The organism is Kitasatospora sp. MAP5-34, assembly GCF_029894335.1.
Classification (GTDB): Bacteria; Actinomycetota; Actinomycetes; order Streptomycetales; family Streptomycetaceae; genus Kitasatospora.
Map to the genome: position 1 here is coordinate 1 of NZ_JARXZC010000013.1, position 56,072 is coordinate 56,072.

A 56,072-nucleotide genomic window follows, 5' to 3' on the forward strand; every position below is an offset into this window, starting at 1 on the left:
GGACTGTACTTCGATGGCCTTGCCACGCGGATCTTCACCTTCCTGGATCAACAAGATCCATTGTCAGGTGTGTCCACATCGCGGGGGTCACCTCAGCCGAGCCGGTGGACTACACCCGTGCCCGGCTCACCGTGGAGCACGTGCTGCCGCAGCACCCCGCACAAGCCTGGTACGAACAGCTCGCCACCGAGACCGAGGACGGCCAAACCCCTGAAGACCTGCACAAGGCACTCGTCCACACCCTGGGGAACCTGACCCTGACCTCCGAGAACGCACGCCTCTCCAATCATCCCTTCCGTCGTAAGCAGGAGATCCTGGAAGGCAGCGCACTTCTCATGAACCAGGAAATCGCCGCCGCCCCTGGATGGGGCAGCGCCGAGATCCACCAGCGAGGACAGGCCCTCGCCGACCGCGCTGTGTCGATGTGGCCAGGCCCCGGACAGGAGACGAGCCGACGAGCAGCCGCAGAGGAATGGTCAGGCTGGGCCGACGTCCGTGCAGCCCTCATCGCGATGCCCGCCGGCACCTGGACCACCTACGGCGATATCGCGGAACTGATCGGCAGCCACGCCGTGCCGGTGGGGAATTTCCTGGCCGGACGCGCCGGCGTCCTCAACGCCTACCGGGTCCTGAACGCCTCCGGGCAGGTTTCGCCCGCGTTCCGCTGGGCCGACGGAACCAATCCCGGTGACCCCCGGGAGATCATGGCTGCCGAAGGCGTCCCCTTCGACGGCAACGGACGCGCCCATCCGTCGCACCGCCTGAGCGCCGAAGACCTTGCCGCCCTGCTAGGACGTAACCTGTCGGACTCCGAACCCCCCGCCCTCCATGGCAACGACGCGGCTTCGGGTGCGACAGCCGTCAGGGAACGCGCGAACCGCTTCACCGAACTGCTGCGGACCAACCGTCCCGACACCGCCGACGCCGTGCTCGCCCTACTTCGGTCCTGGGAAGACATGGGACAGGGCTGTCGGCTGGAGTACGGACGCGCAACGGAGACAAGCTGCTTCCTCATGGTCGACCGTGAGATCACGTCCGGCAGCAGGACCGTATGGCCATTCGCTATCTACCCGGTCTTCGGCACCGTCGAGGTCGTCTTCCAGCACATGCGGACCAGGGCACCCTTCGACAGCCCGCAGCTGCGGCAGGAGTTCCTGCAGCGCCTCAACCGCATAGAGGGCATCAACCTGGCTGAGGCCAAACTCGAGCTCCGCCCGTCCTTCCCCCTCGAGATCCTCGCCAGCCAGGCGAACGAGATCCGCGAAGCACTTACCTGGTTCGTCGGCATCGCAACCGGTCAGCTGACGGCATAAGATCGGTCCATTGTTGGCTGGTCCCTGGCGGGCGGGAAGCAGGCGGAACCCGGCCGATTCGGCAGTGCGACCTCGACACCGTCCACGCCGCCCGCTACCCACACCAGCTGACTCTTGATCAACTAGTCCGGGGTTCGAATCCCTGGCGGCGCGAAGCAAACATACGTCAGAGGCCGTTCTTCCTTCGGGAAGAACGGCCTCTGACGTTTCCGACCCATGATTGGCAACGGCTGTCTCGGCGGAGCCTTGCCCGCGCGTATACCCGTCAGCAGGTCTGCGCCGTGCCACCGTTACCGAACGGGGACACACCGGACCGGGCGTGTGGGTGGACCTGCGGTGCTGCTGGGAGCAAACTGTCGGCCACCCGTACGAGGGGGGCAACACGCTGCCGCTGTCCGGAGGAGCCACCATGCTGAGACGGAAGAGCCGAAGAAACCGGGACGCCGACAACCTGGCCGCGCTCGTCGACAACGCTGTACGGCTCGACTACGGCGGTGAGCACGCCCGCCGGCTCCAGCGCGAGGGCGACGAGCCCGCACCACCCGAGCGTGAACGGGCCGGACTCTCCCCGGTGGCCGAGCGCTACTACTTCGAGTAACGGCATTTCGCGGCAGGGAAGGACAGTGGCGAGGACCGCCGATCAGCCGTCGGCTCGGTATGATGTCTGGTATGGCAACGAAGAAGTACACCGTGACCTTGCCAGAGGAGCTGGCGGAGGAGATCCGCGCCGAGGTGGGGTCCGGTGGATTCAGCCGATATGTCACGCAGGCCATAGAGCGCCAGCGCGAGCGGGACCATCTGCACGAGTTCGTCGGCTGGTGGGAGGGCGAGCACGGGGACGTTACCGCCGCGGAGCTGGCCCGTGCCGAGGCGGAGCGCCTGTCGCTTCAGCGGGAGCACGCCGAACGCAAAGCCCGTTCTCTGCCGGATCGCAAGGCGGGTTGATGTCCGAGCTGGTCTACCTGCTCGACAGCGAGGGCCTGTCCCAGGCGGTACTCGGCAACCGGGCGATGGGCGCCCGCCTCAAGGACGCGGACCGCTCCGGAGTACGCGTCGTGACCACCTCGATGACACTGATCGAGGCGTACCACGGGCGCGTCAAGAAGGCCGCATGGGCCTGGACGCTTTCCAGGATCGTGGTGGAACCGGTCACCCGGGAGATCGCGGGCGAGGCGATCGAGCTGCTGGAGACAGCCGGCCTGCACGGGCACAAGTACGCCATCGACGCCGCTCTTGCGGCCGTGGCACTGCGTCAGCGTGGTGACGTCACGATCTTCACCTCCGACGAGGAGGACCTGAGGCTGCTGTGCGGCGACCGGGTTGCCGTCCGGGGGCTCTGAGGACGCTCGGCCGAACGGAGGGCCCCGCCGTCCGCGCTCGTCAGGGGCGCGGACGGCGGGGGCTGCACTGCGGTCCGTCAGGTGCGGTAGGCGAAGTACAGCGCGCGCGGGTCGGACATCACGAGGCTCGCCACCGACCTGCGGTAGACGTTGTTCGAGTGGTAGGTCACGTACGGCATGCCGCTCGTGCTCCGGTAGGTGACGATCATGGAGTGGTCCTTGGAACCGTCACGGTTGAAGTTCATCTGCAGGATGTCCCCGACGCCCAGCTGGTAGACGTTCGCCAGGTTGGACACCCGCTTGCTGGAGAGCGCGTACCAGGACCACTCGTTGGCCCCCACCCAGGACCAGCTCTGGGTGGGGGAGTTGGACCACCAGGTGTGGTAGTCCGAGCCGACCCCGGGGGTGTTCTTCCAGCCGCCCGCCTTCAGCGCCTGGCTGATGAAGTTGGTGCAGTCCCCGGCGCCGCCGTTGAACTGCGGGTAGGCGGGGTTGTAGTGGTTCCAGTACTTCTCCGCGTAGGCCGCCATGGCCGCGTAGTTATATCCGCCGCCGGTCTTCGGGCGCGGCGACGCCGGCCAGGAGGTAGCGGCAACGGTCGCCTGCGGGGGGTTGATGGCCGGGGCCGTCGACACGTCCGGGGTGAGCTGGTTGACCTGCGGGGCGCCCGCGTCCTCGTCCGTGAGGCCCGTCAGTTCCCAGCGCCCGTGGGACGTGGCGGCGAACGTCACGTCGTGGTGTGCCTGGAAGCCGGTCGTCGCGGGCTCGTCACCACGGATCTTCTTGTAGGTCAGGGTCGTGGTCTCGGTGACCTCGACGTCGGCACGCCCGCCGTTGATCCGGACGCTGTCCACGGAGACCTGCGTACTGCTCGCGCTGTACGCCTCCCCCGCAGCCGCCAGTCGTACCTTGCGGGCCTGCAGCGAGGAGACCACCGTGTTCTCGGCCTGGGCCAGTCCGGCCGCCAGGCCGACGCGCGCGTCGGACCGCAGGGCGTCGGAGCGCAGGGCGCCGGACCGCACCGGAGCCGTGTCCAGGAGCGCTGTCGTCCGCTGGGTCAGCACGGCCTGGGCCATCCGGTCGAACGAGGCGACGGTCGCCTTGTCGACCGTACCGGCGGCCACCCCGGCCGTCCCGGCCGCGCTCGCGGCCGAAGCCGACGGGAGCACTGCGGCCGACAGGACCGCCGTCACTGCCACTCCCACAGCGGATCTCAATATGGTTCGTCTCACGTGGTTCTCCTCTGACTCCCGGTCAGCTCCGACCGGGAAGAGGCATCCTCGCATCCCATCCGGGGCGCCACTCGGGAAGGGTCCGAACCGGCGCCCCGGAACCGTGCGAAGCCGGAAGGCCACAGGTCATCGCCTCTGACGTGTACATACACGTCGGCCTAAACCTGCCGTTGGAGAAAACGGGACAAAGGTCACTAACACCTGACAACTCGCTCAGGCACACTGGTACGGTCCCTCGTCCCAGGAAAGGCCCTCCGTTGAACCGCAGCCGTAAGGGCCGAATAGCAAGGACGAGCCGGACGGGCTGGCGCAGGCTGCTCCCGACCTGGCGGATGACGCTCGCCGGGCTGGTCGCCTCGCTACTGCTCGGCATCGGGCTCTTCGTACTCGGCGTCACACTGGTCCAGGTCCCCGACGCACACGCCAGCGCCACCGCGCAGAGCAACACCTGGCTCTACCAGGACGGCAGCCTGCTCGCCCGCACCGGGCAGACCAACCGCCAGAACGTCGGGCTCGACAAGATCTCCCCCGCCGCCCAGCACGCCGCACTCGCCGCCGAGGACCGGAACTTCTACCACGAGGGCGCGGTCAACGTGCAGGGCCTCGCCCGGGCCGCCTTCAACACCGCGACCGGCGGCACCACCCAGGGCGGCTCGACCATCACGCAGCAGTACGTCAAGAACACCTACCTCAGCCAGAAGCAGACCGTCACCCGGAAGGTGAAGGAACTCTTCATCGCCCTCAAGGTGGACGCGACGCAGACCAAGGACGAGGTGCTGGCCGGCTACCTCAACACCTCCTACTACGGCCGTGGCGCGTACGGCATCCAGGCCGCCTCGCAGGCGTACTTCGGCATCGACGCGGACAAGCTGAACCCGGCCCAGGGCGCCTACCTCGCCGCGCTGCTCAACGCGCCCAGCGCGTACGACGTCTCGACTGCCACAGAGACGGGCAAGCAGAACGCCACCAACCGCTGGAACTACGTGCTCGACGGGATGGTCAAGGAGAACTGGCTGTCCGCCGCCGACCGGGCCGCCATCACCTTCCCCCAGGTGCAGCAGCCGCAGAGCCCGCCCGGCCTCTCCGGCCAGGCCGGGTACCTGGTGCGGGCGGCGACGGACTATCTGACCTCGCACAACGTGGTGAGCGACGCCGCGCTCGCCCAGGGCGGGTACACCATCACCCTGACCGTCGACCCCGCGCGCCAGCAGGCGCTGCAGGCCGCCGTGCAGAGCCAGCTCACCGACAAGCTCGACCCGCAGAAGCGGAAGACGGACGCCGCCGCCCAGGCCGGCGCGGTCTCGGTCGACCCGAAGACGGGTGCGGTGGTCGCCCTCTACGGCGGCACGGACGCCACCAAGCACTGGATCGACAACGCCAACCGGCAGGACTACCAGGTCGGTTCGACCTTCAAGGCGATCGCGCTGGCCGCCGCGCTGGAGAGCGGCGCCAAGACGCAGTCCGGCGAGCGGATCACCCCCGACACGGTCTACAGCGGCACCAGCCGACGGCCGGTGGTGGGCGGTACCGGGAAGGCGTACAGCCCGCCGAACGAGGGCGACAAGAGCTACGGTCCGGTGACCCTCCAGCAGGCCACCGACTGGTCGGTGAACTCCGCCTTCGCCCAACTCGCCCAGGACACCGGGCTGGAGAAGGTCCGGGAGACCGCCGTCGCACTCGGCCTGCCCGCCGACACCCCCGGGCTGGCCGCTCTCCCGTCGATCCCGCTCGGGGTCTCGACACCCAGCGTGCTGGACATGGCCGGGGTGTACGCCACGCTCGACAACGGCGGCAAGCGGATCGCGCCGCAGCTGGTCTCCGGCCTGCAGCACGAGGGCGAGCGGGTTGCGCTGCCCGCGCCCGCCGTCACCCAGGTGATCAGCGAGTCGACCGCCCAGCGGGTCACCTCGCTGCTCCAGGGCGTCGTCGACGACCCGGGCGGCACCGGCTGGCGAGCCCAGGATCTGGGCCGTCCCTCGGCGGGCAAGACCGGCACCACCGACGACTCGAAGTCGGTCTGGTACGTCGGCTACACCCCCGAACTGGTCACCGCCGTCGGGCTGTTCGGCCAGGACCCGGTCTCCGGCGACCACGTCTCGCTGGACGGCACGGGCGGCGCCGGGAGTGCGGCCGGCGGCCGGTTCCCGGCGCAGATCTGGACGGCGTACATGCAGGCGGCGCTGAAGGGCCAGCCGGTCACGCAGTTCAGCGCACCGCCGGCGGACAGCCCGCCGGTCTCGACCCCGTCGTCCTCCTCGTCCGCGACCTCCTCCCCGCCGACCTCGTCGCCGTCCGGGACGCCCTCGGGCACGGGCCGCTCCTCGGCCGGTACGTCCCCCTCGCCGACCAGGTCACCGTCCTCCTTCACTCCGCCGCCGTCCCCGCCGCCGTCCTGGACGGCCACCCCCGCACCCACCCCGACACCGCCGCCGCCACCGAGCCCCACCGGCCTGCCGTCCGGCTCCGCCACGGCGACGGCGGGCGGACTGCCGAACGGCACGGGCCAGACCCAAGCCCCCTGACGTGCAAGTTCCGGTACGGACAGCGCGACCGTGATGCTAGGACCAAAAGGCGAGATAGCCCCTTACCGAAATCGGGACCGGGCTGCCACAATGCCTTGATGCGCAGCTCACAGACCCACCCTCGGGCCTCGGCCAGGACCCTCGGTCTGCCGCTGGCCCTGGTCTCCGCACTGGCCTTCGGCGGCTCCGGCACAGCGGCGAAGCCGCTGATCGAGGCGGGACTCTCACCACTGCACGTCGTCTGGCTCCGGGTCACCGGCGCCGCGCTGATACTGCTCCCGCTCGCGTACCGGCACCGGGCCGCCGTCCGGCAACGGCCCGGCGTGCTGATCGGCTTCGGGCTGCTCGCGGTCGCGGGCGTCCAGGCGTGCTACTTCGCCGCGATCTCCCGGATACCCGTGGGCGTCGCGCTGCTGATCGAGTACCTGGGGCCGCTACTGCTGCTCGGGTACGTGAAGTTCGTCCAACGGCGGCCGATCTCGCGCGCGGCGGCGATCGGCGCCGGGGTCGCGCTGACCGGCCTGGCCTGCGTGGTCGAGGTCTGGAACGGGCTGAGCTTCGACGCGCTCGGGGTGCTGTTCGGCCTCGGCGCGGCCTGCTGCCAGGTCGGCTACTTCGTCCTGGCCGACGCGAGCCGCCAAGGTGACCGCCCGGTGGACCCGATGGCGGTCAGCGCGTACGGGCTGCTGATCGGCGCCGTGGTACTGACCGCCGTCACCCGGCCGTGGACCGCCGACTGGAGCCCGCTGGTCGGCCAGGTGACCATGAACGGGCACTCGGTGCCCGCACTGCTGCCCGCGCTCTGGATGGTGCTGATCGCGACCGTCCTCGCCTATCTGACCGGGGTCGTCGCCGTCCAGCACCTGTCGCCGCCGGTGGCCGGGGTGGTCGCCAACCTGGAAGCGGTGGTCGCCACCGTCGCGGCCTGGGTACTGCTCGGCGAGCACCTCGGCACCCCGCAACTGCTGGGTGGCCTGCTGGTGCTGATCGGCGCCTTCGCCGCCCAGACCAGCAAGCCCGCCCAGACCAGCAGGCCCGCCGAGACCGGTGAGCCCGCCCAGACCGGCAGGCCCGCCGAGCCGACGCCCGTTCCGGCGACGGTTACCGCAGCAGCCTCAGTTGCCCGCCCAGCCGAACCAGCCGAGGTGGTTCAGGGGCCAGACCACCGCTGACGCGGGGCCGACCACGTTGGCCACCGGCACCGCGCCGCCGTTGGGCCCGTCCCGGTGGTAACGCGAGTCGGCGGAGTCGCTGCGGTGGTCGCCCTCCACCCAGAGGTCGCCCTTCGGTACGGTCACCGGGCCGAAGGGCAGCCCGGCGCAGGAGTCGTCACCCGGGTGGAGATACGGCTCGCGGACCGGGCTGCCGTTCACCCGGAGGGTCGTCCCGCTGCACTGGACGGTCTCGCCGCCCGTCGCGATCACCCGCTTGACCAGGTAGTTGTCACCCCTGGGCGGCAGCAGGCCGACGAAGCTCAGAACGCCCCCGACCGCCCCGGAGGCCAGCCCCCCGTTGTCCGACTGCGGGGGCAGCCAGTTGCCGGGGTCCTTGAAGACCACCGGCTCCCCGGCCTTCGGCTGCCAGCCGAACAGCGGCGCCAGCTTGTTGACGGCCACCCGGTCGCCGATCCGCAGGGTGTTCTCCATCGAACCGGACGGGATGGTGAACACCTGGAACAGACAGGTCTTGATCAGCAGCGCCGCCACCAGCCCCAGCGCCACCATCGCGGGGATCTCGGCCCACCACGGCCACCGCCGCCGCCCACTCCCCGCCCGTCCCCGGCCGGACCGCCCGGACCGGGCTGCGTGCTCGGCGTGATCTCCGTGCGCAGCGTGCTGCCCGTGCTGCCCGTGAGGCGCGTGAGGCGCGTGCTGCGCGTGGTCTCCGGGCTCGGCGTGTTCGGCCGCCGGTGCGGGCCCCGGCCGGTTCACAGGCGGATGTCCGACCGCTGCCTGCACTGCTGCTGCCTGCGTGCCACCGCTGTGCCGCCTCTCCGAGGATCCAGGAAGTCAGACGTTAGCGCCGGTCGAGAAGTGTCGCGAAATCAGACCTTTACCCACCCCACACAGCACACCCCCGGGACCGGCAGGGAGAAGGGGTCCGGAGCGCGCTCAGCTCTCCGTCGTGTGGCTCGCGATCGCCTCGTGGTGGCGGATCACCTCGGCGATGATGAAGTTGAGGAACTTCTCCGCGAACACCGGATCGAGGTGGGCTCCGGCGGCGAGTTCGCGCAGCCGGCTGATCTGGTCGCGCTCCCGCTCGGGGTCGGCCGGGGGGAGCTTGTGCTCGGCCTTGAGACGGCCGACGCGCTGGGTCGCCTTGAAGCGCTCGGCCAGCATGTGGACAACGGCGGCGTCGAAGTTGTCGATGCTCTCGCGCAGACAGGTCAGTTCCGCACGGACGTTCGCACTGATCTCGTCGGCCGCCGAAGCGGTGGGGTTGGTGGGCTGGTCCGTCATCGAGGTGGCTCCGGGGCTGGCTGGCAGGGTGGCACCCGGGCGAACCACCGGTCGGGCTGTCGGACTCGGGCCTGCACAAAATCTAACAGGGCCGCCCGCGCGGCCCCCGTCGTCGCGGACCGCTGTCCGCCATGTGGACGGCCACTCTTCCGGTTGCACGGGCCCGGCACGCCTGGCACGTAGGCTGGCCCCGGCATGACCGGAAGTGACGAACCAGCAGTCCCCCATCTCAGGAGGTACCTGATCGTGGCAACCACCCGTACCGCAAGCACCGCTTGGGAAGGCGATCTTCTCAAGGGCGCCGGCGAGGTCACCCTCGCGTCCTCCGGCATCGGGACGTACCCGGTCTCCTGGCCGTCCCGCGCCGAGCAGGCGAACGGGAAGACCAGCCCGGAGGAGCTCATCGCGGCCGCGCACTCCGCCTGCTACTCGATGGCGCTCTCGCACGGCCTGGCCGGTGCCGGCGCTCCGCCCACCAAGCTGGACACCCAGGCGGACGTGACCTTCCAGCCCGGCGAGGGCATCACGGGCATCCACCTCACCGTCGTCGGCGTGGTCCCGGGCCTCGACGCGGACGGCTTCCAGGCCGCCGCCGAGGACGCCAAGAAGAACTGCCCGGTCAGCCAGGCCCTCACCGGCACGACCATCACGCTGACCGCCTCGCTCGCCTGACGCACTCAGGCCCGGTCCGGCACCGGACGATCGCCTGACGGTCACCCGGATCACCTGCGCCCTTGGCGCACATCTCACGATGTGTGCCAAGGGCGCAGTCACGTACCGGCACGGTTGCTGCGAAACCCGGCGAATCACCCTGGCGGCGGTCGCCGCCGCTTCGGCGCGCGTCTTATGATCAGCGGCAGTGCCCTGTTTTTACCGATCCGTGCCGAGCGTCTCCTCACCGAGCGTTGCCGCACCGATCGCAGGGGGCTTCGACAGAGCGGGAGCCGGCCACCCTACTGCGGTCGACCGGTCGGATCAGCGTCAGCAGCGGACGGGAGCATGCCGTGCCGGGCCGGAACGAGGGGGCCGACGCACAGCGCCGACGCGTACGCGACGGCGAGCCGTACCCCGGCGGGGACGGGAGCCACGACACCCGGGCGCGCACGATCTGCCCGTCCTGCGCCGCACCCGGCAGCACCTCGAACGACGTGCCGGTCGAGGTACCGGTCGTCGACGGCAGCACCGAGGAGCTGCTCGCCGCGCTCCGCGCGAGCGAGTCCCGCTTCCGGGCGGCCTTCGCCGACGCCGGTATCGGGATGCTGCTGGTCGACCCCGACGACCGGATCATCGAGGCCAACCCGGCCTTCGCGGCGATGATCGGCCACGAGGTGCCGGATCTGGTCCGGACCCACATCCACGAGATCATCGACCCCGAGGACACCCCCCGCCGGCTCTACCTGGAACTGGTCCGGGGTGAACGCGAGCGCATCCGGCTGGAGAAGCGCCTGAAGCACCGTGAGGGCCACGACGTGTGGAGCAACGTGACCATCTCGTTGATCCGCGACGGCGCCGGCGAGCCGATGTACACCCTGGCGATGATCGAGGACGTCACCGAGCAGCGGATGCTCGGCGACCGGCTGGCGTACCAGGCGATGCACGATCCGCTCACCCTGCTGCCCAACCGCGCGCTGTTCTTCGAGCAGCTCAACGCGGCCTTCACCCCGGCCAACGGCGAGTCCGCCACGGTAGCTGCGGCCGGCACCTCTGGCCGGCGCGGGCGGGCCCGGCGGGTGGGTCTCTGCTACGTGGACCTGGACGGTTTCGCCGCGATCAACGAGAGCCTGGGCCACCATGTCGGCGACCAGTTGCTGGTGGCGGTGGCGGCCCGGCTGGAGTGCGGCTTCGCCCGGGGCGAGGACCGGCTGGTGGCCCGGCTGGGCGGGGACGAGTTCGCCGTCCTGGTGCCCGACAGCGACGGCAGCGAGCAGCTGACCCGGCTCGCCGCCGAGCTGATCAAGGCACTGGAGCTGCCGTTCGAGATCGCCGGCCAGCAGCTGGTGGTGACGGCCAGCGTCGGCGTGGTCGAACGCCCGGTGCTCGACTCCACCCCGACCGACCTGCTCAAGGACGCCGACGCGACGCTGTACTGGTCGAAGGCGGACGGCCGGGCCCGCTGGACGCTCTACGACCCGGACCGGGGCGCCCACCAGCTGACCCGGCAGCGGCTGACCACCGCGCTGCGGCCCGCGCTGGAGCGCGGCGAGTTCACCGTCGAGTACCAGCCCCTGGTCGGGCTGGCCGACGGGGCCGTGCACGGCGCGGAGGCCCTCGTACGGTGGCGCCACCCCCGGTACGGGACGCTCTCGCCGGACCGCTTCATCCCGCTGGCCGAGGAGTCCGGCGCGATCGTGCCGCTGGGCAAGTGGGTGCTTGAGGAATCGTGCCGTCAGGCCAGGAGCTGGCTGACGGAGTTCCCGAAGGCCGAGATCTTCGTGAGCGTCAACCTGGCGGCCCGCCAGATCTGGGACTCCGATGTCGTCGCCGACGTCGCCGAGGTGCTGGAGCGCACCGGCCTGCCGCCCCGGCTGCTCCAGCTGGAGATCACCGAGAGCGCCGTGCTCGGGCCGGGCGGACGTCCCGTCCAGGCCCTGCAGGCACTGGCGGACATGGGCATCCGGATCGCCATCGACGACTTCGGCACCGGGTACTCCAACCTCGCGTACCTCTCCCGGCTGCCCGTGCACGTGCTGAAGCTGGACGGCAGCTTCATCGAGGGGTTCCGCGACCCGGCGACCGGCGGCCGCCCCGACAGCCGGTTCCGGCGGGCCGACGCGGACGAGCAGATCGTCGGCGCGATGGTCCAGCTCGCGCACGCCCTCGGCCTGACGGTGACCGCCGAGGGCATCGAGAACGCGGCCCAGGCGGAGCGCCTGCGCCTCACCGGCTGCGACACCGCCCAGGGCTGGTACTTCGCCCGCCCGGGCCGGGCGGAGCTCGTCGCGGAGATGCTCCGGCTGAGGTCCTAGACAGGGCCTTCGGCGGTCAGCCCGTACGCCTGCGCGATCAGACCGTACGAGCGGTGCCGCAGCTCGTGCCCGTGGATGTGCGAGGTGACCATCAGCTCGTCCGCACCGGTCCGCTTGCGCACCGCCTCCAGGCCGTCGGCCACCTCCGTCGGCGTGCCGAGGACCAGGTTCGACAGCCAGTGGTCGACGAACTCGGCCTCGGCCGCGCTGTACGGGTACGCCTCGGCCTCCTCCGGGGTCGGGATCGCGCTGGGGAAGCCGAGCCGCAGGCGGAGCATGGCCAGCGCGGCGGTGCGGGCGAGCCGGAGGGCCTGGCTCTCGTCGTCGGCGGCCACCGCGCCGATGCCGATCAGCGCGTACGGTGCGTCGAGCACGGCGGACGGCCGGAAGCTCGCCCGGTAGAGATCCAGCGCGGGTTCGGTGTTGGCGGCGCTGAAGTGGTGCGCGAACGCGAACGGCAGACCGAGTTGGCCGGCCAGCCGGGCGCTGAACCCGGACGAGCCGAGCAGCCAGACCGGCGGGCGGCCGTCCCCCTTCGGCACCGCGCTGAGCTTGGCGTACGGGTGACCGGCCGGGAAGTCGCCGTCCAGGAAGTGGGTCAGCTCCGCGACCTGCTCCGGGAAGTCCTCCGCGCCGTCGGGCAGTCCCCGGCGCAGCGCGCGGGCGGTCGCCTGGTCCGTCCCGGGCGCGCGCCCGAGGCCGAGGTCGATCCGGCCGGGGTGCAGCGCCTCCAGCAGCCCGAACTGCTCGGCGACGACCAGCGGGGAGTGGTTGGGCAGCATCACCCCGCCCGAACCGAGCCGCAGCGTGCTGGTGTGCGCGCCCAGGTGCGCCAGCAGGACGGCCGGGCTGGAGCTGGCCACCCCCGGCATGCCGTGGTGCTCCGCCACCCAGAAGCGGTGGTAGCCCCAGCCCTCGGCGCTGCGCGCCAGCTCGGTGGTGGCGCCGAGCGCCTCACCGGCGGTGTAGCCCGACCCGATGGTCGCCAGGTCGAGGATGGAGAGCGGTGCGGGGGCGGTGCCCCGGACGACCCCACGGATCGGGTCGGTGCCGACGACTGCGCTCGGGTCGGAGCTCGGCTCGGTGCTCGGGTCGATGGCGGGTGCTGCGCTGCTGGTCATGCCGTCTGTCCTCCTGGTCGGCTACGGCTGGTGAGCCACGGCTGATCGGCTACCGGGCCGCTCCCGCCGTCCGTAGACAACCAACTGACGGCCGACATGTTCCCGCCCCCCGGAAATCGGTCCGAGGCACGAACCGGAACCGGACGCTCCGAGTGGCGACTTGCCGCCAGAACCGGAAGTCGCCAGCCGCAGGGTCTCGCGGACACCCCCCGACTTCCGGCAGCCTTACTGACCAGCGGCGGCCGCGCACCCGGGCCGCACTCATCAGCAAGGCCGACGGGCTGGACCAGCCTCGCTCGACCCCCGCGAGCCCCTGGAGCGGTACCCCGCCCCAGGGGCTTTCGCCATGCTGTGACGCTCGGCACAAGGGGGTGCCAAGTGGCATTCAAGGAACGCCCGATACGTTGTCCCCCGTAGCCACCTGTTCTCCCCCCGGGCGGCCTGGAGGGAGTCACCGCTATGGACACCGCGTGGTTCACCGGTCCGGCCTGGATCTGCGGTCTGGCGCTCTTCGCCGTACTCGGGGACGCCTTCCTCCCCTTCCTTCCCAGCGGCACGCTGGTCGTCCTCGCCGTGCTCCGGACGGAGCGGTTCAACGGCGCACCGGTGCTGCTCGCGCTCGGGGTGGCGATAGCCTCGTTCCTCGGCGATCTGGCGCTGCTCAGCCTGGCCCGCCATGGCGCCCCGCTGGTCAACCGCCGCCTGGCGCGGCGTCCGGAGCTGGCGGCGAACGTCGAACGGGTCCAGCGGCACCTCGCCGGCAAGACCAGCCGGGCCGCCGCGACCGTGGTGATCATCGCCCGCTTCGTCCCGGCCGGGCGCACCGTGCTGGACCTCGCTATGGGCCACGCACCGGACCGCCCGCGCACCTACCTCCGCTGGTCGGCACTGGCCGCCGTGATCTGGGCCTCGTACATCGTCACTCTGGGCTGGCTCAACAGCCACTGGTTCAACACCGCCTGGCTGAGCCTCGCCGTCTCCTGCACGGCCGCGACCGCCGTCAGCTCCGCCGTCGCCCAGCTGGTCCGCAGACGTCGCCGCCTGCTGTCCGTCTGAACCGTCGCACCGCCGGCCGGCCGACCGAACCGGCGCGCCACCGCACAACTCCCGCGCAGTACTGTCTCAGGACGGCAACAGTCGTGCGTGCGGTGCAGCCGTAGCGCCCGTGTTCGACGTCGTATCAGGTGCTGGGAGGGGGCTGCACAGCACCCGCCACCCATGCCATGCTTAAGCAGCGAAACTTATCAAATGTCCGTTTTCTGCTGAGCATCCGGGCACCCCTCCGCCGGGGTATCCGGATGCTTCGTGCGGATCGGACACAACCCGGCAGGGGAGACCATGAGCAGGATCTCGCGCAGGACCGTGCTGAGCGCCACGGCGGCCACGGCGGCCCTCGGGGCGGTGACGGCCTGCGGGAGCCAGGGCTCCGGGTCCGGAAGCTCCAAGCCGGCTTCCGACTCCGGTAGCTCCGGCGGCGCCGCTTCGCCGACGGACAGCGTGAAGGGCAAGCCGATCGGCGACGGCTCGACCTCGGACACCGGGGCCCAGCCCAACCAGCCCAAGCCCGAGAAGCTCAAGCCCGGCGAGCGCCCGCCGCAGTTCGTGGTGTTCTCCTGGGACGGCGCGGGCGGCACGAACGACGGGCAGTTCCCGCGCTTCCTCAAGCTGGCCGAGCAGTACAAGGCCACGATGACCTTCTTCCTCTCGGGCATCTACACCCTGCCGAAGACCAAGTCGCACCTGTACGCGCCGCCGCAGCACCCCGTCGGCGCCTCCGACATCCCCTTCCTCTCCGAGGGCGCGGTCAAGAGCACCATCAAGCTGATCACCCAGGCCTGGCTGGCCGGGCACGAGATCGGCACCCACTTCAACGGGCACTTCTGCGGCCCCAACGGGGTCGGCAAGTGGTCCCCCGACGACTGGCAGAGCGAGATCGACCAGGCGATCGCCTTCGTCACCCAGTGGAAGACCAACACCGGCTTCACCGACGTGGATCCCTTCCCCTTCGACTACCGGAAGGAGCTGATCGGCGGCCGGACCCCGTGCCTGGAAGGGCAGAAGGGCCTGCTGCCGACGGCCGCCAAGCTGGGCTGGAAGTACGACGCCAGCTCGCCCGGCGGGCTCCAGATGTGGCCGCAGAAGGTGCAGGACGGCAAGATCTGGGACTTCCCGCTGCAGAGCATCCCCTTCCCCGGGCACAGCTTCCAGGTGCTCTCGATGGACTACAACATCCTGTACAACCAGTCGCGCGACAACACCAAGGGCGACCCGGCCAAGTACAACGACTGGCGTACCCAGGCCACCCAGTCCTACCTGGCCGGCTTCGACCGGGCGTACAACTCCAACCGGGCGCCGTTCTTCGTCGGCAACCACTTCGAGCAGTGGAACGGCGGCATCTACATGGACGCCGTCGAGGAGACCCTGAAGACCATCGCGGGCAAGCCCGAGGTCCGGCTGGTCTCCTTCCGCCAGCTGGTGGAGTGGCTGGAGGTCCAGGACGAGTCCACGCTGCGGAAGTTGCGCTCGCTCGGCGTCGGCAAGGCGCCCACCGGCGGCTGGGACACCTTCCTCGGCACTGCGGGCTGACGCCGGCAGCGGCGCGGTAGCGCCTCGACAGGTGCGGTAGCGCCTCGGACGCTTACGGCCGGGCTCCCCTTCGCGGGGAGTCCGGCCGTCCGTATGTGCACTGACCGAACATCGGTTTCCCTCTCTATCAGTTATCGGTCGGCTTCCGCGCCGATTCCGCCACACATTCACCCGTCGGCCATGCCGATTCCCCGGATCGGTTGCGATCGCCCTTGCGGTTGGGGAGAGTTGGGGCACCAGGGGGATGGCCGACGCGGCCCTGCGTCGCCGTACATGCGGGGGCATGTGACGTGCATACGAGGGCCGGTTGTTCGCGGACTCCCCCAGCTCACAGGGCATCGACGGGCCGGAACGCCTCGGCCCGTGGGGGGAGTTACCGTCATGACCAGAACAGACGCGTTCGCGCGGGCGTACGACACGCAGACCGGAAGCCGGAGCGATCCCGGTCCGCCCACCCGAATATCCGGAACGTACGGGCATGATCGGAGTGAGCACCGCCACGACGCGCAGGAGCAGGACGCACGCGACCAAGGTGCTTACGACTACCGCCGGTTCAGCCGGCTGGCCGGTCCGCTCAGCACGCCGCCTCCGGCGCCGGAGGTCTACCGGGTCCGGTACCGGAAGCTGCTGAGCACCGACCCGCACCGGCTCCGGGCCGTCCTGCTGCTGGTCCTCGCGCCGCTCGTCGAGGCCACGCTGCTGGTCTGGCTGCTGCTCCCCGAGCACTGGCCGGTCCGGGTCGGTGAGACGCATCCGTGGCTGCCGGCCGGGGACAAGGTGATGATCGGGATCATCGCGCTGATCGAGGCCTTCCGCCTGCTCAACGTGGTCTCCAACGTCCACGCGACGCTGGTCGCCCGCGATCCCGTACCGGTCGTCCCGGAGAGCGGGACGCGGGTCGCCTTCCTCACCACCTGCGTGCCGGGCAAGGAGCCGGCCGAGATGGTCCGGGCCACCCTGACGGCGGCCCTCGCCGTCCGGCACGACGGACCGTACGACGTCTGGCTGCTGGACGAGGGCGACGACCCCGGAATGCGGCTGCTCTGCGCCGAGTTGGGGGTCCAGCACTTCAGCCGCGACGGCATCGCGCGCTGGAACCAGCCGCGCGGCAGCTTCCGTGCCAGGACCAAGCACGGCAACTACAACAGCTGGCTTCAGGCGTTCGGCGACGACTACGACTACTGGGTCTCGGTCGACACCGACCACGTCCCCTCGCCGGACTTCTGCGAGCGGATGCTCGGCTACTTCCGCGACCCGGACGTCGCCTTCGTGGTCGGCCCGCAGGTCTACGGCAACTACGGCTCGTCGGGATCGACCGTCACCAAGTTCGCCGAGAGCCAGCAGTTCCTGTTCCACGCGCTCGTCCAACGGGCCGGAAACCGGTACGGCGCACCGATGTTCGTCGGCACCAACAACGCCGTCCGGATCAGGGCACTGCAGTCCATCGGCGGCCTGTACGACTCGATCACCGAGGACATGGCGACCGGGCTGGAGTTCCACCGCCGCCGCAACCCGCTCACCGGCGAGCGCTGGAAGTCCGTCTACACCCCGGACGTGCTGGCCGTCGGCGAGGGCCCGTCCTCCTGGACGGACTTCTTCTCCCAGCAGCTGCGCTGGAGCCGGGGCACCTACGAGACCGTGCTCACCCAGTTCTGGCGGGCCGCCTGGCGGCTGTCGCCGGGCCGGCTGCTCAACTACGCGCTGCTGGTGTGCTTCTACCCGACGGCCGGGCTCACCTGGCTGCTCGGTGGCCTGTCCAGCGTGCTCTACCTCGGCTTCGGGGCGTCGGGGGTGCACGTCTCCTCGGAGATCTGGATGATGCTCTACAGCGACGCCGCCGCGCTCCAGGTGCTGCTCTACACCTGGAACCGCAAACACAACGTGAGCCCGCACGAGCCGGCCGGCTCCTCCGGGGTGGCGGGCATGGTGATGTCCGCGCTCTGCGGGCCGATCTACGCCGCCTCGCTCGTCCAGGCCGTGCTGCGGCGCCGGAGCCGCTTCGTCGTGACGCCCAAGGGCGACTCGGCCAGCCCGGACCGGCTCGCCACCTTCCGGATCCACCTGTGCTGGGCGCTGGTCTTCGGCGGCGCGCTGACCGCCTCGGTCTTCACCGGCAACGGCCATGTGGCGATGCGCTCCTGGGCCTGCGTCGCGCTGTTCTTCAGCATCCTGCCGCCGCTCCTGCGCGCGGCCGACACCATCCGCCACCGCCGCGCCGTCGCGCCGACCAAGGGGGTCACCCGATGAAGGTCCGCCTCAAGGCCGGTAACGCCGGTCGGAGCGCCCGCACCCGCCGCTTCGCGATGGGCAGCACCATCGCGCTGGTGGTGGCGAGTATGAACGCCCCGGCCGTGCTCGGCTTCGCGGGGAGCCAGTACCACCACTACGTGATCAACCAGGCCGGCTACAAGGCCCAGTACGGTCACTGGCAGACCGTCAACTTCCCCACCGAGTTCCGGATCAACGCGATCCACGCCACACTGCTCCGCACCGGGAAGATCCTGATCATCGCCGGGTCCGGCAACGACCAGAACAGCTTCGACGCCGGTACCTTCAAGAGCCTGCTCTGGGACCCGGTGAAGTACACCTACAAGCTCGTCCCCACGCCCAAGGACATGTTCTGCGGCGGGCACACCTCGCTGCCCGACGGACAGGTCCTGGTCGCCGGCGGGACGCTGCGCTACGAGGCGCTGGACGGCGCGGTCAAGAAGGCCGCCGGCACCATGCGGGTCCGCAACGAGAACCCGGACGCCCCGCGCACCTTCCCCAAGGGCACCACCTTCACCGCCCCGGACGGCCGCGAGTACCTCAGCACCGCCGACGTCACCGTGCCCGCCGCGACCAAGACCGTCATCACCGACCCGGCGACGGGGGCGCGCAAGGTCACCGTCACCGCCGGCGAGCAGCACGTCTTCGCCGAGGCGGTCGCCGCCGGCACCGCGTACGTCGACCAGAACCCGGCCCAGTACACCGTCAAGGGCCTGACCGGCGCCGATGCCCGGAACCTCTACGGCATGAGCGACAAGATGACGCTCGACAAGCAGGACTTCCAAGGCACCCGCAGCGCCTACGAGTTCAACCCGGACACCGAGAGTTACGAGCAGGTGCCGGACATGACGTACGCCCGCTGGTACCCGACGCTCACCGGGCTGGGCAACGGCAACGTGGTCACCGTCTCCGGGCTGGACGACACCGGGCAGATCCTCACCGGCAACGACAACGAACTGTTCGACCCGGCCACCAGGACGTGGTCCAAGGCACCGGACCACTACTTCCCGACCTACCCGTCGCTCTTCCTGACGGCAGCCGGCAAGCTCTTCTACTCCGGCTCCAACGCGGGCTACGGCCCGGCCGACAAGGGCCGCACCCCGGGCCTGTGGGACCTGAAGGACGACAGCTTCCAGGTGGTCGGCGGGCTGAGCGACCCGGACCAGCTGGAGACCTCCTCGTCCGTGCTGCTGCCGCCCGCCCAGGCGCAGAAGGTGATGGTGCTGGGCGGCGGCGGGGTCGGCGAGTCCCCGGCCTCCACCGCCCGCACCGGCATCGCCGACCTGACGGCCGCACAGCCGGTCTTCACCCCCGGGCCGGACCTGCCTGCGGGCGGCACCCGCTACCTCAACAGCGTGATCCTCCCCGACGACACCGTCTTCACCACGGGCGGCTCCAGCGACTACCGGGGCAAGCACCGCAGCGACCTGCTCAAGGCGCAGACCTACCACCCGGACACCAACAGCTTCACCGTCGCCGCCGCGCCGACGGTCGGCCGGGACTACCACTCGGAGGCACTGCTGCTGCCCGACGGCCGGGTCGTGGTGCTCGGCTCCAACCCGCTCTTCGCCGACAAGGCCGACACCGAACCGGCCACCTTCGAGCAGCGGATCGAGATCTACACACCCCCGTACCTCTTCCACGGCGACCGCCCGCAGATCACGGCCGCCCCCGACGCCGCCGGCCTCGGCAACACCATCACGGTCGCCTCCCCGCACCCCGAGGCCATCACCACCGCCAAGCTGATCAGGCCCAGTTCGGTCACCCACGCCACCGACGTCGAACAGCGATCGGTCGCCCTCACCATCACCACCCGAACCACCGGCGGCCTCAGCCTCACCCTGCCCACCAACCCCAGCCTGCTCCCCCCGGGCTGGTACATGCTCTTCGCCACCGACCCCAACGGGACGCCCTCGGTGGCCCACTGGATCCAGGTGAGTGGCTAACCACAAAGGGCGCGGGGCTCTGTCTGATCACCTGCGGGCGCGAACCGGAAGCCCACAACCCGCACCCTCCCACTCAGGGCACTGGCTCACGCCCCTGCTCTCAGCCGCCTGCAAGGCCCACCGCATAGGCGGGCCAGAACTGGCCCGCCGGGGACTCGCCCCGGCCGCAGTCGCCGTCGGACTCGCCCGGGTTCTTGACCCACAGGTACGCGTCCACACCCGGTCGGCCCGTTGCCGTGGTCGGCGGCTCGCCCAGGGCCCGGCCGACGGGGTTGCACCAATCCTTGTCGCCCAGGGGGCCGTTGCCGTTGCGGCTGGTGTCGATCACGAAGTGCTTACCGCCGAGCGCCGCCGATATCCGGGCCCCGAAGTCCGAACTCTGCTCGGTGGTGTAGAAGTTGGACACGTTGACGGCGAAGCCGTCGGCCTGCTCCACGCCGGACCTGCGCAGCGCCTCGGCCAGCTGCCCCGGGTCCTTGACCCACCCGGCGTTGCCGGCGTCGACATACACCCGGACCTTCGGCTGCTTCTTCAACTCCTCTACGGCGTAGGCCAGTAGCCCGTACCGTTCGGTGGCGTCCGCCGGGGAGACCCCGCAGCTGTCCAGCGTGTGGGCGACGGCGTCCGGCTCCAGGACGACCCAGGCGGCCCGGTCCGCCAGCCCGGCGGCGACCTGGTCGACCCACGCCCGGTAGGCCGGACCGTCGGCCGCACCGCCCGCCGAGTACTGGCCGCAGTCGCGGTGCGGGATGTCGTACGCGACCAGCAGCGCCGTCCGCCCGGCGGCCGTTGCGCGTGCGGTCAGGTCCTGCACCTTGGCCCGGGCGTCCGCTCCGGCCAGCCAGAGCGCGGCCGGCTGGTCGGCGATCCGGGCCAGTGCGGCCGCCTCGGTACCCTTCAGCTGCGTCAACTGCCGTGCGGCGGACGCCTGGTCGTTGACGTAGAAGACCTGGCCGACAGGCTGGGCCAGCCCCGGTGCCACGACAGGAGCCCGCGACTCTCCGCACCCGGCCATCGACCCGACCGTTATGGCGGCCAACGCCACCCCACGCCACCACCGGTGCACGAAACCCGCCCCCCAAGCCCCCAGCCGTCACGACCGGCCCCCAGCTTCGCACAGCGAGGGCCGACCGCAACGGGTAAGCGGTCAGGCGGACTTGAGGTCCGGCACCCGCCAGTCGATCGGCTCGTTGCCGAAGCCTTCGAGCGCCTCGTTGATCTGCGAGAACGGGCGGCTGCCGAAGAACAGCTTGGCGGAGAGCGGCGACGGGTGCGCGCCCTGCACGACCACGTGCCGGGTGGTGTCGATCAGCGGCAGCTTCTTCTTCGCGTAGTTGCCCCAGAGCACGAAGACGCAGGGCTCCTCGCGGTCGCTGACCGCCTTGATCACCGCGTCGGTGAACTTCTCCCAGCCCTTGCCCTTGTGCGAATTCGCCTCGTGCGCGCGGACCGTGAGCACCGCATTCAGCAGCAGCACGCCCTGCTCGGCCCAGTGCATCAGGTAGCCGTTGTCGGGCGCGGGGACGCCGAGGTCGGTGTTCAGTTCCTTGAACATGTTCCGCAGCGACGGCGGGGTCTTCACCCCCGGCAGCACCGAGAAGCTCATGCCGTGCGCCTGGCCGTTGTCGTGGTACGGGTCCTGGCCCAGCACCAGCACGCGGACACCCTGGTACGGCGTCGCCGCCAGCGCGGAGAACTCCTGCCCGCTCGGCGGGAACACCTCGTGCTCGGCCCGCTGGGCCGCCACGAAGGCCGCCAGCTCGGCGAAGTACGGCTTCTCCAACTCGCCTGCCAGCACCTCGCGCCAGGACTCCGGCACCTCGAACTCGGCGCCCACGGCCACCTCTGCCACATCCGTCACGACTTCAACCTCTCACGCACGTCCGCTTTCCACCCCGAACGCTACACAGCCCCACCGACAACGCACCGGCCCCGCCCGCCCCGATCGGTGAAGATCAGGTAGCGGGCGGGGCCGGTGAGGAGATCAAACGAGCTCGATCAGGTCCGCGATGGACTTGACCACCCGGGTCGGCCGGTACGGGTAACGCTCGACGTCCGCCGCGTCCGTCAGACCGGTGAGCACCAGGATGGTCTCCATACCGGCCTCCATGCCGGCGACGATGTCGGTGTCCATCCGGTCGCCGATCATGACGGCGGTCTCCGAGTGGGCGCCCGCGCTGTTCAGGGCCTCACGCATCATCAGCGGGTTGGGCTTGCCGACGAAGTACGGGTCGACACCCGTCGCCTTGGTGATCAGCGCCGCGACCGAGCCGGTGGCCGGCAGCACGCCCTCCGGCGACGGGCCGGTCTCGTCCGGGTTGGTGCAGATGAAACGCGCACCCGCGTTGATCAGGCGGATCGCCTTGGTCAGCGCCTCGAAGCTGTAGGTACGGGTCTCGCCGAGCACCACGTAGTCCGGGTTGTTGTCGGTCAGCACGTAACCGGCCTGGTAGAGCGCGGTGGTGAGCCCGGCCTCGCCGATGACGTACGCGGTGCCGCCGGGGCGCTGGCCCTTGAGGAACTTGGCGGTGGCGAGCGCGGAGGTCCAGATCCGCTCCTCCGGCACGTTCAGGCCCATGCCGGCGAGGCGGGCGCTGAGGTCGCGGGGGGTGTAGATGGAGTTGTTGGTCAGAACCAGGAACGGCTTGCCGGACTCCTGCAGACGGCGGAGGAACTCCTCCGCGCCGGGGATCGGCGTGCCCTCGTGGATGAGGACCCCGTCCATGTCGGTCAGCCAGGACTCGATGGGCTTACGGTCTGCCACGTGCGTCTCTCCCGAAGTGCGGTGATCCGAAGTCGTGCGGTGATCGAACTGAAACCTGCTGCCCCGACGGCCTCAGCCTATTCCGCACACCTGCCCGACGGCACCACGTCCCGCCCACCGGACGCGGCTGCTCCGCCTCTCGACACGCTCGCCGAAGGCGCGCACCGACACGCGCACCCACGCCGCCGACGCGCGCCGATCCGTCCTGACGGCTCGTGATTGAGTGGGTGGCATGAGTACCGCGCCCCGCCCCCCGTTCCGCGTCGGCCTGGTGGGCTACGGCCTGGCCGGCTCCGCCTTCCACGCCCCGCTGATCGCCGCCACCCCCGGCCTGCGGCTGGACGCGGTGGTCACCGCCAACCCCGACCGCCGCGCGCAGCTGCGCGACGAGCACCCGGACGCCCGCGCGCTGGACACCCCGGAACAGCTGCTCGCGGAGGCCGACAGCCTCGACCTGGTCGTGATCGCCTCCCCCAACCGCACCCACGTCCCGCTCGCCCGGGCCGCGCTCGCCGCCGGGCTCGCCACCGTGGTGGACAAGCCGCTGGCCGCGACGGCGGCCGAGGCCCGTGGCCTCTGCGAGCTGGCGGAGCGCACCGGCACGATGCTCTCGGTCTTCCAGAACCGCCGCTGGGACGGCGACTTCCTGACCGCCCGCCGACTGGTCAACGAAGGCGCGCTCGGGCGGGTGCACCGCTTCGAGTCCCGCTTCGAACGGTTCCGCCCGAAGCCCAAGGCGGGCTGGCGCGAGCTGGCCGACCCGGCGGAGGTCGGCGGCACGCTGTACGACCTGGGCAGCCACCTGGTCGACCAGGCGCTCACCCTCTTCGGCCCGGTCGAGTCGGTCTACGCGGAGGTCGACGTCCGCCGCGACGGGGCGGTGGTCGACGACGACGCCTTCATCGCGCTCACCCACGCCTCGGGCGTCCGCTCGCACCTGTGGACCAGCGCCCTGACCGCGCTGGGCGGGCCCCGCCTGCGCGTCCTCGGCGACTCGGCCGGCTACGTCAAGTACGGCATGGACCCGCAGGAGGCCGACCTCCGAGCCGGCCGCCGCCCGGACGACGGCACCCCGTGGGGCACCGAGCCCCCCTCCGCGTACGGCACCCTCGGCACCGACGAGCAGTCCGCCCCGACCCCGACCGCCCCCGGCGACTACCCCGCCTACTACGCGGGCATCGCCCACTCCCTGGCCACCGGCACCCCGCCCCCGGTCGACCCGCGCGACGCCGTCGCCACCCTCACCGTCCTCGAAGCCGCCCGGGGCTCTGCCGCGACCAGCACCAGCACCATCGTCCACCTCACCTGAGCAATCCCCTACCGGCTCGGCCGGTGGAGCACGTACGATCGGCTGGACCGTCCGAACCCGGCCCCGAGGAGGTACGCCGTGCCGCTGCTCGCCTCGCTGCTCGGGCTGCTCCGGGTGCTGACGGGCGACGTGCTGCTCGGGCCCGCCGGGCTGACCGCCGTCGCCGCTGCCGCGACCTTGGTGCTGCTGGCGGGCGTGGTCGCGGGCACGCTCGCGGCGGCCCGGGTGCTCGGGGCGCGGGCCCCGGTCTTCGTGCGGGACGGAGTGCTGCGCAGACGCGCGTTCCGGACCGCCTTCCTCCCGCAACGTGATCCGGACGCCCGGGGCCGTCGTCGCCCCAGGGCTCCGGGTGCGGCCCTGACGGCCGCCTGACCTTCGGAGTCTGAACCCGTACGCGGCCGTCCTCCGCCGAAATCTCTGCCACGAGACCCCGGAGGGCTCGCATCACCATGTCCGTCTTCGCCCTGCTCGACCCCGCCGTCCACCTGGCGCACGACGCCGTGTCGGCCATCGCCCAGCTGCTCCCGACCGCCCTCGCGATCGTGCTCTTCACGGTCTGCGTACGGCTGGCCCTGCACCCGCTCGCCCGCGCCTCCGCGCGCGGCGAGAAGACCCGCCTGCGGCTGGCCCCGCAGGTCGCCGAGCTGAACCGCAAGCACAAGGGCCGGCCGGAGCAGCTGCAGACCGCGCTCTCCGAGCTCTACCGCGCCGAGCAGTCCTCGCCGCTGGCGGGCTGCCTGCCGATGCTGATCCAGGTCCCGTTCTTCTCGGTGATGTACCGCCTCTTCACCACCCCGAACGACCTGCTCGGCCACACCGTGCTCGGCGTCCCGCTCGGCCTGCACGTCGGCTCCGCCCACGGCCCGGCCCAGCTGCTGATCTTCGGGCTGCTGTACACGGCACTCGCGGCCGTCGGCTACGCGAGCTTCCGCCGCGCCCGGAAGGCGACCGCCACCGCACCCACCCCGACCCCGGGCGCGGCCTTCCTGCCGTACCTGTCCTTCGGCACGGTGCTGTTCGCGGCCCTCGTCCCGCTCGCGGCCGGGCTCTACCTGCTCACCACCACCGCCTGGACGGCCGCCGAACGCGCCTGGCTGCACCGCGGCGCGCCGGTGGCGGCGCTTGCCGTCGCGGCGTAGCGGTAACCGATCAGCCATGGCCGAGGGGCGCGAGGGACTGAGCGAGATCGGAAGGCAACGGCCTGTGCCTTCCCACGTCGCGCAGTTCCCCGCGCCCCTTTCCGTCGCTGACCGGTTGCCCGAAGGTCAGCCCTTGTCCCAGCCGGCCAGGTAGGTGTCGATCTCGGCGGCGAGGCGGGCCTTGCCCGGGGTGTCGAGGAAGGATGCCTCGACGGCGTTCTTGGCGAGGCCGGCGACGCCGGTCTCGTCGAGGTCGAGGAGGCGGGCGGCGACGGCGTACTCGGTGTTGAGGTCGGTGCCGAACATCGGCGGGTCGTCGCTGTTGATGGTGACGAGCAGGCCCGCGTCGACCATCTGCTTGAGCGGGTGCTCCTCGATCCGCTCCACCACCCGGGTGGCGAGGTTGGAGGTCGGGCAGACCTCCAGCGGGATGCGGTGCTCGCCCAGCCAGTCCATCAGCGACGGGTCCTTGACGGACTGCGTGCCGTGGCCGATCCGCTCGGCGCCGAGCACCCGCAGGGCGTCCCAGACCGTCTCCGGGCCGGTGCTCTCACCAGCGTGCGGGACGCTGTGCAGGCCGGCCGCCCGGGCCCGGTCGAAGTACGGCTTGAACTGCGGGCGGGGCACGCCGATCTCCGGCCCGCCGAGCCCGAAGCTGACCAGGCCCTCCGGCGCGAGGTCGACGGCGAGGCGGGCGGTCTCCTCGGCGGCCGCCAGCCCGGCCTCGCCGGGGATGTCGAAGCACCAGCGCAGCACGACCCCGAGGTCCTTCTCGGCGGACTTACGGGCGTCCTCGATCGCCTCCATGAACGCGACGTCCGGGATGCCCCGGCTGACCGACGAGTACGGGGTGATCGTCAGCTCGGCGTACCGGATCTGCTGGCGGGCCATGTCCTCGGCGACGCCGTAGGTGAGGGCGCGGACGTCCTCGGCGTCGCGGATCAGGTCGACCACGCTCAGGTAGACCTCGATGAAGTGCGCGAAGTCGGTGAAGGTGAAGTACTCGGCGAGCGCGGCCGGGTCCGTCGGTACCTTCGACTGCCCCCGGTGCCGGGCGGCGAGTTCGGCGACCACCCGGGGGGAGGCCGAGCCGACGTGGTGGACGTGCAGCTCGGCCTTGGGCAGGCCGGCGATGAAAGCCTCGATACCGTTCTTACCTTCGGACACGCCACTGCTCCCTGCTCGAATTGCACTGACTTGGCATCATTCCACGCCCCGGGACGACCTGAGGCCGATCGGCGGCCAGCCAGCCACAACAGGGGCCCCGGTTGCCCACTGGCGGAGCCTCCTACGCACCGAACGCCACGGCCACCGTGTGGATCAGCAGCCCGGCGAGCGCGCCCACCACCGTGCCGTTGATCCGGATGAACTGCAGGTCGCGCCCGACATTGGCCTCGATCTTGCGCGAGGCGTCGTCGGCGTCCCAGCCGGCCACGGTCTCGGAGATCAGCGCGGTGATCTCCTCGCGGTAGGTCTCCACCACGTACTGGGCGGCGTCCTGCAGCCAGCCGTCCGTCTTGGCCTGCAACTTGGCGTCGGTGGCCAGCCGCCGACCGAACGTCCGCAGGCCGTCCCGGAGGCGGCGGCGCAGCTCGCTGTCCTCGTCCTCGGCGGCCGTCACCACCAGCGAGCGGACGGCCGCCCAGGAGGAGGCGATCAGGTCCTGCACCTCGCGGCGGGCGAGCAGCTCCGCCTTGGCGCGCTCGACGCGGGCGATGGTCTCCGGGTCCTGCTGGAGTTCGGTGGCGAAGTCGGCGAGGAAGTCGTCGATCGCGCCCCGGGCGGCGTGCTGCGGGTCGTCCCGGATGTCGGTGACGAAGCGCATCAGCTCCTTGTAGACCCGCTCGCCGACCTGGTGGTCGAGGAACTTCGGCGTCCAGCCGGGGGTCTTCTCGGTGACCCGGTGGACGACCTCCTCGTGGTTGTCGGTCAGCCAGTCGTGGACGCGGACGGCGACCAGGTCGACCACGCCGTGGTGCCCGCCGTCGGCGACCACCTTGCCGAGCAACCGTCCGGCCGGCTCGGCGACGGAGGTGGCGGCGGCCCGCCGGGTGACGGCCTCGCTGACCACCGCCTGGACGTCCTCGTCGCGCAGCACCGCCAGCACCCCGCGCAGCGCGGCGGCGGCCTCGGTGGTGACCCGGTCGGCGTTTCCGGGCGCGGCGAGCCACTCACCGAGCCGCCGGGCGATGCCGATCCTGGCGAGCCGGCCGCGTACGACGGAGGCGGAGAGGAAGTTGTCGCCGACGAAGTCGCCGAGCGACTTGCCGAAGGCGTCCTTCTTGGTCGGGATGATCGCGGTGTGCGGGATCGGCAGCCCGAGCGGGCGCCGGAACAGCGCGGTGACGGCGAACCAGTCCGCCAGCGCACCGACCATCCCCGCCTCGGCGGCCGCCGCGACGTACCCGGCCCAGGAGCCGACACCCGAGGCGTCGGCCCAGCTCGCCAGGGCGAAGACGACGGTCGCGAAGGCCAGCAGCCCGGTCGCGATCCGCTTCATCCGCCGGACGCCCCGGCGCTTCTCCTCGTCGGCTGCGGTGAAACTCACCCCGCCGACCGGTCCGACTTTCTCATCAACGCTCACCCGGACAGTCTGCCCCGAGGCGGGGGCAACCCCTCAGGGGCGCGAGGATCTGCTCCCTGACTCCCGCCACCGAGGACCAGACGCCGGACGCCCGTCCACTTCGCGGGGTCCGTCACCCGCCGCCCGTCGAGCAGCACCCGGACGCCCGGGAAGTCCGCCGCCGCGAGCTCGCGGTACTCCGGGTGGTCGGCCTGGACCACCAGCGCCTGGACCGGCTCACCCCGGTACGGCGGCAGGCCGAGCGCGGTGAGCTCGGCCTCCTCGTACAGCGGGTCGCTGACGTACGGCTGCGCCCCGGCCGCCCGCAGCACCTCGACCAGCGGGAAGACGCCGGAGTACGCGGTCTCCTTCACCCCGCCCCGGTACGCCGCGCCGAGCACCCGCACGCCGACCCCGGCCAGCGTGCCGAGCGCGCCCGCCAGCATCCCGACGGCGTACGCGGGGACGGTCTCGTTGGCCTCCCGGGCCGCGCGGACGACGGTCGCGTGCGGGTCGTTCCAGAGGTAGAGCCTGGGGTAGACGGGGATGCAGTGGCCGCCGACCGCGATGCCGGGGCGGTGCAGGTGGCTGAACGGCTGCGAGTTGCACGCGTCGATGACCTGGGCCAGGTCGACGCCGCAGCGGTCGGCGAACCGGGCGAACTGGTTCACCAGGGCGATGTTGACGTCCCGGTAGGTGGTCTCGGCGAGCTTGGCGAACTCCGCCGCCTCGGCCGTGCCGAGGTCCCAGACACCGTTGCCGCGCGCCAGGTCCGGGCGCGGGTCGAAGTCGAGGACGGCCCGGTAGAAGTCGGCGCCCTGCCGGGACGAGCGCGCGTCGACGCCGCCGACCAGCTTGGGGTAGCGGCGCAGGTCGGCGAAGACCCGTCCGGTGCGGACGCGTTCGGGGCTGAACACCAGGCCGAAGTCCCGCCCGGCCACCAGCCCCGAGCCCGCCTCCAGCCGGCCCGCCCAGCGGCGCCGGGTGGTGCCGACGGGCAGGGTGGTCTCGTAACTGACCAGCACGCCCTGGCGCAGCCCGGCCGCGACGGCGTCGGTGGCGGAGTCCAGCAGCGAGAAGTCCGGCACGCCGTCGGCGTCCGTGACCAGCGGGACGACCAGCACCACGGCGTCGACGCCGTCGACGGCCTCCGCCGTGTCGGTGCTCGCCCGCAGCAGGCCGCCCGCGACCACCTCCTTGAGCCGCTCCGCGAGCTCCGCCTCGCGCGGGAAGGGCGGACGGCCCTCGTTCACGGCCCGCACCACCTCCGGGGAGATGTCCGCACCGGTGACGCGATGTCCCTTCCCGGCGAACTGCACCGCCAGCGGCAGCCCGAGCTTGCCGAGGCCGACCACACAGATGTCCATCGTGCTCTTCTCTCTCCCACGTACGGCGGTTCGGCGGTTCGGCGGTTCGGCGCTTCAGCGCTTCAGGGGTTCAGGGGTTCGGCGGCTCGCCGGCCGCCCGTCCGCCCGCCCGCGTCGGGGCTGGGCGGGCAGGGCCACCTCGCCGGAGAGCGCGAACAGCCGGTCCGGCAGGCCCAACCGGCGGTTGCGGAAGGCCGGGTACCCGGCGTACTCGTGCCCCTCGCGCCGCAGCACCGGGGGTCGGCCGTTGGCGGCCTCGTACTCGATCAGCCCGCACAGGGCGCTCAGCCGCCCGCGCGCGGCCAGCACCAGCCGGAGCCGGTCGGGCACCGGCAGTGTGAGCACCAGCGCGGGGTGGCAGTAGGCGCGGACCAGCCGCCCGACGCCCGCGCAGACCTGCCGCTGGGTCGGCCGGTCCAGGGCCAGGAAGTCGCCCTGGAGCAACTGCGGTACCTCCCAGCCGAAGTGGCGGCTGCGGATGGCGTCCCGCTGCGGGCCCGGCTCGGTGAGCCGCTCCACCACCTGCTGGATCGCCCCGATGCCGCGCAGCCGGTCCAGCGGCCCGGCGCGGTGGGTGACGTTGCTGCGGTCCTGACGGAGCACCAGGTGGTAGTAGTCGTAGTCGGCGAGCACCGAGATCCGCCGGGCCCGCAGCAGGGCCTCCAGTGTGAACGGCTGGTCGGAGTGGACGGGAAGGTTCTCCAGCCTGCGCAGCCCGTACCGGGTGAGCAGCTCCCGGCGGAAGAGCTTGGTGTCGGCGAGCGACCAGGCGAGGGCCGAGTCGGTGAAGCCGACCTCGGCGGCGGTCCGGTCGAAGATGCCCTGCGGGACCATCCGCCCGTTCTCGCCGACCTGCTTGGGCAGCACCACGTCCGCGTCCCACCGGTCGGCGGCCCGGACCAGCCGCTGCAGCGCCTCGGGCGCCAGCCAGTCGTCGGCGCCGAGGTAGAGCACGTACCGGCCCCGGGCCTCGGCCGTCCCCACGTTGGTGGGGGCGGCCGGGCCACCGGAGTTGGCCTGGTGCCGGAGCCGGAACAGGCCGGGGTGCAGCGCCGCGAAGCGGTGCAGCTCGGCGCCGCTGCCGTCCGTGGACCCGTCGTCGACGGCGACCACCTCCATCCGCTCCGGCCCGATGCTCTGGTCCACGAGCGAGTCCAGGCAGGCGGTCAGGTACGGCATGGTGTTGTAGACGGCGATCACGACGCTGACATCGGGTACGCCCTGCTCAAGCCCTCGCAGAGTCACGAGGTGACAACTTCACTTGCGTCGGTTCAGTTACGGGCGCGGCGGTCACGGGCGCGGCGGTCACGGGCGTTGGGCCGCACTATCCGATGGCGACCTCCGCGTACATCCGCGCGATGACGTCCTCGATCGCGGGTTCCCGGACGGACAGGTCGACCAGCGGGTAGCGGGCGGCCACGGCGGCGACGATCGGTGCGGCGCTGTCCTGGGCGGGGAAGGCCAGCCACTGGCGCGGGCCCTCGACCTTCACCACCCTCGCACCGGGGACGGCGATCGCGGGGCAGGCCTCGGCGAGGTCCACGACCAGGGTGCGTTCGCTCTCCCCGGCGGCGTGCAGCCCGCCCAGGCCGCCGTCGTAGACCACCCGTCCGTGGTCGATCACCATCACCCGGCCGCAGAGCTGCTCGATGTCGGTCAGGTCGTGGGTGGTGAGCAGCACGGTGGTGCCCTGCTCGGTGTTGACCTCGCGCAGGAACTCCCGGACGCGCCCCTTGCTCACCACGTCGAGCCCGATGGTCGGCTCGTCCAGGTAGAGCACCTGCGGGTCGTGCAGCAGCGCCGCCGCGAGGTCACCCCGCATCCGCTGGCCGAGCGAGAGCTGCCGGACGGGGGTGTCCAACAGGGCTCCCAGGTCGAGGAGTTCGACACAGCGGGCGAGATTGGCGCGGTAGCGGGCGTCCGGGATGCGGTAGATCCGGCGGGCGAGTTCGTACGAGTCGCGCAGCGGCAGGTCCCACCAGAGGGTGGTGCGCTGGCCGAAGACCACCCCGATCCGCTGGGCGAGCCGGGTGCGCTCACGGGCCGGGTCGACGCCCGCGACGCGGAGGCGTCCGCTGCTGGGGACGAGGATGCCGGTGAGCATCTTGATGGTGGTGGACTTGCCCGCGCCGTTCGGGCCGATGTAGCCGACGCACTCCCCCGCGCCGATCTCGAAGGTCAGCCCGTCCACCGCCCGGACCTCGCATTTCTCCCGGCGCAGCCTCCCGGCCTTGGTGCGGATGGTGAAGCTGCGGCGGACGTCGTCCAGTTCGATGAGTGCCATGGTGGTTTCTCCGATGCGAGAGGGGTCAGCTGCCGGTGCCGCGGTACGCCCGCAGCCCGGCCCGCCAGGCGTACCCGGCGGCGAGCACGCAGAGCGCGGCGGCGAGCGGCGAGGCGTACTGGAAGGCGGTGGGCAGGCCGAGCGGGTCGGGCTTGCCGAGGATGTGCAGGGCGGGCAGCCAGTTGACGAACGCCAGCGGCACGCCGAAGACGACCCCGGCGACGAGTTCCTTGGCGAAGACCGTCGGCGGGTAGTGCAGCAGGGTCGCGCCGCCGTAGGTGAAGGAGTTCTGCAGCTCCTTGGCCTCGCCCCACCAGAACTGCAGGGTGGCGCCGCCGATGAAGACGGCGGAGAAGATCACCGTCCCGCTGATCAGCAACACGGGCACCAGCAGCACCCGGTCGGCCGTCCAGTGGACCTGGACCGCGCCCAGCGACCAGACCAGGACGGCCACCGCCTGGACGGGCCGGCCGAGCCGGCGCAGCGAGAAGCGTTCCGCGCAGAGCTGGGCGAGCGCGGGTGCGGGGCGGATCAGCACGGTGTCGAGGGTGCCGCTGCGGATGCGGTCGCCGAGCGCGTCGATGCTGCCGACGAAGAGGTTGGCCATGCCGAGGGCGAAGGCGGAAGTGCCGTACAGGAAGCCGAGTTCGGGCAGGGTCCAGCCGCCGAGCTGGTGGGTGTGCTGGAACATCAGCACCACGACCACGAAGTCGAGCGAGGTGGTGGCGAGGTTGGCAATCAGCATCAGGACGAAGGAGGCGCGGTAGGACATGATCGCGCGGGTCCACATGCCAGCGATCAGCAGCCACGACCGCACCGACCAACGGACCCGGGCTCGGAGCGTCTCGGTCGCGAGGGTCTCGGTCGCGAGGGTCTGGGTTGCGAGGGTCTGGGTTGCGATCGTCTCAGCCACCCTGGACCACCACCTTCCGGGTGGCGAGCAGCTGCGCCGCCCGTCCGGCGGCGAGCAGGACGACCGCCCAGACGATCTGGAAGGCGAGCCCGGTCAGCAGCGCGCCGCCGGTGCGGCGCTCCAGGAAGACGTCCGTCGGGACCTGGATCAGCGCGGCCCAGGGCAGGACGGGCGCGATCCGGCCGAGCAGGCCGGGGAAGAGGCTGATCGGCAGCAGCATCCCGGAGAAGAACATCGCCACCACGAGCATCACGGACCGGATGCCCTCGGAGTCGTGCAGCCAGAAGCCGGTGAGCGAGACCAGGAAGCGCAGCCCGAAGCTGACCACGACCGCCAGCAGCACGGAGACCAGGAAGGCCATCCAGACGTACGGGCTGTGCGGCAGGTGGGTGTGGAAGACCAGCACGCCCGCGAGGGTGGGCACGACGCCCCGGGCGAGCAGGTGGTAGCCGGCCCGGCCGAGGTCGGTGGCCAGCCACCAGCCCTGGAAGTCCACCGGGCGGTAGAGGTCGACGGCGATGTCGCCGGTGCGGAACCGCTCCTGGACGTCGTCCTGGAAGCCGCCGCCCCAGACGGCGACGGTGACCAGCAGCGACTGGCTGATCCAGATGTAGGTGACGGCCTGTGAGGTGTCGTAGCCGCCGAGGCCGGGCCTGGCCTGCCAGAGGGCCAGGAAGGTGTAGGCCAGGATGAAGCCGAAGACGGTGTTGGTGAAGGCACCAGCGAAGGTCGCCGCTCGGTAGGTGGAGTAGCGGCGGAAGGCGCCCTGGGCGACGGCGAGATACAGCCTTGCCGTCGCCCAGGAATCCCGCCAGTGCGGTTCGATCTGCGGCATTGCCGCCATATTGTCTCCTTATCGACTTATTGCACGACACTTCTGAGCACTTCCGGGTGCACACCTCCGGGCCGCAATGTCGGACGGTTCGTCAGACGGCTTGTCGGAAAGCTTGTCGGACGGTATGTCAGACAGTGCCCGGGCAGCGCCGATCGCCTCCGACCGACGGACCCCGGGGGTGCGGGGGCTGCGGGCGGAGCTCAGTGCTCCTGGTGCGCTATGCGGTTGTCGTGCGCCGTGCGAGTGTCGTGCGCTGTGCGGTTGTCACCTTTCACCGTAGCGCCGCCCCGCACTTGGCGCAGCCGGTTTTTCGCTGCCCCAGAAGCGGCCTATTCCGTTCCGAGCCGCACATAATCACCCCATGAGCCAGCAGCCGCCGGACCGGCAGCCCGCCAGCGGGCGCACACCACCCCCCGACGCCCTGGAGTCGGAGGACCGCGCCGAAGGCTCCGGCCGCGACCGCACCAGACGCGCGGCCCGCAAGGCCCGCCGCCGCGCGATGCCCTGGTGGCGCCGGGCCGTCCCGAGCTGGCGGATGCTGGTCGGCGGGCTGCTCGGGCTGTTACTGCTCGGCCTGGCCGCGTTCGTGACGCTCTATCTGATCGTCCCGGTACCCGACGCGAACGCCCACGCCGTCGCCCAGAGCAACGTCTACTACTACTCGGACGGCACCACCGAACTGGCCCGCACCGGCTCGGTCAACCGCGAGGACGTCCCGATCGGCCAGATCCCGGCGGACACCCAGCACGCCGCCGTCTCCGCCGAGGACCGCACCTTCTACCAGAACAAGGGCGTCGACCTGAAGGGCATGGCCCGCGCCGCCTTCAACAGCGCCACCGGAAAGGGCCTCCAGGGCGGATCGACGATCACCCAGCAGTACGTCAAGAACTACTACCTGACCCAGGACCAGACCTACAGCCGCAAGCTCAAGGAGCTGTTCATCGCTCTCAAGGTCGACCAGCAGGAGAGCAAGGACGACATCCTGGCCGGCTACCTCAACACCAGCTACTTCGGCCGCAACGCGTACGGCATCCAGACCGCCGCCAACGCGTACTACGGCGTGGACGTCTCGAAGCTGGACACCGCCCAAAGTGCCTACCTGGCCGCCCTGTTGCAGGCCCCCAGCGCGTACGACGTGAAGACCGCCACACCCGCCAACCGGGACAAGGCCGTCGCCCGCTGGAACTACGTCCTCGACGGGATGGTCTCGCTCGGCTTCCTGGACGCCACCACCCGCGCCACGCTCACCTTCCCCGAGCCGATCGACCCGCAGCCCGCCAAGGGCCTCAGCGGCCAGGCCGGCTACCTGGTCGACATCGCCGACAACTACCTCACCACCACGACCGGCCTGCTGGACCCGGCGGCCCTGAAGGCCGGCGGCTGGAAGATCACCACCACGTTCGACAAGCCCAGGCAGGACGCCTTCGTCGCGGCGGTGCAGCAAGAACTCACCTCCGAGCTGGACCCGGCCGCCCGCCCGAAGAGCGACACCGACGTCCGTGTCTCCGGAGCCTCCGTCGAACCCGGCACCGGCCGGATCGTCGCCGTCTACGGCGGCCCGGACTACGCCACCCAGCCGTACAACGACGCGGTCCGCCAGGACAACCAGGTCGGCTCCACCTTCAAACCGGTCGATCTGGCGGCCGGCCTCGAAGGCGACCACACCACCCAGGACGGCCGCCCGATCACCACCGGGACGATCTACGACGGCACGAGCGGCCGCTCGGTGGCCGGCGGCCCCGGACGGTACGCGCCACCGAACGAGGACGGCGTCAACTACGGCAGTATCACACTGCGTTACGCGATGATGAAGTCGGTCAACTCGGTGTACGCCCAGGAGGGCGTGGACGCGGGCCTCGGCAACGTCCGGCAGACCGCGATCAGGCTCGGCTTCCCGGACGGCACCCCCGGCCTGGACCCGGCGAACGCCTCGATGACCCTCGGCGCCGCGACACCCAGCGCCCTCAACCTGGCCGCCGCGTACGCCACCCTGGCCAACCACGGCCAGGCGTACGCGCCTTGGGCCGTACTGAAGCTGGAGAAGCCGGGCGACTCCGACATCCCCGCCCTGCCCGCGCACCCGGCCACGAACGCGATCAGCCGTGGTACGGCGGACGCCGTCACCGACGTCCTCGAGGACGCCGTCAGCCCGACCGGAACCGGCGCCGCCGCGCTGCGCCTGAACCGCCCCGCCGCCGGCAAGACCGGCACCACCGACGGCAACCTGTCCGCCTGGTTCGCCGGCTACACCCCCGAACTCACCACCGTGGTGGGCCTGTTCCGCGAGAACCCGCAGACCCACGCCAAGGAACCGCTGGCCGGCACCGCCGGCTACTCCCGGATCAACGGCGGCGCCTTCCCCACCGCCATCTGGACGGCCTACATGCGCGCCGCCCTGACCGGCACACCCGTCCAGACCTTCGACCTCCAGCCGAGCAGCAACAACACCCAGCCAACACCGACACCGACACTCTCCCCGACGCCAACACCGGCGCTAACGCTCTCCCCGACGCCGACCCTCTCCCCGACGCCATCGTCATCGCCATCGAGCACGCCTTCACCCTCCCTCGCGAGTAGTACCCCCACCAGCTCCCCGAGCACGGCCACCCCATCGGCATCGGGGTAACCAATAGGGGCGCGGGGAACTGCGCGAAACCGGAAGGCAACAACCCGCACCCTCCCGCCTCGCCCAGCCCCTCGCGCCCCGGCGTAGCTACCGCGCCTGCGCGCCCTGCGCACCCTGCACGGCCTGCAGCGCAGCGACCAACGCATCCACGTCCTGCACCGTGTTGTACAGCGCCAGCGAAGCCCGCACCGCAGCCTGCAGCCCGAACGCCGCCAGCGCCGGCTGCGCGCAGTGATGCCCGGCCCGTACCGCGATGCCCTGCTGGTCGAGTGCCCCGGCCACCGCCATCGGGTCCGTCCCGACGAGCAGGAAGGTCAGCGCCCCGATCTTCCCCGGCGCGTTACCGATCAGCTGCAGCCCGGGGACCGTCGCCAGCGCCCCCATCGCGTACGCGGTGAGCTGATCCTCGTACGCGGTGGCGGCCTCCCGGTCCAGCCCGGCGAGGTACTGGAGGGCCGCCCGCAGTCCGGCGACCCCGGCGATGTGGCCGGTGCCCGCCTCGAGCCGGTGCGGGATCGGGGCGTACGTGGTCTCCCCGAAACTCACCGAGTCGATCATGTTGCCGCCGCCCTGCCACGGGGGCATCGCCTCCAGCAGCTCACGCTTGCCGAAGAGCACGCCGATCCCGGTCGGGGCGAAGATCTTGTGCCCCGAGAAGGCGTAGAAGTCGGCGTCCAGCGCGGTGACGTCCACCGGGAAGTGGGCCACCGCCTGCGCGCCGTCGACCAGCACCTTCGCGCCGTACCGGTGGGCGAGGGCGGTCATCTCGGCCACCGGCGGGACTGTCCCGAGCACGTTGGAGGCGTGCGTCAGCGCGACCATCTTCGTCCGGGAGCCGAGCAGGTCCCGGTACGCGTCCTGGTCGAGCTGCCCGTCCGGGAGCAGCGGGATCGGGCGGATCCTCGCCCGCCGCTCCTCGGCGATCAGCTGCCAGGGCACCAGGTTGGAGTGGTGCTCGGCCGCCGAGACCAGGATCTCGTCCCCCACCCCGAGGTTCGCCCGGCCCCAGCTCTGCGCCACCAGGTTGACGGCCTCGGTCGTCCCCCGGACGAAGACGATCTCGCCCTGGTCCGGGGTACCGAGCAACTCGGCCGCCGCCTGACGGCCCTCCTCGTACACCTGGGTGGCCTGCTTTGCCAGGCTGTGCGCCCCCCGGTGGACGTTGGAGGTCTCCATCGCGTAGTGCTCGGCGACCGCCTCGACCACCTGGCGGGGCTTGAGCGTGGTGGCGCCGTTGTCCAGCCAGACCAGCGGGCGGCCGTTCACCTCCCGGTGCAGCTGCGGGAAGTCCCGCCGGACGGCCTCGACGTCGAACCCGCTCGGCGGCGCCGACGGTGGAGCCGCGGGCGGCGTCACCGTGGGGGCCGTGGCCGTGCTGGCCGTTGGAGCCGGCGGAGTCGTGGCCGGGGGCGCTGCGGCGGCCGGTTGCTGCTGTTGCGGCAGCCAGTACCGGGGGGCACCGCCCGCATGGGCGAGCGCTGCGGGCAGCGGCCCGGGGCCCGACGCCAAACCGACTGGCACGGCGGCGAGTTGACCTGCCCCGGCGCTACGTCCGAATCCGTCAGGAGTAGTCATAGTAGTTCGACACCTCGACGTTCTGGAGCACCGCGATCGCGTCGTCCACCAGCGCGGCGGTCGAGAAGTAACTCGTCACCAGGTACGAGGTGATGGCGTGGTGGTCGACCCCCATCGCCTTCACCGACATGCCCGGCTCCACCTCGTCCGGCACCTTCGCCGGGCGCAGGCCCACCACGCCCTGCTCGGCCTCGCCGACCCGCATCAGCAGGATGTTGGTCGTCCCGGGCGTCGAGTTGCCCGAGCCCTTGAGGTCCAGCTTGTCGGAGGGCAGCAGCGGCACCCCGCGCCAGGTCAGGAACGGGCTGCCGAAGAGCTCCACGATCTGCGGCGGCACCCCACGCCGGGTGCACTCGCGCCCGAACGCGGCGATCGCCCGGGGGTGCGCCAGGAAGAACGCGGGCTGCTTCCAGACCCGGGCGAGCAGCTCGTCCATGTCGTCCGGCGTCGGCGCGCCCTTACGGGTGCGCACCCGCTGGCCGGGCACGACGTTGTTGAGCAACCCGTACTCGGCGTTGTTGAGCATCTCCCACTCCTGGCGCTCGCGCAGCGCCTCCTGGGTCAGCCGCAGCTGCGCCTGGACCTGGTCGATCGAGGAGTTGTAGATGTCGGAGACCCGGGTGTGCACCTTCAGTACGGTCTGCGCGATGCTCAGCTCGTACTCGCGCGGGCTCTCCTCGTAGTCCACGAAGGTCTGCGGCAGCTTGGTCTCGCCGGTGTGGCCGGAGGTCAGGTTGATCGGGTGCTCGCGGTCGGCCGGGCCCTGGCCGTCGGCGGCGTACGCATCCAGCTGGGCGCGCAACGCGGGCTCACGGTCGGCCAGTTCGGTGAGCATCCGCCGGTCGAGCGAGAGCACCGTACACGGCGTGGACGCCTTGACCTGGTACGGCATCGGCTCGCCGCGCACCCAGGCGCCGACGTCGAAGAAGTCCCCGTCGCCGAGCACGGCGAGCAGCGCGTCCTCGCCGTACTGACCCGTGGCACGCTTCTCGGCGCGGCCGAGCGCGATGATGTGCAGCTGCCCGGCCGGGGCACCGGCGTCGGCGATGACCTCACCGATCCCGACCTCACGCTGCACGAAGCCACCGGCGAGGGCGTTCAGCAGCGGGCTCTCCAGCTCGCTCAGGAAGCCGATCTCGCGGAGATCCTCGGCGATCACCCGGGCGGCACCGCTGCCGTCGGCGTAGGTGCTGATCAGCCCGTCACCGAGGATGAACCCCCGCCGGCGGTTGACCCGGTACACACCGGCCTCCAGGTCCACCCAGGGCAGTGCACGCAGCAGGTAGCGGGGGGTGATCCCGAGCATCTGCGGTGCGGTCTTGGTGGTGGTGGCCAGGTTCCTCGCGGTGGAGGTACTGAGGCTCTGCGGGTTCTGCTGGTTCTGCTGCACGGTCTCGGTGGTCATAGCTGTTCCTGGTCCTCGTCCTTGGTCCGGATAGCTGATTGGACGTCAGATCACGTACGAGGGACGGGAGATCCGTCCGCCGTACGTTCGCCAGGAAGATTGTTACGGCACTATTGAGTTGGCGTGGGCATGTTCGATTACACCGATTTGTTCCGGTGCGCAACATCGGGAACGCGCTCCGTGAAACTCAGTCAAAAGTGTGAGTCGAGCCATAAGTCACAGTGATGCGTTCGAAAGCCACCATTGGGAACAGCCCCGAACAGCCCTCGCTCCCCGCCCCCCGACAGCGCTACCGTCGGCCCATGACCAAGCCCCGCCCCGACTCCGGCGTCCGCCGGATCACGCTCGAACTGCCGACCGATCTCGTCGAATGGCTCCGGGACTTCGCCGAGATCTCCCACCGGACCGTGGAGGACGTGGTCCGACCTCTCATCGAGGCCGAACAGGCCCGCCACCCCTGGGACACCCCACCACGTCCCACCCTCGGGGAACCTCAGAGGTAGAGCCCCGTCGAGCCCTCCGCGTCACCGAAGCGCATCCCCGCGACCGCGTGCAGGTCGCGCTCGCGCAGCAGGATGTACGTCGCGCCGCGCACCTCGACCTCCAGCTTGTCCTCCGGGTCGTACAGCACCCGGTCGCCGGGCTCCACCGACCTGACACTCTGGCCCACGGCTACGGCTTCCGCCCACGCGCATCTCTTACTCAGCTCGGCGGTCGCCGGGATGAGGATGCCGCCGGTCGAGCGGCGTTCACCCTCGCTGCCCTCGGTCTTCACCAGGACCCGATCGTGCAGCATCTTGATCGGCAGCTTCGCGCCCAGCCGGTCGTGGCGCGGTGCGTCGTACTGAGTGTTCTGATCCTTTTCGGTGCTCACGCCCCCGACGGTACCGGGCCCGCACGCCCCGACGGAACGCCGGACCGACATGCGGGAGGGGCCGGGGTACCAGCCCCGGCCCCTCCCCGTCCGGCAGTCAGCCCCGCTTGCGCTTACGGGCGGACGCCACCAGCAGCAGCACACCCACGCCCACCAGGGCCGCAGGCACGATCCGCTCCTTGCGCGGGCGCCCCTTCTCGTCCGTGAACTGCGCCTTCACCTGCTCCACCGCGCCACTCGCCGCGACGTATGCCTGCCCGGCCTTCTGCTCCACCGACGCGAGCAGCTTCGCCTTCGTCTGGGCGGCGATGGTGCTCGGGTGGACGCGGACGGCGAGCTCGTCCAGGGTCTCCGCCAGCTGCTCGCGGGTCCGGGCGATGTTCGCCTCGATCTGGGCGGTCGTCCGCGCCGCCTTGTCGTCTGTGCCGGCCTTGCCCACTCGGGCCACCCCTTCACTTACTGAAATGTTGTCCTGTGCGACAGGGCCAGTCTGTCAGCTGACACCCGCGTACGCGCGGCCCCACCCACCAACGGAGGTAAGAGCGTCCGCCGGTAGGGGGCTGGATGAAGGAGCGGCGTCCGGGCCGAGTCTGGGCGGTGCCGACGAGGGAGTCCATGCGGAGCATCGGCGACTGAGGAGAAGCCGTCCAGGCGACAGCCCGGGCGTCGCGACGCCAGCCCCCTACCGGCGGACGCTCCCCAGTCGGCAGAGGTAGGTTTGCGATGGCACGACCACCAGTCCACGCACGAGGAGAAGAACCACCGTGAGCGAGCGCCTCAAGGCCGGCGACACCGCCCCCGCCTTCACCCTGCCCGACGCCGATGGCAACAAGGTGTCCCTCGCCGACCACCTCGGCCGCAAGGTGATCGTCTACTTCTACCCCGCCGCCCTCACTCCGGGCTGCACCACCCAGGCCTGCGACTTCACCGACAACCTGGAGGTCTTCAGCGGCGCCGGGTACGACGTCATCGGCATCTCCCCGGACAAGCCCGAGAAGCTCGGCAAGTTCCGCGAGACCGAGTCGCTCAAGGTCACGCTGGTGGCCGACGAGGACAAGGCCGTCCTGGAGGCGTACGGCGCCTGGGGCGAGAAGATGAACTACGGCAAGACGTACGTCGGCGTGATCCGCTCCACCGTCATCGTCGACGAGCAGGGCAAGGTCGAGCACGCCCTCTACAACGTCAAGGCCACCGGCCACGTCGCCAAGCTGCTCCGCGACCTGAAGATCGCCACGGCCTGACCAGCACGGGCCGCTTGACGGGCCTGACCGGCCGTCACCGCGAGCCGTCGTCGCCCCCAGGCCCGTCCGCCAGGGGGCGACGACCCCACAGCCCGGCGGGCCCTACGCGCGCCGGGGGTCTGATGACGCCTCACCTTCGGCCCAAAATTCATCAGAACCAAACAGGATCAAACGCGCCGGACCCATGACACTCCGGTGACGCGCAAGTGTCAAGAGCTGCGGCAGACCTCCGCCTCCCCGGAAAAGGGAAAGGCGGTGACAGCACACCCCCCGACAGGATGCACCGCCACCGCCGCTCGTCACCTCAGCGAGCTGCCGTCGGATCAGCAGACACCGAGGTCGTTCCGGACACCCCAAGCGCCGATGATCGTCGGGTCCTCGCCCGTGGTCCACCACTTGTTGGTGTAGTTGTGGCCCCTCCAGGACGCCTGGGTGCCGGTGGTCGCGTAGGCCGTGGTCGCGCTCCAACTGGGCGCCGTACAGGTCCCGGACGGGGTGCTCGAGCTGCTGCTCGGACTCGCGCTCAACTGGTTGCCGACGGCGGGAGCGACAGCCGACGCCTGCGAGGGCGTCGCCCCCAGCGTGGCGACCAGCAGACCGGCCAGCCCGGCGGCAGCGGCGGCGGCGGTCGGCAGCGGCGGGACGCTGCGCCGCGTTCGATCGGATCAACACCCGGTCCCCCGGGAGAGAGTGTCGGGCGCACGCTGTGGGGGCGCGCGGCCAGTGGGGGCGGTCGGACACACCACAGCCGACGCCCGGTCAACACCCCCCGGCTGCCGCGCTGCAGCTTGGCGCGAAGCTATGTGGTCTGAACCACATAGGTCAATAGGTCTGTACCAATCGGTAACCAGATGACGCTAGTGGCGGCCCACGATTCTCATCACATCCTCATATTCCGTAGACGCCGTGTCCTTATTTCCCAGCACTCGTTCGTATAAGCGGGGGGGACGGGTGCACATACAAGGCCCGGGAGGGGTACCGATGGACGACATCTACGAGGTCTCACACCTCACCGAACAGATCGCCCGCGCGCGGAACTGGAACGACCTCATGCGGAACCTCGGCGTCGAAATCAGCGGCGGCCGCCGAAAGCAGCTCCAGAAGGCGGTGGGCAGGCTCGGCCTCGACACCGGCCACTTCAAGCAGGCGAGCCCGTGGACGAAGTACTCCGACGCCGCCATCGCCGCAGCGGTCGCGAGCTCCTCGAACCTCCGGGAAACCGCGCAGAAGCTGGGCGCCGTACCCGCCAGCGGAACCCTCTCTCACCTGCGGCGACGCATCGCGCGGGCCGAAATCGACGTCAGCCACTTCCCGTTGATGAACCGGCCCGCCGACCCTGAGCTCCCCTTCACCACGGAGGAGCTCAGCCACGCCGTCGGCGCGGCGCACAGCGTCCGGGAGGTGGCCCGGCTGCTTGGCGTCGCCACCGAGGACAGTGGCACGCGCCAGGTGATCCACCGGGCGATCCGCAGCCTGGAGCTCGATATCTCCCACTTCGTCTCGTACGCCGTGTTGGCTTTTGACGAGACGACACTCCGCGCGGCGGTCACCGAGTCCAGCAGCTTCGCGCAGGTCATGCGGCGGTTCGGCCTCCCGCCCAACTCCGGCAATCACCGCAAGGTCCGCTCCCGCATTCACAAGCTGGGGCTGGACACGTCCCACTTCACGCGCCGCTCGACCGACCTCCCTCCCCGCGTGCCGGTTCAGAGGCCCACCATCGACATCCTTCGGGTGCTGCCTCCCGGATCGACCCGGCTCACCCATCCTCGACTCCGCCGAGCCCTCGAAGCCATCGGGACGGCGTACCAGTGCCGCTCCTGCGGTAACCCGGGCGAGTGGATGGGTGGTCCGATCACCCTCCAGATCGACCACGTCAACGGCGACTGGCTCGACAACCGCCGCGAGAACCTCCGCTTCCTCTGCCCGAACTGCCATGCCTGCACGGACACGTGGTGCGGCGGCAACCGTGGCCGCAGTGTCACCCAGCTCGACGCGAGTGAGAAGGGAGATGCGGATGCGCTTCCGGTCCAAGTAGCATGACCGCGAAGCACTACCTGCGGCCTTGGTGGAATGGCAGACACGCAAGCCTTAGAAGCTTGTGAGGGTTACCTCGTGAGGGTTCAAGTCCCTCAGGCCGCACTTGCCTAAGAAACGAAGGCCCGCCCGGAAAATCACTCCAGGCGGGCCTTCGTCTGCCAACTGACTGTTTCTCAGCCCAGCAGCTCGCGGACCAGCGGCGCCAGCGCCCGGAAGGCCTGGCCCCGGTGGCTGATGGCGTTCTTCTCGTCGGCCGTCAGCTCCGCGCAGGTGCGGGTGTCCCCCAGCGGCTGGAGGATCGGGTCGTAGCCGAAGCCGCCGTCGCCGCTGGGGGTGGTGCGGAGGGTGCCGAGGAGGCGGCCCTCGACCACGCGCTCGGTGCCGTCGGGGAGGGCGAAGGCGGCGGCGCAGGCGAAGTGGGCGCTGCGGTGCTCGGGGCCGATGTCGGAGAGCTGGGCGAGCAGGAGTTCCAGGTTGGCGCGGTCGTCGCCGTGCTTGCCGGCCCAGCGGGCGGAGAAGATGCCCGGCGCGCCGTTCAGGACGTCCACGCAGAGGCCGGAGTCGTCCGCGACGGCCGGCAGGCCGGTGGCGCGGGCCAGGGCGTGCGCCTTGAGGAGGGCGTTCTCGGCGAAGGTGACCCCGGTCTCGGGGACGTCCGGGATCTCGGGGTACGCGTCGGCCCCGACGAGGTCGAAGGCGCCGTCGCCGAGGATGGCGCGCAGCTCCGCGACCTTGTGCTGGTTCCGGGTGGCGAGGACGAGGCGTCGGGTAGTCATGCCGATCAGCCTACTGAGGCGGTCAGCCGGTGCAGACCTTGCTGAGCGTGGCGGCGGCGTCGGCCAGCGGCTGGAGGTCGGGGGCCCGCTTGGCGTCGACCGCCTGCTGCGCCTTGTCGACCTGGTTCTGCAGGTCGGTGACGGCCTTGCCGACGTTGGTGTCGCTGGAGTTGCGGCCGACCTGGTCGAGGTCCTTCTTCAGCTTCTGGAGGGCCTGGCCGGCGGGCCCCGGGTCCTTGTCGGCGTTGCTGAAGGCGCTGCCCGCGCCGGCGATGTCGCCGGTGATCCGGACGGAGGTGTTGCCGCAGTCGATGGCCTTCTGGGCGGCCGAGCAGCTCACCGCGCTGAGTGGCAGGAGGAGGATGAGCGCGACCACGGCGAGGGTGGTGGAGCGGTTGATGCTGTGCGGCATCGAGGGTCCTCCGGTGAAGGCGCGGGGGCTGGTCCGGTGGGGAAGACGGACGGCGGGGGCTCGCCGGTTCCCGTGGCGGAGGTCCGAGCGGACATCTGAGCGGAACGGTACGGGCTCCGGGGGCCGCCTGTACAGCGTCCGCACCCGGAGCCCGTAGCACCTGGCACTCGTTCAGACCTTGCGGCGGACTGTGGTCCGGCCGAAAGGTGTCAGCCTTCGAGGACCTTGCGCTGGATCTCGTCGAGTTCGGCGCAGCCGAGGGTGCCGAGGTCGAGCAGCTGGTCGAGGAGGGCGCGGTCGAAGGGGGCTGCCTCGGCGGTGCCCTGGACCTCGACGAAGCGGCCGTCGGAGGTGCAGACGATGTTCATGTCGGTGTCGGCGCGGACGTCCTCCTCGTACTTGAGGTCGAGCATCGGGACGCCGTCGATGATGCCGACGCTGACGGCGCTGACGCCGCTGGTGATGGGCTGGCCCTTGGCGCGCAGGATCTTCTTCTCGCGGGCCCAGGAGACGGCGTCGACGAGGGCGACGTAGGCGCCGGTGATGGCGGCGGTGCGGGTGCCGCCGTCGGCCTGGAGGACGTCGCAGTCGAGGACGATGGTGTTCTCGGCGAGGGCGCGGTGGTCGATGACGGCGCGCAGCGAGCGGCCGATCAGGCGGCTGATCTCGTGGGTGCGGCCGCCGATCTTGCCGCGGACGGATTCGCGGTCGCCCCGGGTGTTGGTGGCGCGGGGGAGCATGGCGTACTCGGCGGTGACCCAGCCTTCGCCGCTGCCCTTGCGCCAGCGCGGGACGCCTTCGGTGACGCTGGCGGTGCAGAGCACCTTGGTGTCGCCGTAGGAGACCAGGACGGAGCCTTCGGCGTGCTTGCTCCAGCCTCGTTCGATGGTGATGGGGCGGAGCTGGTCGGGGGTGCGGCCGTCGATGCGTGACATAGCGTCCGAGCGTAGTCGGTCGGCGGGGTACCCCTCCAACGCGTACGGCCCGCCGGGTCCAACGCGTACGGCCCACCGGGGGGTGGGCCGTACGGGAGTGACCGGGGGGGTCAGCTCACATCATGTCCTCGATGTCGGCGGCGATCGGGTCGGCGTCGGTGCCGATGACGACCTGGATCGCGGTGCCCATCTTGACGACACCGTGGGCGCCGGCGGCCTTCAGTGCGGCTTCGTCGACCTTGGAGGGGTCGATGACCTCGGTGCGGAGGCGGGTGATGCAGCCCTCGACCTCTTCGATGTTCTCGATTCCGCCGAGACCGGCGACGATCTTCTCAGCCTTGGAGGCCATGTCTTTCTCCCTCTGTCTCGGCGCGCCGGCTGCTCTGCCGGGTGCCGTCCTTGCTCGGTGCTGTGGTGGCTGCGGGGTGCCCCGGCCCGGGGGTCGGGGGCGAGATGACGCGGGCTCAGGTGCCGCGCTGTACAACAGCGCGACAAGCATCACCCGAGTTCAACCTGCCTGCCACGTCAGTCCACTTTTGGCCCACTTCGGCGCGCGCGCTGCTGATCTTCACCGCAGGATGACAATCAGCAGGACCCTGGACCCGGCACAGCCGACTCCGCCCAAGTGGTCTACACCAATATTAGGCGCACTCCGCACAACGCGGGAACGGCCCCCGGGGTTCCTGCGCCCGGGGTCCCTGGCAGTCGGACCGGCGGACGGGACCCGGAGGGCGAAGATGAGCTCGGCAGGCGCTGCGGTACCGCAGACCGTGTGGTGGCACTCCTTCTACGGTGGCCTGCAGAAGATGGGGCGCAGCCTGCAGCTGCCGGTGGCGGTGCTCCCGGCGGCGGGCATTCTCAACCGGCTCGGCCAGGGCGACGTCTTCGGCCGGGACGGCCTCGGCTGGACGAACGTCGCCAAGGTCTTCGCAGCCGCCGGAGGCGCTCTGCTGGACTCCGCCGTGGGTCTGCCGCTGCTGTTCTGCATCGGTGTGGCGATCGGCATGGCGAAGAAGTCGGACGGTTCCACCGCGCTCGCCGCCGTCGTCGGCTTCGTCGTCTACTACCAGGTGCTGCAGGCGTTTCCGCAGAGCTGCAAGGCGGGAAGCACGCCGGCCGGCAACCAGTGCGTCGACTACGCCGCGAAGACCGCCGTGAGTGCGACCTACCAGAACCCCGGTGTGCTGGGCGGGATCCTGATCGGGCTGATGACCGCCTGGCTCTGGGTCCGGTTCCACCGCGTGAAGCTGGTCGACTGGCTGGGCTTCTTCAACGGCCGCCGCCTGGTGCCGATGATCACGGCTCTGCTGGGCCTGCTGTTCGCCTGTGTCTGCCTCTGGGTCTGGCCGCCGATCGGCGACGGTCTGACCTCGTTCAGCAGGTGGCTCTCCGATCTCGGGGCGTGGGGTTCGGGCATCTTCGGCCTGGCCAACCGCTCGCTGCTGCTGATCGGCATGCACCAGTTGCTGAACACCTTCGTCTGGTTCCAGTTCGGCGACTTCACCAAGCCGGACGGCACGGTCGTGCACGGCGACATTCCCCGCTTCCTGGCGCACGACCCGACGGCCGGCCAGTTCACCTCGGGCTTCTTCCCGATCATGATGTTCGCGCTGCCCGCAGCCGCGATGGCCATCGCGCGCTCCGCCAAGCCGCACCGCCGCAAGGAGATCTACGGCCTGATGACCTCGGTCGCGCTGACCTCCTTCGTGACCGGCGTGACCGAACCGATCGAGTACTCCTTCGCGTACCTCGCCCCGGCGCTGTACGGGGTGCACGCCGTGCTGACCGGTGTGTCGATGGCGGTGACGTGGGCGCTCGGGGTGCACGACGGGTTCAGCTTCTCGGCCGGTCTGATCGATTACCTGATCAACTGGGAGCTGGCGACCAAGCCGTGGTTGATCATCCCGATCGGCCTCTGCTTCGCCGTCGTCTACTACACGCTGTTCCGGTTCATCATCGTCAGATTCGACCTCAAGACGCCCGGCCGCGAGGACGACGACGAGATCGAGGACGTCACCAAAGTCTGAATCGGATTCCCTCCCGATAAACCCCTGGAGGCCCTCGGACCCACTCGCCCGAGGGCCTTCGGCCCGCCCGGAAATGACCAATGGCCCTGCCGTGATCATAGGTTCAACCTGCCGACCCCTGGTCGCGAGTCCGACGAGGAGTTCAGGACATCACCAAGGACTGACGTCCTCTTTTGTTGCGCAACTCTCCAAAAGAGGGCGATCACAACAGGCGGCCAAGATCATTTGATCCGCGACAAGGTTTCGATTTCATAGCGTTCCTACGTGCACGCCTTTCAGGGGTTCCCCCCCTTCTCGGCGCATGCTAGAAAACTGGTCTACACCACTAGTGGTGTAGACCAGTTTGCGGTTCGGCCCCCGACGCTCCTCCCCCGACCGACCCGCCCTGCCGTTAGGAACCACCCCCATGAGTACGACTGCGCAGGCATCGGCGCCCGCTGCGGCCCCCTCGCCCAGCCCTGTCAGGCAGTTCGGGCAGAACCTCGTCCAGGGGCTGCAGAAGATCGGCCGCAGCCTCCAGCTCCCGATCGCGGTCCTCCCGGCAGCGGGCATCCTGCTGCGCCTGGGCCAGTCCGACGTCCAGGAGAAGCTGCACCTCCCGGCCAAGCTGGTCGCCACCTTCGCCGCGGCCGGCGGAGCGGTCTTCGACAACCTGCCGCTGCTGTTCTGCGTCGGTATCGCCATCGGCTTCGCCAAGAAGGCCGACGGCTCCACCGCACTCGCCGCGCTCGTGGGCTACCTGGTCTTCCACAACGTGCTCACGGTCTTCCCGATGCACGGCACCGTGACCGCCGCGCTCCCGGCCGGCAAGCCGCAGAACCCGGGCGTCCTCGGCGGCGTCGTGATCGGTCTGCTCAGCGCCGTGCTCTGGCAGAAGTACCACCGCACCAAGCTGGTCGACTGGCTCGGCTTCTTCAACGGCCGCCGCCTCGTCCCGCTCATGATGGCCTTCGTCGGCACCATCGCGGGCATCCTCTTCGGCCTGGCCTGGGGCCCGGTCGGCTCGGCGCTCGACAGCTTCAGCAACTGGGCGATCGGCCTCGGCGCGATCGGCTCCGGCATCTTCGGTCTGATCAACCGCGGCCTGCTGCCGATCGGCATGCACCAGTTCGCGAACACCTTCTTCTGGCAGCAGGCCGGCACCTTCCACGACGCGACCGGCAAGGTCGTCCAAGGCGACCTGAACCGCTTCTTCGCGGGCGACCCGACCGCCGGCCAGTTCATGTCCGGCTTCTTCCCGGTGATGATGTTCGGCCTCCCGGCCGCCGCGCTCGCCATCGCGCACTGCGCCCGCCCGGAGCGCCGCAAGGCCGTCCTGGGCATGATGATGTCGCTGGCCCTGACCTCGTTCATGACCGGCATCACCGAGCCGATCGAGTTCGCCTTCCTCTTCATCGCGCCGCTGCTCTACGCCGTCCACGCGCTGCTCACCGCTGCCTCGATGGTCGTCACCTGGGCGCTCGGCGTGCACGACGGCTTCACCTTCTCCGCCGGTGCCATCGACTACGTCTTCAACTGGCACTTCGCCACCAAGCCCTGGCTGATCATCCCGATCGGCCTGGTGTTCGGCGTGATCTACTACGTGGTCTTCCGCTTCGCGATCACCAAGTTCGACCTCAAGACCCCCGGTCGCGAGTCCGACGAGGAACTCGAGGACGTCACCAAGGCCTGACGCCTCCCGCCGTACCACCTCGGCCCCGCCGCACCGCACTCACCCGGCGGTACGGCGGGGCCGAGGCGCGTTCGGGAGTGGCTCGGGGTGCGTCAGGGGGCGGCTCGGGTGCGTGTCAGCATGCGGACGCGGGTTTCACCATCCAGGACGACACCGGCCCTCGGAGGCCGTCCGGCGGTCGCCAACGCCTCACCGCATCGCGCGAACTGACGCTCCGACCGGTCGGTCTAAAGCTCGTAGACCGCGCCCGGGTGGGCGAGCTCGACCGGTCCGGGGTACCTGGTGGCGGCGTCCACGCGGTTGTACTCGGCGTCCGTCCACGGCGGGATGTGGGTGAGCACCAGGCGGCCGACCCCGGCGGCGGCGGCGTGCTCGCCGGCCTGGCGGCCGTTGAGGTGGACGTCCTGGTACGTCTCGCGGCCGTGGGTGTAGGCGGCCTCGCAGAGGAACAGGTCGGTGCCGCGCGCGAGTTCGACGAGTTCGGGGCTCTCGCCGGTGTCGCCGGAGTAGACGAAGCTCCGGCCGCCGTGCTCGACCCGGAACGCGTACGCCTCGACGGGGTGGTTGACCGGGACGGCGGTGATCCGCAGCGGTCCGAGGTCGAAGGTGCCCTCGGTCAGGGTGCGGAAGTCGAAGACCTCCTTCATCCCCGGATCCTCGGGCATGTCGTAGGCGCGGGCCAGGCGTTCGGGGGTGCCGTGCGGTCCGTAGACCGGGAGCGGGTCCGGGCAGCCCTCCAGCCGGTAGTTGCGGGCGACCCAGTACGCGCACAGGTCGATGCAGTGGTCGGCGTGCAGGTGGCTGAGCAGGATCGCGTCGACCTCGTACAGCCCGCAGTAGTTCTGCAGCGCGCCGAGCGCGCCGTTGCCGAGGTCCAGCACCACGCGGAAGCCGTCCGCCTCGACCAGATAACTGGAGCAGGGCGAGTCGACGGACGGGAAGCTCCCCGAGCATCCCACCACGGTCAGCTTCATGCCGTGCCCTCCGCCTCGCCGGGTTCTGGATCCGTGCCTGGTCATGCCGTGCCGTTACGTGGCACGGCACTTCATGACGCGCCTGTCCGCACTACCTGTCGATAGCGCTGTGTCCGCGAGACGAGAGTAAGGGCGGAGAAGCACTTTGCCCCCGTCTCCGTGCCGTGCTGTGGCTGGAATCACCAGAACGAGGCGGAGGCGGGGGCGCGGTGCCACCCGGTCGGTGGCGGCGGGTCAGCGGTGGCCGGGACGCTTGCGGGCCCAGGCGCGGATGGTGTCGGGGTACCAGCGGGGGTGGCCGGCGGAGTCCGTCAGATCGGGGTCGGGCAGCAGGCCGTGCCGACGGTAGTTGCGCACCGTCTCGGGCTGGACGTTGATGTGACGGGCGATCTCGGCGTAGGACCAAAGCTCGTTGCTGCGAGGGCTCATCTGGGCCGCCTTGAGGGAGGGTTCCGAAGCTGCACTCGGTTTTCCAGCTCAGCTTCGACCGCCCGGCAACGGCCCTCGGCGCGGTACGGACCCGGTGGTCGTTCCGTGACGAACCAGTAGCACGGAACGGACAAATCCCCGATTTCGTCACAGTGACGGTCGGTGTCACGGCCTCCGGCGGCGGCCGGTACGGTCTGGCGTACGAGTGGCTCGGCCCAAGGAGAGCGGAATGTACGGCGGCGGGATGCACGGCGGCGGAGTGCACGGCGGCTGGGGCTGGTTGGCGGCGGGGCTCGTGGTGGCCATCGCCCTGGCGGCGGCGGCGCTGCGCAGCCGGACCCGGCCGGAACAGCCCGCCCGGCCACCGGCCGGACCGGACCGCCCGCGCCCGACCGGACGCGGCCCGGCCGCCCGGGAGGTCTGGTGGGCCGAGGTCCCGTTCGAGGACGGCCCGGGGGCGAAGGACCGGCCCTGCCTGGTGTTGCGGGTGAACGGACGTACCGCGACCGTCGTCAAGATCACCAGCAAGCACCACGCCGAACGGCCCGGCGTGCTCGCCCTCCCGCCCGGCTCGGTCGGCGACCGGCAGGGCCGGACCAGCTGGCTGGAGACGGACGAGCTGCGCGAGGTACCGCTCGCCGACTTCCGTCGGAGGGTCGGGCCGCTGGACGAAGGGACCTGGGCGCGAGCTCAGCGCGAGCTGCGGTAGCCCGTACTACCTGGGGGCGCGAGGAACTGCGCGAGATCGGAAGCTGCGGGTCGGTGCCTTCCGGTTTCGCGCAGTTTCTCGCGCCCCTGTTCGTGGTTGCCCACTCGGTAAAGCCTCAGGCCCAGAGCTGGCCCTGGAGGGCCTCGACGGCTTCCTCGGTCGTGGCGGCGGTGTAGATGCCGGTGGAGAGGTACTTCCAGCCGCCGTCCGCGACCACGAAGACCACGTCCGCGCGCTCGCCCGCCTGCGCGGCCTTGCGGCCGGCCCCGATCGCGGCGTGCAGGATCGCACCGGTGGAGACCCCCGCGAAGATGCCCTCCTGCTGGAGGAGTTCGCGGGTGCGGAGCACCGCGTCCGCCGAGCCGACGGAGAAGCGGGTGGTGAGCACCTCGGCGTCGTACAGCTCGGGGACGAAGCCCTCGTCGAGGTTGCGCAGCCCGTACACCAGGTCGTCGTAGCGCGGCTCGGCGGCGACGATCCGGACGCCGGGGACCTTCTCGCGCAGGTAGCGGCCGACGCCCATCAGGGTGCCGGTGGTGCCGAGCCCGGCCACGAAGTGGGTGACGGTCGGGAGGTCGGCGAGGATCTCCGGGCCGGTGGTGGCGTAGTGGGCGCCGGCGTTGTCCGGGTTGCCGTACTGGTAGAGCATCACCCAGTCGGGGTGCTCGGCCGCGATCTCCTTGGCGATCCGGACCGCCGTGTTGGAGCCGCCGGCGGCGGGTGAGGGGATGATCTCCGCGCCCCACATCCGGAGCAGTTCGCGGCGCTCCTCGCTGGTGTTCTCCGGCATGACGCAGACCATCCGGTAGCCCTTGAGCTTGGCCGCCATGGCGAGCGAGATGCCGGTGTTGCCGCTGGTCGGCTCCAGGATGGTGCAGCCGGGGGTGAGCCGCCCGGCCGCCTCGGCCCGCTCGATCATGTGCAGGGCCGGACGGTCCTTGATCGAGCCGGTCGGGTTGCGGTCCTCCAGCTTGGCCCAGAGGCTCACCAGCCCGTCCGTGTTCCCGGGGATGGCGGCCGAGATCCGCGGCAGCCGTACCAGCGGCGTGTTGCCGACGGCGTCGAGCGGGCTGTCGTAACGCAAGGGAGCCTCCGGCTGAGGGTGCGGCGGGTTGCAGCGGGTGAGGAGGAGCGGGGCTTAGACCGAACCGCCGGCCACTGCCGGGAGGATGGTGACGCTGTCGCCGTCGGCCAGGGCGGTGGTGACGCCGTTCAGGAAGCGGACGTCCTCGTCGTTCAGGTAGACGTTGACGAAGCGGCGCAGCTCGCCGGCGTCCAGCAGGCGGGCGGCGATGCCCGGGTGGCGGACGTCGAGGTCGGCGAAGAGTTCCTCAAGGTTGCTGCCGGTACCCTCGACGGCCTTCTGGCCGTCGGTGTAGGTACGGAGGATCGTCGGGATGCGGACCTCGATGGCCATGACTGCGCTCCTGTGGAGTGGTTTCGGGTGGCCGCAGGGCGCGGCTCGGGAGGAAGAGCGGTCCCCGGTGAGGGGGCGGGCGGGCGACGCCGAGGTTCAGCGGGCGCCGGCGGTGCCGGGACAGCTGGCACCGGCGAGCCGGCACAGGTCAATGTGCAGGCGCGCCACGAGGCGGTTGCCTGGGGCCTGAGTGCTCACATCGACGGAACGCATGGGCTCATCGTATAGATTCCCGCCCCCGCCCCGACATCTATGTCTCGCCATCCGGATGGATCTGTCTCCCCCAGTGGGATCAGCGGGCCCGCCGACCGCCGCTCGGGCGGTCGGCGGCCCTGCGGACACCCGCTCTGATCAGGGCTGGTACGCCTCGACGACCTCGACGTCTTCCTCGGTGATCTCGCCGTCCACGATTCGGTACGAGCGGAACTGGAAGGCGTCCTCCGGGCCCGTCCCCTCCGCCGTGGAGACCAGGACGTAGTGCGCGAACGGCTCGGAGGCGTAGCTGACGTCGGTGCGCGAGGGGTACGCCTCGGTCGCGGTGTGCGAGTGGTAGACGATCACCGGCTCCTCGTCACGGTCGTCCAACTCGCGGTAGAGCTTCAGCAGGTCACCGGAGTCGAACTCGTAAAAGGTCGGCGAGCGGGCCGCGTTGAGCATCGGGATGAACCGCTCGGGGCGGCCGGTGCCCGCCGGTCCCGCGACCATGCCGCAGGCTTCGTCCGGGTGGTCGGCACGGGCGTGGGCGACGATCGCGTCGTGCAACTCTCGGGTGATGGTCAGCATGCGGTCAGGATAGCCACGGGCCGCCGCCCGCCCGAGGAGTGGCTCCGGCGGTGGCCCGGTTCAGTGGCCGGACTTCGCGCGCAGGTGGTCGTGGGCCACACCGTGGACGGCCTCCGGCCGGCGGCGCTTGAGCACCTGGAAGCCGATCACCAGCAGCACGGCCCAGACCGGGAAGACGTACAGCGAGATCCGGTTGTCGGGGTCGAAGGCGATCAGCACGACGACCAGCCCGAGGAAGGCGAGCGCGGCCCAGCTGACCCAGGGGCCGCCGGGGGCCTTGAAGGTCGGCGCCGGAAGGTGCCCGGCGCGCCAGGCGGCGCGGTAACGGAGCTGGCAGATCAGGATGATCGCCCAGGTCCAGATGCCGCAGACGGTGGCGACCGAGGTGACGTACGTGAACGCCTTGCCGGGGGCGACGTAGTTGAGCAGCACGCCGACGCCCATCAGCAGCGCGGAGACGGTGATCGCCAGGGCCGGGCTCTGGTGCCGGTTCAACTTGGTCACGCTGCCGGGCGCCTGGCCGCGCAGCGCCAGGTCGCGGAGCATCCGGCCGGTGGAGTACATGCCCGAGTTGCAGGAGGAGAGCGCGGCGGTGAGCACCACGAAGTTGATGATGCCGGCCGCCGCCGGGATGCCGATCTTGCCGAAGGCGGCCACGAACGGGCTGACCCCGGGCTTGAACTCCGTCCACGGGACGAGGCAGAGGATGATCGTCAGCGAGCCGATGTAGAACAGCACGATGCGCAGCGGCAGGGTGTTGATGGCCCGGGGCAGGGTCTTCGCGGGGTTCTCGCTCTCCCCCGCCGTGACGCCGACCAGTTCGACGCCGAGGTAGGCGAACATCACGATCTGAAGGGTCATCAGGGTCGAGCCGATGCCCTTGGGGAAGAACCCGCCGTCCTGCCAGAGGTGGGTGACGGAGGCGGTGTCACCGGCCTTGCTGAAGCCCAGCGTCAGCACGCCGATGCCGATCAGGATCATGCCGAGGATCGCGGTCACCTTGACCATCGAGAACCAGAACTCGATCTCGCCGAAGAGCTTCACCGAGATCAGGTTGGCGGCGTAGAGGATCACCAGGAACACCAGCGCGCTGAGCCACTGCGGGATGCCGGGCGCCCAGTATTTGACGTACACGGCGGCGGCGGTGGTCTCGGCCATTCCGGTGACGACCCAGAACAGCCAGTACGTCCAGCCGGTCACGAAGCCCGCGAACGGGCCGAGGAACTCGCGGGCGTACTCGGCGAAGCTGCCGGTGACCGGTCGGTAGGTGAGCAGTTCGCCCAGTGCCCGCATGATCGCGAAGATCACCACGCCGGCCACCGCGTAGCTGAGGATCAGGCTGGGGCCGGCCTTGGAGATCGCGGTGCCCGCGCCGAGGAAGAGGCCGGTGCCGATGGCGCCGCCGATCGCGATCATCTGGATCTGGCGGCTGCCCAGACCCCGGGCGTAGCCCTCGTCGTCCGGCGTGGTCTCGACCACCTCGTCGTACATCTGATCGGCCATGGGCACCGTCCTCGCAGTCGTGGGGTGAGGAAGTCGTACCACGCTGTAACCGGTCAGCGGCATGCATCTGAGCGTTATTTGAGCATGTCATGTGGGGGTTAGGGCGATATGCCGGAAACGCCCCGACCCCTGCCCACATGCTGGACAGGGGCCGGTGGTTGGACCTTTAGTCCGTCATCGCCTCGATCAGCGACTCCTGCATCCCGCCGAGCCACAGGTACGCCATGACCAGGGGCTTGCGCGGGTCGCTGTCGGGCAGGCCGTACAGGCCCTCCTCGTCCTCCTCGGTGATCTCCAGGCGCGCGCCGAGCGTCAGCCGGAGGTCGTTCAGCGCGCCGAGCCAGCGCAGGCAGTCGCCGGGCGCCACCTTCAGCGCCCCACCCTCCCCGCCCAGCTCGTCCAGCGCCCGGATCACGCTCAGCGCGTCGTCGCGCTTGCGCGCCCGCAGGTCCAGCTCGGTGTAGCGGCGGAACTCACTCGCCAGCTCCTTGGTCTGCGGGTCCACCGCCTCCCCCGGCTCGCCGTACGCGTCCGGGAAGAGCCGGGCCAGCGCGGGGTCGCTGGGCGCCTCGCTCGGCCCCTCCGCGAACAGCGCGGCCAACGGGTCGTCACTCTCCGCCCCCGGGCCCGGCCCGATCAGCTCCAGCATCTGCACCTCGAGCGAGCGCAGGATGGACGCCTCCAGCTCGTCCAGTGCGATCGCCGCACTGCCGCCGCCGGCGCTCTCGAACAACCCAGCCATGAGTCTCAGTCAGCCCGTCTTCGTCGATTGGTACTTCGGTCCCGCGGTCGCCGGGTCCGGCAGTCGTCAGGTCTCAGCCGTCAGGTCTCAGTCGTCACGTCTCAGTCGTGCTGGAGCGTCGCCCACAGCCCGTAGCCGTGCATCGCCTGGACGTCCCGCTCCATCTCCTCGCGCGATCCGCTGGAGACCACGGCGCGCCCCTTGGAGTGCACCTCCATCATCAGCGTCCTGGCCTTCTCCTTCGGGTAGCCGAAGTAGGCCTGGAAGACGTACTGAACGTAACTCATCAGGTTGACCGCATCGTTGTGCACGATGGTCACCCAGGGTGTGTCCGGCTCCACCACCGGAAGGCCTTCGACCTCCGGGCGCTCGATCTCCACGGGCGCGACACTCACGGCTGACACTCCTCGCTGGGCACGGATTCCGTCTCTCATGCTTCCATCCGGGCGACCTGCGAGCCAATCCGGGTCCGGACCGGCCCGGCGACGCCCGGAGAGCGACCTGACAACACTCCGGGCGGATCCCCAGAAGAAATCGTCACTCTGACGCTAAGTGGTAGTAGCATCATCCCCATGGACGCCACCACCGCGCGCCGTTCGACCGCGCTGCTCACCGACCGTTACGAGCTCACCATGCTGCAGGCCGCGCTGCGCAGCGGCGCCGCGCACCGCCGCTCGGTCTTCGAGGTCTTCACCCGACGGCTGCCGAACGGCCGCCGTTACGGCGTGGTCGCCGGGACCGGACGGGTGCTGGACGCGGTCGAGGACTTCCGCTTCACCACGCCGCAGCTGGACTGGCTGGCCGACCAGCACGTGGTCGACGAGGACACGCTGCGCTTCCTGGCCGACTACCGCTTCACCGGCGACATCCACGGCTATGCCGAGGGCGAGGTCTACTTCCCCGGTTCGCCGCTGCTGACGGTCGAGGGCAGCTTCGCCGAGGCGGTGATCCTGGAGACGGTCATCCTGTCGATCCTCAACCACGACTCGGCGATCGCCGCCGCCGCCT

Annotated in this window: 55 protein-coding genes and 1 tRNA gene (1 of these 56 running past the window's edge); 24 read left to right on the forward strand and 32 right to left on the reverse strand. The window is 70.6% G+C overall.

Features of this window, described 5'->3' with window-relative positions; all coding sequences use genetic code 11:
• Positions 1–131: 131 nt before the first annotated feature.
• From P3T29_RS13525 to P3T29_RS13540, 4 genes are all read left to right on the forward strand, one after another.
• Entirely contained in the window at positions 132–1,313 is a 1,182-nt protein-coding gene (locus tag P3T29_RS13525) for a DUF1524 domain-containing protein (RefSeq protein ID WP_348532826.1), read from the forward strand.
• A gap of 409 nt (positions 1,314–1,722) precedes the next feature.
• Entirely contained in the window at positions 1,723–1,911 is a 189-nt protein-coding gene (locus P3T29_RS13530) for a hypothetical protein (RefSeq protein WP_280716650.1), read from the forward strand.
• 71 nt (positions 1,912–1,982) lie between these two features.
• Positions 1,983–2,258 (forward strand): hypothetical protein, encoded by a 276-nt coding sequence (locus tag P3T29_RS13535; protein ID WP_280716651.1) that lies wholly within the window; start codon positions 1,983–1,985, stop codon positions 2,256–2,258.
• Entirely contained in the window at positions 2,258–2,653 is a 396-nt protein-coding gene (locus P3T29_RS13540) for a PIN domain-containing protein (protein ID WP_280716652.1), read from the forward strand. The genes P3T29_RS13535 and P3T29_RS13540 overlap by 1 nt, the downstream gene beginning before the upstream one ends.
• Positions 2,654–2,730: 77 nt before the next feature.
• Here the strand turns inward: P3T29_RS13540 and P3T29_RS13545 are convergent, their stop codons facing one another.
• The gene (locus P3T29_RS13545) at positions 2,731–3,846 is read right to left on the reverse strand and encodes an amidase domain-containing protein (protein ID WP_280716653.1); all 1,116 of its coding nucleotides are present in this window, start codon (positions 3,844–3,846) and stop codon (positions 2,731–2,733) included.
• A 296-nt stretch (positions 3,847–4,142) separates the two neighbouring features.
• On the opposite strand from P3T29_RS13545, the gene P3T29_RS13550 reads away from it, so the two are divergent.
• On the forward strand, positions 4,143–6,407 hold the full coding sequence (locus P3T29_RS13550; protein ID WP_280716654.1) for a transglycosylase domain-containing protein: 2,265 nt from the start codon (positions 4,143–4,145) through the stop codon (positions 6,405–6,407).
• A gap of 98 nt (positions 6,408–6,505) precedes the next feature.
• Positions 6,506–7,579: an EamA family transporter gene (locus tag P3T29_RS13555; RefSeq protein ID WP_280716655.1), complete on the forward strand. Its 1,074-nt coding sequence runs from the start codon at positions 6,506–6,508 to the stop codon at positions 7,577–7,579.
• On the opposite strand, the gene lepB is transcribed toward P3T29_RS13555, so the two are convergent.
• Both lepB and P3T29_RS13565 read right to left on the reverse strand, forming a co-directional pair.
• Positions 7,523–8,131: a signal peptidase I gene (gene lepB, locus P3T29_RS13560; RefSeq protein WP_280716656.1), complete on the reverse strand. Its 609-nt coding sequence runs from the start codon at positions 8,129–8,131 to the stop codon at positions 7,523–7,525. The two genes, P3T29_RS13555 and lepB, sit on opposite strands and share 57 nt — an antisense overlap.
• A 387-nt stretch (positions 8,132–8,518) precedes the next feature.
• Positions 8,519–8,866, reverse strand: a complete 348-nt coding sequence (locus tag P3T29_RS13565) for a chorismate mutase (protein WP_280716657.1) — start codon at positions 8,864–8,866, stop codon at positions 8,519–8,521.
• A gap of 246 nt (positions 8,867–9,112) precedes the next feature.
• On the opposite strand from P3T29_RS13565, the gene P3T29_RS13570 reads away from it, so the two are divergent.
• Together P3T29_RS13570 and P3T29_RS13575 are read left to right on the forward strand one after the other, a co-directional pair.
• Positions 9,113–9,538 (forward strand): OsmC family protein, encoded by a 426-nt coding sequence (locus tag P3T29_RS13570; protein ID WP_280716658.1) that lies wholly within the window; start codon positions 9,113–9,115, stop codon positions 9,536–9,538.
• Positions 9,539–9,870: 332 nt separating this feature from the next.
• Entirely contained in the window at positions 9,871–11,832 is a 1,962-nt protein-coding gene (locus P3T29_RS13575) for a bifunctional diguanylate cyclase/phosphodiesterase (protein ID WP_280716659.1), read from the forward strand.
• Here the strand turns inward: P3T29_RS13575 and P3T29_RS13580 are convergent.
• Entirely contained in the window at positions 11,829–12,953 is a 1,125-nt protein-coding gene (locus P3T29_RS13580) for an LLM class flavin-dependent oxidoreductase (protein ID WP_280716660.1), read from the reverse strand. The genes P3T29_RS13575 and P3T29_RS13580 overlap by 4 nt on opposite strands.
• Before the next feature lie 459 nt (positions 12,954–13,412).
• Here P3T29_RS13580 and P3T29_RS13585 point away from each other — a divergent pair, with 459 nt between their 5' ends.
• From P3T29_RS13585 to P3T29_RS13600, 4 genes are all read left to right on the forward strand, one after another.
• Complete coding sequence (locus P3T29_RS13585; RefSeq protein WP_280716661.1) at positions 13,413–14,009, forward strand: VTT domain-containing protein; 597 nt, start codon at positions 13,413–13,415, stop codon at positions 14,007–14,009.
• Positions 14,010–14,291: 282 nt separating this feature from the next.
• Positions 14,292–15,539 carry a hypothetical protein gene (locus tag P3T29_RS13590; protein ID WP_280716662.1) on the forward strand — a complete coding sequence of 416 codons (1,248 nt, stop codon included), beginning with the start codon at positions 14,292–14,294 and terminating at the stop codon, positions 15,537–15,539.
• Positions 15,540–15,920: 381 nt separating this feature from the next.
• On the forward strand, positions 15,921–17,786 hold the full coding sequence (locus tag P3T29_RS13595; protein ID WP_280716663.1) for a cellulose synthase catalytic subunit: 1,866 nt from the start codon (positions 15,921–15,923) through the stop codon (positions 17,784–17,786).
• Between the two features lie 56 nt (positions 17,787–17,842).
• The gene (locus P3T29_RS13600) at positions 17,843–19,753 is read left to right on the forward strand and encodes a galactose oxidase-like domain-containing protein (protein WP_280716769.1); all 1,911 of its coding nucleotides are present in this window, start codon (positions 17,843–17,845) and stop codon (positions 19,751–19,753) included.
• Positions 19,754–19,853: 100 nt separating this feature from the next.
• Here P3T29_RS13600 and P3T29_RS13605 read toward each other — a convergent pair whose 3' ends face one another.
• The 3 genes from P3T29_RS13605 to P3T29_RS13615 all read right to left on the reverse strand — a co-directional run bounded on the left by P3T29_RS13605 (position 19,854) and on the right by P3T29_RS13615 (position 22,517).
• Complete coding sequence (locus P3T29_RS13605) at positions 19,854–20,735, reverse strand: glycoside hydrolase family 6 protein (protein ID WP_348532827.1); 882 nt, start codon at positions 20,733–20,735, stop codon at positions 19,854–19,856.
• 165 nt (positions 20,736–20,900) lie between these two features.
• Entirely contained in the window at positions 20,901–21,614 is a 714-nt protein-coding gene (locus tag P3T29_RS13610) for a uracil-DNA glycosylase (RefSeq protein WP_280716665.1), read from the reverse strand.
• A gap of 123 nt (positions 21,615–21,737) precedes the next feature.
• Positions 21,738–22,517 carry an HAD-IIA family hydrolase gene (locus P3T29_RS13615; RefSeq protein ID WP_280716666.1) on the reverse strand — a complete coding sequence of 260 codons (780 nt, stop codon included), beginning with the start codon at positions 22,515–22,517 and terminating at the stop codon, positions 21,738–21,740.
• A 232-nt stretch (positions 22,518–22,749) separates the two neighbouring features.
• On the opposite strand from P3T29_RS13615, the gene P3T29_RS13620 reads away from it, so the two are divergent.
• From P3T29_RS13620 to P3T29_RS13630, 3 genes are all read left to right on the forward strand, one after another.
• Entirely contained in the window at positions 22,750–23,826 is a 1,077-nt protein-coding gene (locus P3T29_RS13620) for a Gfo/Idh/MocA family oxidoreductase (RefSeq protein WP_280716667.1), read from the forward strand.
• A 78-nt stretch (positions 23,827–23,904) separates the two neighbouring features.
• Positions 23,905–24,198 (forward strand): DUF6412 domain-containing protein, encoded by a 294-nt coding sequence (locus tag P3T29_RS13625; RefSeq protein ID WP_280716668.1) that lies wholly within the window; start codon positions 23,905–23,907, stop codon positions 24,196–24,198.
• A 77-nt stretch (positions 24,199–24,275) separates the two neighbouring features.
• Positions 24,276–24,965: a YidC/Oxa1 family membrane protein insertase gene (locus P3T29_RS13630; RefSeq protein WP_280716669.1), complete on the forward strand. Its 690-nt coding sequence runs from the start codon at positions 24,276–24,278 to the stop codon at positions 24,963–24,965.
• 126 nt (positions 24,966–25,091) lie between these two features.
• Here P3T29_RS13630 and P3T29_RS13635 read toward each other — a convergent pair whose 3' ends face one another.
• The 7 genes from P3T29_RS13635 to P3T29_RS13665 form a co-directional block, all read right to left on the reverse strand.
• Complete coding sequence (locus P3T29_RS13635; RefSeq protein WP_280716670.1) at positions 25,092–26,132, reverse strand: adenosine deaminase; 1,041 nt, start codon at positions 26,130–26,132, stop codon at positions 25,092–25,094.
• A 121-nt stretch (positions 26,133–26,253) separates the two neighbouring features.
• The gene (locus P3T29_RS13640; protein WP_280716671.1) at positions 26,254–27,549 is read right to left on the reverse strand and encodes a DUF445 family protein; all 1,296 of its coding nucleotides are present in this window, start codon (positions 27,547–27,549) and stop codon (positions 26,254–26,256) included.
• Entirely contained in the window at positions 27,546–28,895 is a 1,350-nt protein-coding gene (locus tag P3T29_RS13645; RefSeq protein WP_280716672.1) for a nucleotide sugar dehydrogenase, read from the reverse strand. The genes P3T29_RS13640 and P3T29_RS13645 overlap by 4 nt, the downstream gene beginning before the upstream one ends.
• Positions 28,896–28,949: 54 nt before the next feature.
• A complete protein-coding gene (locus P3T29_RS13650) occupies positions 28,950–30,140 on the reverse strand; it encodes a glycosyltransferase (protein WP_280716673.1) in 1,191 nt (396 codons plus the stop codon).
• 79 nt (positions 30,141–30,219) lie between these two features.
• Positions 30,220–31,179: an ATP-binding cassette domain-containing protein gene (locus P3T29_RS13655; protein ID WP_280716674.1), complete on the reverse strand. Its 960-nt coding sequence runs from the start codon at positions 31,177–31,179 to the stop codon at positions 30,220–30,222.
• A gap of 25 nt (positions 31,180–31,204) precedes the next feature.
• Positions 31,205–32,092 carry an ABC-2 family transporter protein gene (locus tag P3T29_RS13660; protein WP_280716675.1) on the reverse strand — a complete coding sequence of 296 codons (888 nt, stop codon included), beginning with the start codon at positions 32,090–32,092 and terminating at the stop codon, positions 31,205–31,207.
• Positions 32,085–32,936, reverse strand: a complete 852-nt coding sequence (locus tag P3T29_RS13665; protein ID WP_280716676.1) for an ABC-2 family transporter protein — start codon at positions 32,934–32,936, stop codon at positions 32,085–32,087. Before P3T29_RS13665 ends, P3T29_RS13660 begins: the two co-directional genes overlap by 8 nt.
• Before the next feature lie 352 nt (positions 32,937–33,288).
• Here P3T29_RS13665 and P3T29_RS13670 point away from each other — a divergent pair, with 352 nt between their 5' ends.
• Positions 33,289–35,553, forward strand: a complete 2,265-nt coding sequence (locus P3T29_RS13670) for a transglycosylase domain-containing protein (RefSeq protein WP_280716677.1) — start codon at positions 33,289–33,291, stop codon at positions 35,551–35,553.
• An 87-nt stretch (positions 35,554–35,640) separates the two neighbouring features.
• Here P3T29_RS13670 and P3T29_RS13675 read toward each other — a convergent pair whose 3' ends face one another.
• Positions 35,641–36,909, reverse strand: a complete 1,269-nt coding sequence (locus tag P3T29_RS13675) for a cysteine desulfurase (protein ID WP_348532828.1) — start codon at positions 36,907–36,909, stop codon at positions 35,641–35,643.
• A 205-nt stretch (positions 36,910–37,114) separates the two neighbouring features.
• A complete protein-coding gene (locus tag P3T29_RS13680; protein WP_280716679.1) occupies positions 37,115–38,533 on the reverse strand; it encodes a family 2B encapsulin nanocompartment shell protein in 1,419 nt (472 codons plus the stop codon).
• A 302-nt stretch (positions 38,534–38,835) separates the two neighbouring features.
• On the opposite strand from P3T29_RS13680, the gene P3T29_RS13685 reads away from it, so the two are divergent.
• Positions 38,836–39,036: a hypothetical protein gene (locus P3T29_RS13685; protein WP_280716680.1), complete on the forward strand. Its 201-nt coding sequence runs from the start codon at positions 38,836–38,838 to the stop codon at positions 39,034–39,036.
• Here P3T29_RS13685 and P3T29_RS13690 read toward each other — a convergent pair.
• Both P3T29_RS13690 and P3T29_RS13695 read right to left on the reverse strand, forming a co-directional pair.
• Positions 39,027–39,329, reverse strand: coding sequence for a co-chaperone GroES (locus tag P3T29_RS13690; RefSeq protein WP_280716770.1), 303 nt, complete (start codon positions 39,327–39,329; stop codon positions 39,027–39,029). The genes P3T29_RS13685 and P3T29_RS13690 overlap by 10 nt on opposite strands.
• Positions 39,330–39,504: 175 nt before the next feature.
• Entirely contained in the window at positions 39,505–39,846 is a 342-nt protein-coding gene (locus P3T29_RS13695) for a DUF3618 domain-containing protein (RefSeq protein ID WP_280716681.1), read from the reverse strand.
• A 325-nt stretch (positions 39,847–40,171) separates the two neighbouring features.
• Between P3T29_RS13695 and bcp the strand changes: the two genes are divergently transcribed.
• The gene (bcp, locus tag P3T29_RS13700) at positions 40,172–40,648 is read left to right on the forward strand and encodes a thioredoxin-dependent thiol peroxidase (protein ID WP_280716682.1); all 477 of its coding nucleotides are present in this window, start codon (positions 40,172–40,174) and stop codon (positions 40,646–40,648) included.
• A gap of 323 nt (positions 40,649–40,971) precedes the next feature.
• Here bcp and P3T29_RS13705 read toward each other — a convergent pair whose 3' ends face one another.
• On the reverse strand, positions 40,972–41,175 hold the full coding sequence (locus P3T29_RS13705; protein WP_280716683.1) for a carbohydrate-binding protein: 204 nt from the start codon (positions 41,173–41,175) through the stop codon (positions 40,972–40,974).
• Positions 41,176–41,629: 454 nt separating this feature from the next.
• Here P3T29_RS13705 and P3T29_RS13710 point away from each other — a divergent pair, with 454 nt between their 5' ends.
• Positions 41,630–42,688 (forward strand): HNH endonuclease signature motif containing protein, encoded by a 1,059-nt coding sequence (locus P3T29_RS13710; protein ID WP_280716684.1) that lies wholly within the window; start codon positions 41,630–41,632, stop codon positions 42,686–42,688.
• 16 nt (positions 42,689–42,704) lie between these two features.
• Positions 42,705–42,787: transfer RNA gene (locus P3T29_RS13715), tRNA-Leu, on the forward strand.
• A gap of 71 nt (positions 42,788–42,858) precedes the next feature.
• Here the strand turns inward: P3T29_RS13715 and rdgB are convergent.
• The 4 genes from rdgB to P3T29_RS13735 form a co-directional block, all read right to left on the reverse strand.
• On the reverse strand, positions 42,859–43,461 hold the full coding sequence (rdgB, locus tag P3T29_RS13720; protein ID WP_280716685.1) for an RdgB/HAM1 family non-canonical purine NTP pyrophosphatase: 603 nt from the start codon (positions 43,459–43,461) through the stop codon (positions 42,859–42,861).
• Positions 43,462–43,483: 22 nt separating this feature from the next.
• A complete protein-coding gene (locus P3T29_RS13725; RefSeq protein WP_280716686.1) occupies positions 43,484–43,873 on the reverse strand; it encodes a hypothetical protein in 390 nt (129 codons plus the stop codon).
• Between the two features lie 209 nt (positions 43,874–44,082).
• Positions 44,083–44,808: a ribonuclease PH gene (rph, locus tag P3T29_RS13730; RefSeq protein ID WP_280716687.1), complete on the reverse strand. Its 726-nt coding sequence runs from the start codon at positions 44,806–44,808 to the stop codon at positions 44,083–44,085.
• A 115-nt stretch (positions 44,809–44,923) separates the two neighbouring features.
• The gene (locus tag P3T29_RS13735; protein WP_018517946.1) at positions 44,924–45,157 is read right to left on the reverse strand and encodes a PTS glucose/sucrose transporter subunit IIB; all 234 of its coding nucleotides are present in this window, start codon (positions 45,155–45,157) and stop codon (positions 44,924–44,926) included.
• A gap of 388 nt (positions 45,158–45,545) precedes the next feature.
• Here P3T29_RS13735 and P3T29_RS13740 point away from each other — a divergent pair, with 388 nt between their 5' ends.
• Both P3T29_RS13740 and P3T29_RS13745 read left to right on the forward strand, forming a co-directional pair.
• A complete protein-coding gene (locus P3T29_RS13740) occupies positions 45,546–46,835 on the forward strand; it encodes a PTS transporter subunit EIIC (protein ID WP_280716688.1) in 1,290 nt (429 codons plus the stop codon).
• 406 nt (positions 46,836–47,241) lie between these two features.
• Positions 47,242–48,507, forward strand: a complete 1,266-nt coding sequence (locus P3T29_RS13745; protein WP_280716689.1) for a PTS transporter subunit EIIC — start codon at positions 47,242–47,244, stop codon at positions 48,505–48,507.
• A gap of 227 nt (positions 48,508–48,734) precedes the next feature.
• Here the strand turns inward: P3T29_RS13745 and P3T29_RS13750 are convergent, their stop codons facing one another.
• Together P3T29_RS13750 and P3T29_RS13755 are read right to left on the reverse strand one after the other, a co-directional pair.
• Positions 48,735–49,481, reverse strand: coding sequence for an MBL fold metallo-hydrolase (locus P3T29_RS13750; protein WP_280716690.1), 747 nt, complete (start codon positions 49,479–49,481; stop codon positions 48,735–48,737).
• Between the two features lie 234 nt (positions 49,482–49,715).
• Positions 49,716–49,910 carry a MerR family transcriptional regulator gene (locus tag P3T29_RS13755; RefSeq protein ID WP_280716691.1) on the reverse strand — a complete coding sequence of 65 codons (195 nt, stop codon included), beginning with the start codon at positions 49,908–49,910 and terminating at the stop codon, positions 49,716–49,718.
• A gap of 229 nt (positions 49,911–50,139) precedes the next feature.
• Between P3T29_RS13755 and P3T29_RS13760 the strand changes: the two genes are divergently transcribed.
• Positions 50,140–50,619, forward strand: coding sequence for a type II toxin-antitoxin system PemK/MazF family toxin (locus tag P3T29_RS13760; protein WP_280716692.1), 480 nt, complete (start codon positions 50,140–50,142; stop codon positions 50,617–50,619).
• 115 nt (positions 50,620–50,734) lie between these two features.
• Here P3T29_RS13760 and P3T29_RS13765 read toward each other — a convergent pair whose 3' ends face one another.
• The 7 genes from P3T29_RS13765 to clpS all read right to left on the reverse strand — a co-directional run bounded on the left by P3T29_RS13765 (position 50,735) and on the right by clpS (position 55,459).
• On the reverse strand, positions 50,735–51,703 hold the full coding sequence (locus tag P3T29_RS13765; protein ID WP_280716693.1) for a cysteine synthase: 969 nt from the start codon (positions 51,701–51,703) through the stop codon (positions 50,735–50,737).
• Between the two features lie 54 nt (positions 51,704–51,757).
• Entirely contained in the window at positions 51,758–52,036 is a 279-nt protein-coding gene (locus P3T29_RS13770; protein ID WP_280716694.1) for a MoaD/ThiS family protein, read from the reverse strand.
• Positions 52,037–52,132: 96 nt separating this feature from the next.
• On the reverse strand, positions 52,133–52,300 hold the full coding sequence (locus P3T29_RS32695; protein WP_348532829.1) for a putative leader peptide: 168 nt from the start codon (positions 52,298–52,300) through the stop codon (positions 52,133–52,135).
• An 87-nt stretch (positions 52,301–52,387) separates the two neighbouring features.
• On the reverse strand, positions 52,388–52,819 hold the full coding sequence (locus P3T29_RS13775; RefSeq protein WP_280716695.1) for a M67 family metallopeptidase: 432 nt from the start codon (positions 52,817–52,819) through the stop codon (positions 52,388–52,390).
• Positions 52,820–52,879: 60 nt separating this feature from the next.
• On the reverse strand, positions 52,880–54,322 hold the full coding sequence (locus P3T29_RS13780) for an amino acid permease (RefSeq protein ID WP_280716696.1): 1,443 nt from the start codon (positions 54,320–54,322) through the stop codon (positions 52,880–52,882).
• A 166-nt stretch (positions 54,323–54,488) separates the two neighbouring features.
• Entirely contained in the window at positions 54,489–55,064 is a 576-nt protein-coding gene (locus P3T29_RS13785) for a DUF2017 domain-containing protein (RefSeq protein WP_280716697.1), read from the reverse strand.
• A gap of 101 nt (positions 55,065–55,165) precedes the next feature.
• Entirely contained in the window at positions 55,166–55,459 is a 294-nt protein-coding gene (clpS, locus tag P3T29_RS13790) for an ATP-dependent Clp protease adapter ClpS (RefSeq protein ID WP_280716698.1), read from the reverse strand.
• 177 nt (positions 55,460–55,636) lie between these two features.
• On the opposite strand from clpS, the gene P3T29_RS13795 reads away from it, so the two are divergent.
• Positions 55,637–56,072, forward strand: the beginning of a protein-coding gene (locus tag P3T29_RS13795; RefSeq protein ID WP_280716699.1) for a nicotinate phosphoribosyltransferase. Its footprint extends 899 nt past the window's final position; 436 of the gene's 1,335 nt are visible here — the first part of the coding sequence; it begins with the start codon at positions 55,637–55,639; the stop codon falls past the right edge of the window.

Excerpts from the sequence above, each read along its gene's own strand:
- P3T29_RS13750 (WP_280716690.1), bottom strand. The coding sequence starts at position 49,481 with ATGAAGCTGACCGTGGTGGGATGCTCGGGGAGCTTCCCGTCCGTCGAC.
- P3T29_RS13780 (WP_280716696.1), bottom strand. The coding sequence starts at position 54,322 with ATGGCCGATCAGATGTACGACGAGGTGGTCGAGACCACGCCGGACGAC.
- P3T29_RS13745 (WP_280716689.1), top strand. The coding sequence starts at position 47,242 with ATGAGTACGACTGCGCAGGCATCGGCGCCCGCTGCGGCCCCCTCGCCC.
- P3T29_RS13710 (WP_280716684.1), top strand. The coding sequence starts at position 41,630 with ATGGACGACATCTACGAGGTCTCACACCTCACCGAACAGATCGCCCGC.
- P3T29_RS13620 (WP_280716667.1), top strand. The coding sequence starts at position 22,750 with ATGAGTACCGCGCCCCGCCCCCCGTTCCGCGTCGGCCTGGTGGGCTAC.
- P3T29_RS13770 (WP_280716694.1), bottom strand. The coding sequence starts at position 52,036 with ATGGCCATCGAGGTCCGCATCCCGACGATCCTCCGTACCTACACCGAC.
- P3T29_RS13655 (WP_280716674.1), bottom strand. The coding sequence starts at position 31,179 with ATGGCACTCATCGAACTGGACGACGTCCGCCGCAGCTTCACCATCCGC.
- P3T29_RS13630 (WP_280716669.1), top strand. The coding sequence starts at position 24,276 with ATGTCCGTCTTCGCCCTGCTCGACCCCGCCGTCCACCTGGCGCACGAC.
- rph (WP_280716687.1), bottom strand. The coding sequence starts at position 44,808 with ATGTCACGCATCGACGGCCGCACCCCCGACCAGCTCCGCCCCATCACC.
- lepB (WP_280716656.1), bottom strand. The coding sequence starts at position 8,131 with ATGGTGGCGCTGGGGCTGGTGGCGGCGCTGCTGATCAAGACCTGTCTG.
- P3T29_RS13540 (WP_280716652.1), top strand. The coding sequence starts at position 2,258 with ATGTCCGAGCTGGTCTACCTGCTCGACAGCGAGGGCCTGTCCCAGGCG.
- P3T29_RS13775 (WP_280716695.1), bottom strand. The coding sequence starts at position 52,819 with ATGCTGACCATCACCCGAGAGTTGCACGACGCGATCGTCGCCCACGCC.
- P3T29_RS13680 (WP_280716679.1), bottom strand. The coding sequence starts at position 38,533 with ATGACCACCGAGACCGTGCAGCAGAACCAGCAGAACCCGCAGAGCCTC.
- P3T29_RS13595 (WP_280716663.1), top strand. The coding sequence starts at position 15,921 with ATGACCAGAACAGACGCGTTCGCGCGGGCGTACGACACGCAGACCGGA.
- P3T29_RS13735 (WP_018517946.1), bottom strand. The coding sequence starts at position 45,157 with ATGGCCTCCAAGGCTGAGAAGATCGTCGCCGGTCTCGGCGGAATCGAG.
- P3T29_RS13760 (WP_280716692.1), top strand. The coding sequence starts at position 50,140 with ATGTACGGCGGCGGGATGCACGGCGGCGGAGTGCACGGCGGCTGGGGC.
- P3T29_RS13665 (WP_280716676.1), bottom strand. The coding sequence starts at position 32,936 with ATGGCGGCAATGCCGCAGATCGAACCGCACTGGCGGGATTCCTGGGCG.
- P3T29_RS13555 (WP_280716655.1), top strand. The coding sequence starts at position 6,506 with ATGCGCAGCTCACAGACCCACCCTCGGGCCTCGGCCAGGACCCTCGGT.
- P3T29_RS13685 (WP_280716680.1), top strand. The coding sequence starts at position 38,836 with ATGACCAAGCCCCGCCCCGACTCCGGCGTCCGCCGGATCACGCTCGAA.
- P3T29_RS13690 (WP_280716770.1), bottom strand. The coding sequence starts at position 39,329 with ATGCTGCACGATCGGGTCCTGGTGAAGACCGAGGGCAGCGAGGGTGAA.
- P3T29_RS13725 (WP_280716686.1), bottom strand. The coding sequence starts at position 43,873 with ATGCCGCACAGCATCAACCGCTCCACCACCCTCGCCGTGGTCGCGCTC.
- P3T29_RS13785 (WP_280716697.1), bottom strand. The coding sequence starts at position 55,064 with ATGGCTGGGTTGTTCGAGAGCGCCGGCGGCGGCAGTGCGGCGATCGCA.
- rdgB (WP_280716685.1), bottom strand. The coding sequence starts at position 43,461 with ATGACTACCCGACGCCTCGTCCTCGCCACCCGGAACCAGCACAAGGTC.
- P3T29_RS13535 (WP_280716651.1), top strand. The coding sequence starts at position 1,983 with ATGGCAACGAAGAAGTACACCGTGACCTTGCCAGAGGAGCTGGCGGAG.
- P3T29_RS13565 (WP_280716657.1), bottom strand. The coding sequence starts at position 8,866 with ATGACGGACCAGCCCACCAACCCCACCGCTTCGGCGGCCGACGAGATC.
- P3T29_RS13740 (WP_280716688.1), top strand. The coding sequence starts at position 45,546 with ATGAGCTCGGCAGGCGCTGCGGTACCGCAGACCGTGTGGTGGCACTCC.
- P3T29_RS32695 (WP_348532829.1), bottom strand. The coding sequence starts at position 52,300 with ATGGCGAGACATAGATGTCGGGGCGGGGGCGGGAATCTATACGATGAG.
- P3T29_RS13600 (WP_280716769.1), top strand. The coding sequence starts at position 17,843 with ATGGGCAGCACCATCGCGCTGGTGGTGGCGAGTATGAACGCCCCGGCC.
- P3T29_RS13645 (WP_280716672.1), bottom strand. The coding sequence starts at position 28,895 with ATGGACATCTGTGTGGTCGGCCTCGGCAAGCTCGGGCTGCCGCTGGCG.
- P3T29_RS13670 (WP_280716677.1), top strand. The coding sequence starts at position 33,289 with ATGAGCCAGCAGCCGCCGGACCGGCAGCCCGCCAGCGGGCGCACACCA.
- P3T29_RS13590 (WP_280716662.1), top strand. The coding sequence starts at position 14,292 with ATGAGCAGGATCTCGCGCAGGACCGTGCTGAGCGCCACGGCGGCCACG.
- P3T29_RS13530 (WP_280716650.1), top strand. The coding sequence starts at position 1,723 with ATGCTGAGACGGAAGAGCCGAAGAAACCGGGACGCCGACAACCTGGCC.
- P3T29_RS13585 (WP_280716661.1), top strand. The coding sequence starts at position 13,413 with ATGGACACCGCGTGGTTCACCGGTCCGGCCTGGATCTGCGGTCTGGCG.
- P3T29_RS13755 (WP_280716691.1), bottom strand. The coding sequence starts at position 49,910 with ATGAGCCCTCGCAGCAACGAGCTTTGGTCCTACGCCGAGATCGCCCGT.
- P3T29_RS13580 (WP_280716660.1), bottom strand. The coding sequence starts at position 12,953 with ATGACCAGCAGCGCAGCACCCGCCATCGACCCGAGCACCGAGCCGAGC.